Consider the following 56,875-nt stretch of genomic DNA (forward strand, 5'->3'; position numbering starts at 1 on the left):
CGGGTTCACCCGCAGCCTGGCCCTTGAGGTCGGCCGCCACGGTGTGCGGGTGAATGCCGTGAGCCCGGGATACATCCGCACCGCTCTGGTGGACGAGTACTTCGCACAGCATCCCGATCCCGGTGCGGAAGAGCAGGCGATCGGCGTGCAGCCGCTCGGCCGGCTGGGAACGCCGGCGGACGTCGCCGAGGTGGTGTGCTTCCTCGCGTCGTCCGCTGCCGCGTACGTCACCGGCGCGGACTGGGCCGTCGACGGCGGCCTCGGGGCGCGCTTCGCCTGACCGAACGGTGCATGATGGCTCGCCTCCCGATCGATGCCACATGATCGGCGCAGGAATGCGACTTCTTGGGTCTCTGGAACGTCCAGAGGCCCAACTGCGGCTCTGGACGTTCCTTAGACCCAAGAAGTCTTGATCAGTTCGAAGATCAGCCCGGGCGCCGCACGACGGCGACCCCGCGCGGCTCCAGCGCGAGCGCACCGCCGGCCGACATCGGCGGTCCGGCCAGGACGTCGCCGGACAGTCCCGGGACCTCCACGTGCCGCGCGGTGCGATTGACCAGGAACCAGAACTCGTCGGTGCCGTTCGTGCGGATGGCGAGCTCGACGTCTCCCCCGGTCCGGGGGCCGAGCTCGGCACTGATTCCGGCGGCCGTGAGCAGCTCGGCCAGTACTGGCGCGATCCCGCCGGCGCCCAGGCGGGTCGAGACGTAGGTGGCCGAGCCGTCGCGCACCGGTCTCCTGGTCACGGCCGCGCGCCCGGCGTGGTCCCCGGACGTGTACCAGGCCAGGACTTTCACCTCGGGGTCGACCAGGTCGATCCGATCCGTCCACAGGGAGCCGGTGGTGCCGTTGTCGAGTTCCACGACCTCGTCCGGCAGCAGTGGCGCGAACTCCTCGATCCGGATACCGAGAACGTCACGCAGCGCACCCGGATAGCCCCCGAGCCAGACGTGGTCGTTCTCGTCCACGATCCCGGAGAAGTAGGTCGTCACCAGGTGCCCGCCGCTGTCCACGTAGCTCGCCAGCTCCGCCGCGAGCGGCTGCGGCACGACATGCAGGATCGGCGCCACGACAAGTTCGTAGGTCGCCAGGTCGGTGCCCGTGGGTATCACGTCGGCACGCACGCCCAGGTCCTGCAACGCCGAGTACCAGTCGAGTGCCTCCTGGTGATACCGCAGGTACGAGGTGGGGTGCGAGTCCTGCTCGCTGACCCACCACGAGTCCCAGTCCACGAGGATCGCCACCCGGGCGGGTTTCCGATCCGAGCCGACGACGGGTGCCAGCGCGTCGAGCGTCTGCCCCAGCTCGACGACGGAGCGGAACACGGCTGTGTCCGCACCCGCATGCGGCACCATCGCCGAGTGGTACTTCTCGGCACCGGCCGCCGACTGGCGCCACTGGAAGAAGCAGACCGCGTCGGCGCCGTGCGCGACGTGGGTGAGCGAGTCCCGGATCATCTCCCCGGGCCGTTTGGCCAGGTTGACCGGCTGCCAGTTCACGGCGCTCGTCGAGTGCTCCATGAGAAACCACGGCCGGCCACCCGCGAGGTTGCCCGTGAAGTTCGCGCAGAATGCCAGCTCGTCCCGGCTCTGCTCGCCCGGGCGGACGTAGTGATCGTTCGAGACGAAATCGACCTCGCCTGCCCAGTCCGCGTAGTTCATCCCCTTCGTTCCTCCCATCACCATGAAGTTCGTGGTGACGGGGACATCCGGGGTGAAACGCCGCAGCACGTCCCGTTCGGCACACAGGTACTCCTTCAGCGCATCCGACGAGAACCGCTTGAAGTCCAGCTGCTGCGTGGGATTGGGATGCGATGCGGCCAGGCGCGGTGGCAGCACCTGATCCCAGCTGGAGTAGTGCTGGGACCAGAACGCCGTGCCCCACGCGTGGTTGAGCGCATCCAGGCTGGCGTAGCGCTGCCGCAGCCACGCGCGAAACGCGCGGGCCGCGTCGTCGGAATAGTCGTAGAGGTTGTGGCAGCCCAGCTCGTTCGAGACGTGCCAGGCGGCCAGCGCCGGATGCGTGGCGTAGCGTTCGGCCAGCGCCTCGACCAGCGCCAGGGCGTACTCGCGGAAGATCGCCGACGTCGGCCGCCAGTGCTGGCGGGCTCCCGGCCACACCGTCTCACCGGTCCGCGTGACGGGCAGGATCTCCGGGTGACGTGCCGTCAGCCACGGTGGCGGCGAGGCCGTCGCCGTGGCGAGATCCACCGCGATGCCGTTCGCGTGCAGCAGGTCCATCACCTCGTCGAGCCACGCGAAGTCCCAGCTGTCCTCATCGGGCTGGATCCGTGCCCAGGAGAAGATCGCCAGCGAGACGATGTTGACTCCCGCCTCCCGCATGAGGCGGACGTCCTCGTGCCACACGTCTCGGGTCCACTGCTCCGGGTTGTAGTCCGAGCCGTAGGCCATGCGAGAGCCCGGCATGCCCGTCGGCCAGCGCAGCCATCGGTGGTCGGTAGAAGGTGTCATACGTCGGTTCTCCTCCAGCGCCCTGCGGCGCGTGTGTGCGTTGTCGTTCGCTGGTGTCACCAGCTCGGCGCGGGCCCGTGACGCCACCGGCCGACGTCACATGGCCCACGGACGTCACGGGCCGGCCTCACTGGCTGACGTCGAACCCCTGGTCGGCAGCGAACGTTGTCAGTGCCTCCTGCCACTCGTGCAGCCCGTCGCTGATGGTGGTGTCGGAGACGTAGGCCTGGCCCACGGTGTCGTTGAAGATCGAGTGCGCGTAGACCTGGAACGGCAGGTAACTCCAGCCCTCGCGGACGTTCGCCGCCGACTCCGCGAAGATCTTGTTCGCCTGCTGGCCACCGAAGTACTCGAACTCGGTCTCCAGGAACTCGTCCGACTCCAGCTTCTCGACCACCGCCGGGAAGAGACCCTGGTCGATCTTCGTCTGCACGCCGTCGCCGGCATTCGCGTACTCGACGAACGCGTACGCCAGCTCCTCGTTCGCGTTCTCGCCGTCGCGCATCACGGCCAGCGCGCTGCCGCCGTTCTCCGCGCTGGCGGATTCGCCGTCCTCCCACTGCGGCAGGGGCGCCACCCGCCAGTCGCCGGAGGCGCCCGGGACGCCCGACTCGAAGTTCGCCGGCATCCACGCGCCGGCCGACAGCGTGGCGATCGTTCCGTCGGACAGTGCCTGGTACCACTCGTCGGTCCAGCCGTTGATCGGCGCCACGAGATCCTCATCGATCAGCTGTTGCCAGGTCTCGGCGTACGTGGTGGACCCCTCGTCGGTGAAATCGACGGTCACCTCGGTGCCGTCCACCTGGAACGGCTGGCCACCGGCCTGCCAGATAAGGCTGGTCGCCAGCCCGGCATCGCCGGTGTCGCTGGTGATGTACACGTCCGGGTCAGCCTCTTGCAGCTCCCGCGCCGCGTCGACGTACTCGTCCCAGGTGGTGGGCACGTCGACGTCGTGGGTGTCGAAGACCTCCTTGTTGTAGAAGAGCGCCATCGGCCCGGAGTCCATCGGCAGGCCGTAGACGCCCTCCCCCTGCGAGACCGAACTCCACGGACCCGGCGTGTACGTCCCCTCCAACTCCGCGGCGCCGAACTGGGCCAGATCGGTCAGCGCCTCCGCATGGACGAACTGGGCCAGGGCGAAGTACTCGATGTGCGCCACGTCCGGGATGCCGGAACCCGCGGAGATCGCGTTCTGCAGCGCCGTGTACTGGTCATCGCCGCTTCCCGCGTTCACCAGGTCGACGCTGACCTCGGGATACTCCTCTTCGAAGTCCTCCACCACCTGGTCGAGCGTGGGTTCCCATGCCCACACGGTGATCTCCCCACCTTCCTCGAGGGCGGATTCGAGGGACGCCTCGGCATCGTCGGCGGCTCCGCCCTCGCTGGTGCCCGAGTCGTCGGAGCCGCAGGCGGAAAGGGTCAACGCCAGGGCCAGGCCCACGGAGCATGTCAGGGCGAGCGGGTACCTCGCCGCGCGGTGTCGGTATTCGGTCATGTCGGTTCCTCTCATATCGGTGTCGGACATCATCTGCCGCTTCCCGCAGTCAGCCCGGATTGCCAGAAACGCTGGAGCAGCAGAAACGCCACGATCAGGGGGACGATCGTCAGCAGCGAGCCAGTGATCACCAGATTGAAGATCGCCTCGCCGCCGACCGTGGAGGCTTGCGAGTTCCACTCGTTCAGACCCAGCGTCAGCGGATACCAGCTGGAATCCCGGAGCATGATCAGCGGCAGGAAGTAGTTGTTCCAGGTCGCCACCATCGTGAACAGCAAGACGGTAACCATCCCCGGCGCCAGCAGCGGCAAGCTGACCTTGAAGAAGGTGCTGAACTCCCCCGATCCGTCCACCCGGGCAGCTTCCAGCAGCTCGGTGGGTATCGCCTCCAAGGCGTACACCCACATCAGGTACAGGCCGAACGGCGAGATCAGCGACGGGATGATGACCGACCACGGGGTGTTGGTGAGCCCGACTTCGCTGAACATCAGGAAGGTGGGCACCGCGAGCGCCGTCCCCGGCACGGCGACCGCCCCGATCACGATCGCGAAGACGGCACGCTTGCCGGGAAAGTCGAAGATGGCCAGGGCGTAGCCACCGAGAACCGCCAGGAAGGTGGCACCACCGGCACCGAGCACCACGTAGAGCACCGTATTCAGCAGCCAGCGCAGGAAGATCCCGTCGTCGTAGCTCAGCGTGTCGACGATGTTGTCCCAGAGCGCGAAGCCGTCGCCGAACCACAGGCCGAACGATCCGAACAGGCTCTCCTGGGTCTTGGTGGCGTTGATGAAGAGCCACACCAGCGGGACGAGGCTGTAGATCAGCACGATGCCGGTCAGGGCGGTGAGCAGCGGCCTGCGACGGGGACGCTCCACGGTGTAGTGGCGGCGCGCCCGCCGGCGCGTGGACGCGAGCGGGGTCATCGGCCGGCTGGAGGTCTTCCGCGCGCGATCCGGAAGGTGCGTGGTCACGCTTCAGCCCCCTTCCGCATGCCGCGCAGCTGCACGAGGTAGGCGATGACCATCGTGATGACCCCCATGATGATCGCCACCGTCGCGGCGTAGTTGTGTTGCTGGCCCGAGAAGGACAGCGAGAAGGCGTACATGTTCGGCGTGAAGCTGGAGGTGATCGCGTTCGGTGCGAGGCTTTGCAGGATGCTCGGCTCGTTGAAGAGCTGGAAGCTCCCGATGATCGAGAAGATCGTCGCGATCACGATGGCTCCCTTGATGGCCGGCAGCTTGATGGACGTGATGACACGCAGCTGGCTCGCGCCGTCGATCTCGGCCGCCTCGTACAGCGACGGCGGGATCACCCGCAGCGCCGCGTAGAAGATCAGCATGTTGTACCCGACGAACTCCCACGTCACGACGTTGCCGATGGAGATCAGGATGAGGTCCGGCGACAGCGGATCGGGGAACGAGATACCGAACGCGTCGTTGATGTTGGCCACCAGGCCGAACCGCGTCCCGTACATGAAGCCCCACATGAGCGTGGCGACGACGGCGGGCACGGCGTACGGCATGAAGATCGTGATCCGGAAGAAGCTCTTGCCGTACAGGCGGCCGCTGTCGATCGCGAGCGCGACCAGCAGGGCGAGGAACAGCATGATCGGAACCTGGACGGCCAGGAATATCGAGACCCGGCCCAGCGCCGCCCAGAATTGCGGATCGCTGAGCGCGCGTTGGTAGTTCTCCAACCCGATGAACGACGTGCCGCCGACCATCTGCTCGCGAAACAGGCTGAGATAGATCGAATATCCGATGGGGGCAAGGAACACGAGCGCGAAGACCGCCATGAACGGTCCCATGAAACCCCAGCCGATCCAGGAACGCCTTCGTCGCGGTCGACGCGATCGCGGCGTCGGTGACCCGGTCTCGGCCACGGGTTCGGCCAACGTTGTCATCCGGCTTCCTCGAAGTTGTCGTCCTGCGTCATCGATTCGTGTGCTTCGTCGATTCGGTGGTGCGGTGGTGCTGACCTGCGGCTACCCGTGGGCTGGCAGCCCCGGCCATCCGATGTTTACGTAAACATCAGGCGGGTCCGGATGCGATGTTTACGTAAACATGGATTAGCGTGATGTTGTCACCGTTCCCGGCAGGCGTCAAGACTCCATCACCGAGCTGTGACACTCGCCCACGGCGGCACCCGAATTACCGAGCAGGAGCACGGAGTGATGATGAGCCAACACCCCGCCGACGACGCGCCTGGCCAGCGGCGGCCGGAATCGGATGGCACGGCCACCCGTCCGGCGAACGGCGTGCACGCACCGCGTCAGCGGGTGTCGATGGCCGACGTCGCCCGGCACGCGGGCGTCTCGTCGCAGACCGTGTCGCGCGTCTCCAACGGTTACCCGGGGGTGGTGGATTCCACCCGCCAGCGCGTCCTCGCCGCGATGCGCGAGCTCGGCTACCGGCCCAACAGCGCGGCCCGCGCGCTCAAGAGCGGGGAATTCCGCACCATCGGGGTCATCCTGTTTACCCTGGCCACCACCGGCAACGTGCGGACCCTGGAAGCGATCACCACATCTGCTGCGCGCGAGGGTTACGCCATCACCATCATCCCCGTCGCGGTTCCCACCCAAGACGGCGTGCACGGCGCGTTCACCCGGCTCGGCGAGCTGGCCGTCGACGCCGTGATCGTTATCATGGAGGTCCACCTGCTCGACACCTCGACCGTCACCTTGCCCCCTGGGGTCCCGGTAGTGGTCGTCAGCGCCGACGCCGGAGACCGCTACAGCGTCGTCGACACCGACCAGGCCGACGGCACCCGGCAGGCCGTCCGCCACCTCCTCGACCTCGGCCACCGCACGGTGTGGCACGTCGCCGGCCCGGAAGAGTCATTCGCCGCCGGGCACCGCGCCGATACGTGGCGCGCGATCCTCGAAAGCGACGGACGCCCCGTCCCGCCGATGCTCCGTGGAGACTGGTCGACCGAATCCGGATACCAGGCAGGGTTGCAACTCCTCCGCGAATCCGGATGCACCGCCGTCTTCGTCGCCAACGACCAGATGGCGCTCGGCGTGCTCCGGGCGTTCCACGAAGGCGGACGGCGCGTCCCCCACGACGTCAGCGTGGTCGGATTCGACGACATCGCCGAAGCCAGCTCCTTCATCCCGCCGCTCACCACCGTCCACCAGGACTTCACCGAGACCGGACACCGCTGCGTCGAAGGCGTGCTGCGGCAGATGCGCACCGACGCGCCCGAGCGCGGCACCACCCTGGTACCGACCTGGCTCGTCCCCCGCGCGAGCACGGCGCCGCCGCCGGCATGAACCCACGCCGCTCCCCCGCGCTGACCGCGTACGCCGCCCGAGAGGTATCGCCGCGCGGCGATCGCGGCTACGATCGACGGCGCCACCGGAGGCGTGGACGAGGGAGGATCATGCGCTCGAGGGTTGCTTCTACGGCAGTCGTGGCCGCCGTGGCGGTGCTGGCCGCCGGTTGTGTCGAGGATGGCGCGGCCGACGACGAGGAGGCCACTGCCGTCGAGGGCCTGGCCGGCGAGGGTTCCGGGGAAGAGTGCACCATCGAGGAGCCGGTGCCGGTGGGGGTGGTGTTCAGCCTCACCGGAGGCGCCGCCTTCGCCGGTGAGTACCAGCGCGAGGGGCTGGAGCTGGCATTCGAGGAGATCAACGGCAAGGGCGGTGTCGAGTACGAGCTCGTCCTCGAAGACGACGCCACCGAGCTGGAAGACAGCATCGCGGCATTCGAGAAGCTCATCGAGCGCGACGAGGTCAGCATTATCGTCGGCCCGACGCTGTCGGACATGGCGTTCTCCACGTTCGAGGACGCGCAGCAGGCCGGCGTTCCCGTCCTGGGAATTTCCACCACCGCCAAGGGAATCCCGGATATCGGCGACTACGTGTTCCGCAACTCCATCCCCGAGGAGGTGGCCCTCGCGCAGAGCCTGCCCGCGGCCCGCGACGCGCTGGGTTTGGAGAACGTCGCGGTGATGCACGACAACGAGGACGAGTTCACCTCGTCGGCGTACACCACCATGACGGAGGTGCTCGACGAGGAGGGTATCGAGATCGTCGGGGACGAGACGTTCCAGACGGCTGACACCGAGTTCCGCTCCCAGCTGACCAAGATCCGCGAGGACGATCCGGACGCGCTGGTTCTCTCGGCCCTGCCGGCCGCCACCGTCCCACTGGTGCAGCAGGCTCGCGAGCTCGGCCTCGACGTGCCGATCGTCGGGGGCAACGCCTTCAACTCGCCGGTGATGATCGACAACCTGGAGGACGCGGCCGAAGGGCTCATCGTCGGCGGCGCCTGGAGTGACGCGCTGGACAGCCCGGGCAATGCCGAATTCATCGAGTCCTACACCGACACCTACGATCGCGCTCCGGATCAGTTCGCCGCCCAGGCATACACCGCGGCCCACATGATCGACGCGGCGGTGCGAGCCGGCTGCGACGGGAACCGCGAGGCGATCAAGACCAACCTGGGCCAGCTCTCGGAGCTGGATACCGTGCTGGGCACCCTCTCGCTCGACGAGAACGGGGAGGTTCACCACGAGCCCGTCGTCCAGATCGTCGAGGACGGTGAGTTCACCCTCCTCGACGGCTGACGATCCCGGGACGTTCGATGTTGCAGCAACTGGCCAACGGGCTGTTCGCCGGTTCGATCTATGCCCTGTTCGCGATCGGCTTCACCCTGGTGTTCGGCATCCTGCGCCACCTCAACCTCGCCCACGCGGCGATTTTCACGACCGGCGGGTTCCTCTCCGTCGATCTGATCTCGCGGCAGGGCCTGCCGATCTGGCTGGCCTTTCCCCTGGTGATGCTGGCCGGAGGGTTGATCGGGCTGCTGCTGGAGCGGATCGCCTTCCGCCCGCTGGCCGGGCGTCCCGACGAGCACTTCGCCGGCCTGATCTCGTCTGTCGCCTTCGGTGGAATGCTCATCGCCCTGGTGCAGGCACGTTACGGGACAGAGCAGCAGAGCATCTCCTCCGAGGCCTTCCCGAACGAGGTTTACACGGTCGCCGGCGTGTCGATCAGTCTCGCCCAGCTCACGACCCTGGGCCTCGCGCTGGTGCTCATGCTCGGTCTTGCCTGGGTGGTGGCGGCCACCCCGCTGGGGCGGGCCATGCGCGCGGTCGCGGAGAACGCGCGGGCCGCGCGGGTGCTGGGCATCAACGTGGAGCGGGTCACGGCCAGTACCTATGCCCTCTCCTCCGCCCTGGGCGCCATGGCGGGCATGCTGATGGTGCTCAACGTCGGCCAAGGCGACCTCGGAATGGGCCTGGCCATCGAGCTCACCGGCTTCGCGGTCATCATTCTCGGCGGCATGGGCTCGTTGTGGGGAGCCATGGCGGCGGGGCTGATCCTCGGGTTGGCCGAGGCGCTCACCATCCATCACATCGGGTCCTCCTGGAAGGACGTCGTCGCTTTCGGCCTCCTGTTCGCCATCTTGCTGGTGCGCCCCCAAGGTCTGTTCGGAACGATCAAGGCGCGGGAGGTCTGAATGTTCGCCGGCTACGAGTCCCTGATCACCACCATGGCGCTCACCGGCATCCTGGCGTTTTCCTTCCACGTCGTCCTCATGGCCGGGCAGCTCAGCCTCGGCCAGGCCGGTTTCGCATCGCTCGGGGCCTACATCTCCACGCTCGTCGTCCCGGAGACGCCACTGTTCGGAGGGCTGTCACCGGTACTCGTCGGCATTCCTGTCGGGATGGCGGTGGGCGCGACCGCCGCCTTCGTTCTCGGCCTGCCCGTCATGCGGCTGCGCGGCGTCTTCCTGGCGATCGCCACGATCGCCTTCGCCGAGGTCGTGCGCATCCTCATGCTCAATGCGGAGTGGACGAACGGCGCCCGCGGGCTCCGGCTCGAACGGTGGGTGACGCCCGAGCTGGCGTGGTTCGTCCTCGCCATCCTGGTGTACGCGTTCTGGCGGCTGGGACCATCCCGCATCGGGCGTGCCTTCGCGGCGGTGCGCGAGGACGAGGTAGCCGCCAGTTCCATGGGCGTCGACGTGGCACGCACCCGGATGACGTCGTTCGTCGCCTCGGGGGCCATCGCGGGACTGTACGGCGTGCTCTTCGCCTACTTCGTCCGCCGGATCGGACCCTCCGACTTCGGCTTCAGCATGATGCTCGACGGCCTGGTCGTCGCCGTCGTCGGCGGCTTCCTCGTCTTCTTTGGCCCGCTGCTGGGCAGCGCCTTCATCACCATGGTGCCCGAAGTGCAACGTGCCGCGGGCCTGGAAGCGGGCTGGATCCACCCATTCGTCACCGGCGCGCTGCTGCTGGTCGTGATCCTCCTGCTGCCCGGTGGCCTGTCCAGCATCGCCGGATACCTGCACGGTCGCCTGCGACGATCGCCGCCGCCCGCACCATCCACGGGCCCGCGCGCCGGCAACGAGCCGCCGGAGCTGCCCGAGCTTCCGGCGGCGGACACCCCGGTTCTCACCCTGAACGGCGTGGGCAAGGATTACGGGGGCGTGCACGCCGTGCACGACGTCGACCTGGAGCTGCGCGCGGGAGAGATCCTGGGGGTCATCGGTCCCAACGGCGCCGGCAAGACCACGCTGGTCAACATGATCAGCGGTCACGTCGCGCCGACCAGTGGCGACGGCCACGTCCTCGGGCGCAAGCTCGGCGCAGCCGGTGGGGCCCACCGCGTCGCCCGGGCGGGCGTGAGCCGCACGTTCCAGCACTCCAAGCTCTTCGACCGGCTGTCGGTCCTGGAGAACACCCTGGTGGGTACCCATCTGGTCAGCAAGCCCACCTTCGTGCGCCGCCTGTTGTGGCTGCCGTCGGCCCGCAGGGACGAGAACCGGGCGGTCTCCCAGGCCAGGCGCCAAGTGCAGCGGGTCGGACTCGCCGACCGCGAGCACGTACCAGCCGCACAGCTCTCGTATGGCGACCAGCGCCGCCTGGAGATCGCGCGTGCCCTGGCGTCGCATCCCTCCCTGCTCATCCTCGACGAGCCCGCCGCCGGAATGAACCGGGTCGAAGCCGCCGAGCTGTCCGAGCTCATCCGCTCACTGGCTGCCGACGGTGTGACCATCATGCTCATCGAGCACAACGTCCACATGGTGCTCGACACCTGCACGCGGGTGGTCGTCCTGAACTTCGGCGAGGTCATCGCCAGCGGACCACCCCAGGTCGTGGCATCCGACCCGCAGGTCATCGAGGCGTATCTGGGTTCGGACGAGACGGGACGCGAACATGTCTGACACGGCACCCGAATCTGACACCATCGTCTCGGTGCAGGGCCTGCACGTGTCCTACGGGAGGGTCCAGGCGGTACGCGACATCTCCTTCGATGTCCCCGCAGGCGCGGTGGTAACCCTAGTCGGCGCCAACGGCGCCGGTAAGACCACCGTGCTCAACGCCGTGGCCGGGCTCGTGAAACCGCGTGCGGGCACCGTGCTGTACCGGGGCCGGGACGTGACCCGCTGGCCGGCGCACAAGCTCGTCGCCGCCGGCATGGTTCTGGTCCCCGAAGGCCGCCAGATCCTCGGGACCCTCACGGTTGCCGAAAACCTGCAACTCGGTGGCTGGCGGCGAAGGAAGGCGTCTGCGGCCGCCATCGACGAGATGTACGAACGCTTCCCCGTGCTCGCCGAGCGCCGGAACCTGCGTGCGGGATCGCTCTCCGGCGGGGAGCAGCAGATGCTGGCCATCGCTCGCGCGATGGTGGCCCGGCCCCAGGTGATCCTCATGGACGAACCCTCGATGGGCCTGGCCCCCAAGATGGTGGACGAGATCTTCGGCGTGATCGAGACCGTCCGCTCCAGCGGCGTGACCGTCGTGCTCGTCGAGCAGAACGCCCGCCGCGCCCTGCGCGCCGCCGACACCGGCTACGTGCTGGAAACCGGCACCCTGGCCCATTCCGGGCCAGCCGCGCGCCTGCTGAAAGATCCCCGCGTCGTCCAGGCCTATCTCGGCGTCGAGTGAGGCCCGTCTGCGCGACCCCTATGCGAGCGGGTTGATCCACGTCAGCTCGGGGAACCGGCCGAAATCCGGATCGTTGGAGTACACCTCCCCCTGCTGCTCGATCGCGTATGCCGCCAGCTGGACACCCGTGGTCAGGTTGCCGGCCGTTCCCATGCTCTCCACCAGCCGCAACGCTATGTCCAGGTGCTTGACTCCAGGAACGAGGAATTCGACAGTTGGCTGCGCCAGCCAGTCCTGGACGTATCCGACCGCATGTCGAAAATGATCACGGCGACCACCCGGCTGGTCCATGATCGCCTCGTCTTCCAGCTCGTCGGCGAGCCTGTTGAAACCTGCCAGATCGAATCCTGGTCGCGCGGCGGACTCGTGAGGTGTCATCCGATACGGATCACCGGTTCAGATCTGCCCGAAAGCCGCGGCGCGGGCGTGGTGCTGGCAACGGTCCTCGTGCTCGGAGGTCCAGCCGAACTGCCCGGCAAGAACCTGGAATTCCCGTTCGAGCGTCGTCTGCGATGTCGTCCGCGCGTCCGTGGAGATGGTCACCGCGAAGCCATCGGCCAGCAGGCGGTCCGCCGGATGGTCAGCCAGGCTCGCGACCGCGCCCGTCTGGACATTGCTCACCGGGCACATCTCCAGCGACACCCCGTCGGAGCGCAACCGGTCCAGCAGCGCCCGCTCCTGCACCGCCCGCACGCCATGACCGATCCGGGCAGCGCCGAGCACATCCAGCGCTTCCCACACGCTCGCCGGTCCGGCCGCCTCGCCCGCATGGATGGTCACGCCCAGCCCACCCGCGTGCGCGGCGGCGAACGCCTCCCGGTGCGGCTGCCCGGAGTGGCTCTCGTCACCGGCAAGATCCACGCCGGACACGACATCTCGATGCCGCAACGCGGTGTCCACCACGCGCTCGCTGATGTCCGGCGATTGGTGGCGCAGGCAGCACAGCAGGAGTCCCGTCCGGACACCCGCACCCGCATCCGCACCAGCACCGGTCTCGGCGCGCCCGGCCGCCAGGCCCGCCACCACGGCGTCGACGGCCTCGTCCATGCTCATGCCGTGCCGCCCGTGTAGCTGGGGAGCGAACCGGACTTCCCCGTAGCCGACTCCGTCGGCGTGCCAGTCGTGCACCAGCTCGCGCGCCGCACGATGCAGGGCATCGGGCGTTTGCAGGACGTCCAGAACCGGCTCGATGTAGCCGAGATAGGTCGTCAGGGAACCGCATTCGGCTGGCGCCACCACGAGTTCGTCCACCGGGCGAGCAAGCGGCGTACCTTGCTGGGCGGCGAGCTCGGCCACGGTGCCCGGCCGAACCGAGCCGTCGAGATGGCAGTGCAGCTCCACACGGTCGTTCCGATCTTTCATGGTGCGTCCTCCACGCGCTTGGCCAGGGTGTCGAACAGGAGTTCCTTGAAACCCTTCCCGTCCACCCGGCGAATCAGGGTCACGTTCGCCGCCGGGGCGTCCAGGCGCCGGTCCGGCGCGGTCTGGCCACGGGCCTCGTCACCGAGGGCGACTCGCACGTGGGCCGGCTCGGTCTCGATGACCAGATCGGGCCGCAGCACCCCGGCCATCGCCACCGGGTCCGGCAGGTCGTAGCCGTCCAGCCCGGTCACCGTCGCCGCCCATTCCGCAACTTTGCGGTTGATGCGCTGGGTGAACTTGGCGAGCGGGGTGTCCAGCTCACGCAGCGCGTGCTGATCGTCGGGAGTCATCACGGCGTCTCGCCGCGACACGTCCCAGCCGATCCAGGTGACCAGCTCCGGAGCTGCCGCCTCCGCCACGACGTGCGCGGCTTCCGGATCGGCCCAGGCGTTGAACTCCGCTGTGGCGCTCATGTTCCCCACCGCATCCGGCGCTCCGATCATGCAATACACGTGCCGGAACCTGGTCAGCAACGCACGATCCCGGAGCACGGCGGCCGCCAAGTTGGTCAGCGGCCCCAGGGTCACCAGCGTCAGCTCGCCGGGCCGGGACCGCGCCCGGTCGAGCAGGACGTCGATCGCGTGCCCGGGGCGGGCAGACCCGGCCGGCTCGGGCAACCCCAGATCACCCATGCCGTCGTCACCGTGGACGGCGGTGGCCGTGTGCAAGGGCCGCACGATCGGACGCTCGCAGCCCTGATAGACGGGCACCTGTCCCCGACCTGCGAGCTCCAGCGTCAGCAGGGCGTTTCTGGTGGCCAGGGGCACGGGGACGTTTCCGGCGACGGTGGTCACCGCGGTCAGCTCGGTGTCCTCATTGAGGGCTGCGAGCAGGAGGGCGACCGCGTCGTCGGATCCGGTATCGGTGTCCACGAGGAGCTCAAGCATCCGCCATCCCTGAATTCGCCCGGCACGGTTGTCCGAACACGGCTTATCTAAACGATTAGACTCCACTCTCGAATGCGATGATCTGATCTGTCAAGCTGATGAAGAGGGAGGTGTCCATGGCGATCACGATGGTCGATGTCGCCCGGCGAGCGGGCACGTCCACGGCCGTGGTGAGCTACGTCTTCAACGACGGCCCGCGTCCGGTGGCAGCGCACACCCGCCAGCGGGTCCTGGCTGCCGCCGACGAACTCGGCTACCGGCCCAACCGCATGGCCGCCGCCTTGCGCTCGGGCTCCTCCGGACTTATCGGCCTCGTCTTGCCCGACACCGTGAACCCGTACTTCGCCACGCTCGGCCGGCACCTCGAAACGGCCCTCGACACCGCCGGCAAGCTGACCGTCCTCGCGAACGCCGGATACGACGCCCAGCGGCAGGCAGCCGTGCTCGATCGCCTTCTCGCGTCCCAGGTCGACGGCTTGATCATCGTCTCGGCAGACGGTGCGGCCGACCCCGCCATCGCCGCCGAGCAGGCCGGCACCCCGCTGGTCGCCGTCCACCACCGCCCGGAGGGCTCGACGGCGCCGCTCGTCGCGGCGGACAACGACACCGCGGTGACATCGGCTGTCGCACACTTGCACGATCAGCACGGTCACGAGCGCGTGGACTTCCTCGCCGGGCTCGCCGACGACGGCCCGGTGTCCGCACGGCTCGCGGCGTGGCGAAAATCCGCGACCGGTGAGGTGTTGCGCTGCGCCTACAGCCGCGAGGCCGCCGCCGAGCTGACCAGCCAGCTCGCCTCCGAGTCGCGGCTTCCCCGCGCCCTGCTAGCCGCGACCGATGTGCAGGCCTTCGGCGTGCTCGCCGCGGCAGGCGGCCTCGGCATCCACGTTCCCGACGACCTCGCGCTCATCAGCTGCGACGGAAGCGCCGAGGCAGCATTCACCGTTCCCTCCCTCGCCGCCGCGCAGCAGCCGTTCGACGAGATCGCCAGGCGCGCCGTGAACCAGCTACTCGGCCAGCCACTGCCCGACGCCCCCGCGCGGGCACGCCTCGTTCCCCGCCGCAGCTGCGGCTGCCCGCAGCCGCCGTTGATCACCGGCACCGGCTGAGTGATCCCCGCACCTCGCGTGCGCAGAACGGGCCGCTATGACGACCGTTTCTCCCCGCACCCTGGCTTCCGGCCGCCATCAGGCCACCGGGATGGCGCTGGTGGTCATCAGCTCGTACCCCTCCTGGGCATCGAGGCGGGAGTACTGCACGGTGACGGGGACCGAGCTGCGAATCCGGCACGCGTACGGAACGTCGGCCGGCAACGCCACACCGATCATTTCCGCCTGGTCGGAGCGCAGATGGATGTTGCGCCGGGCCGGCACCCGCACGTCGGTGGAGATCGGCTCCCGGTCGGCGAAATAGAACGTGAGGCCCACCTGCGCCTCCGTACCTGACACGTTCAGGACACAGAACGCCTCGTGACTCGGCGTATCCCCCACCGATGTCCCGGGAAGGAAACAGTCCGGTACGTGCCAGACACGGTGCCCTTCAGCCGCCAGCTCGGTGGTTTCGTCGTTCATCGCGCCTCCTCGCCGGGCATTGCCTTGCGGCCCATGTCGCAGCCCACGTCGCTCTCCCGCTGATCATGAACACTAGTAAACCTATGTAGTCGCTTAGTGTTCATGATCAGCGGGAGATGGAGATGGGGGTGGGCGTGGGCGGACCGAACGACGAGAGGAGCACGCGCAACGAATACGCCAGAGGCAGCCGCCAGCGCACCGCATCGCGTCGGGTTCATCGGCCTGGGCACGATGGGCCGTCCGATGGCCCGGAAGCTACTCGCCGGCGGGAACCACCTCACGGTCTGCGCGACGTCGACCCGTCGGCCGTCGACGGCTTGCGGGCCACAGGGGCTCACTCTGCCGATCCACGGGGCGCTGCCGAGGCCAGCGACGTGGTCGTCTGCATGCTCACCCATCCCGACGTGGTCCGCAAGGCCATCCTCGGTGCCGGGCGAACTGACGATTCTTGCGGGTGGAGACGCCGATGCCATCAGCCGAGCCGGTAATGCGCTGCCTCGGCAGCGAGCTGCATCGCTGCGGTCCGCTCGGCTCCGGTCAGGTGATCAAACTCGCCAACAACCTCGTGTCCTGTGCCAACATCGCCGTGCTCGCGGAAGCTTACGCGCTGACCCGCCGGGCCGGGGCGAACGCGGACGTCCTGGTCGACGTCATGCCGCACACCTCGGCCGACAGTTGGCAACTGCGCCACACCCTGATCGGCAAGGTGCTGCAGGGTGACCTCCCCCCATGTTCAAGCTGGGGCTCGCGGCCAAGGACATGCGCCTGCTCGACGAGCTGGCCGGAGAGCTGGCCGCACCGTTCGGCCGCGGACGTGAGGTCTTGAGCTGGTACGAGCAAGCCGAAGAGCGCGGCATGGCCGAGCAGGATTGGGGCGCCGTCGCCCTGGTCGACGAGCCCAACTGGTGATCCACCGCACGCAGGGCACACGGCCCGGACGTCGTGGCCGCTGACCCGTCGTCGACACAATGGCAGGATATTGACGACATAAGGCGTTACTGCCACTTTGGCAGTACGTTAATGGTAGAAGACTTTCTGCCATGTTCGTACTCATCGTCACGGCGGCCATTGCCGCCACCACGGCAGCTCTCGCCAGCGCCATCCTGCTGACAATCTCATCCATCCGTCATCACAGCAGGTCAGCAGCCACACGGCCCCCGGCAACACCCCGCCCACCAACATCCCACGAGACGGAGTTACCCCACGCGATAGCCCGGCACTCCGGCCGCCACGGCAGCCGCGGCGGAATCCACGCGAAGGCCCTGTTCACCTCTCCGTGGTGGCCAAACGACCCCTCCAGCTCTGGGCAGTCAGCTCCCACGAAGATCATCAGCTAGGACGCGACGTGGCCGCGTGGCGTGTTCCTCGACGTGGCGAACGCCGGGCACTTCGACACCCAGGCATGCGCTAACTCCCGATTTTCGCCGCTTTTTCGCACGTCTGGGGGTCGAAGTGCCGCCATACGCTGACGTTGGAGATCGAATGGGCCTACGGGCTCGACCTCATGACCCGCCACACGGCCCGTCGTGGTCGACCTCCACGGTCACGACGTGGCCGGTATCCGGCTCAGCCGCGGTGATCGCCACGGCGCTTGTTCAACTCCAGATCCGGCATCTCCATCATCGACACCTCCGGCACGTCAGGCGGCACAGCAGGACAGCGTGGCGACGTCGCGGCCGAAGGTCTGCGCGGCCAATTTCAGACCTTCGGCCATGGTCAGATACGGCGCCCACGTGTCCGCCAGATCGGACGTGGTCAGCCCGAACTTGATCGCATAGACCGCAGCCTGGATCACCTCTCCCGCGCCGTCGGCCAGGATGTGCACCCCGAGCGCCCGGTCGGTGGCCACGTCCGCGACGATCTTCACCAGACCCCTGGTGTCCCGGTTCACCGCGGCACGTGGCACCGCCGACAGCGGCAGCACCGATGTCGTCACCTCGTATCCGGCCGCGATCGCAGCCCGCTCGGTCAGCCCGGCCGCCGCGACCTGCGGTGACGTGAAGATGACCCGCGGCAGTGCGGCCCAGTCCACACTCCGGGTGGGTCCGTTCAGAGCGTTCTCCGCCGCCAGCGTGCCCTGCTGGGCAGCGACGTAGACGAGCTGCGGCGAGGAGGTGACGTCCCCGGCAGCGAATACGTCCGCGTTGCTCGTCTGCAGGTGCTCGTCCACGATGACCCCGCCGTCCTCGTCGAGCACCACCCCGGCGGCGTCGACGCCCAGGCCAGCCGTGTTGGCGCGACGTCCGGTACCGACCAGGATGTGGTCCACGGTGACACGCTGCTCGCGCCCATCAACCGTCGCGACGACGACACGCTTGTCACCGTCGACCTCCACCCGGCCGATCATTGCTGGCGCGTGTACCTCTGCGCCCTGGTCACGCAGCACAGCGGCCAGGGCGTCGGAGATGTCCGGCTCCTCACACGGCGCGATCCGATCCGCCGTGTCGAAGAACGTCACCCGGGAACCTACGTGGGCGAAGAACTGGCCCAGCTCGAGACCGATCGCGTTCGCGCCGATGACGGCCAGCGATCCCGGAACCATGTCCAGATCGAGCGCCGTGGTCGAGGTCAGATAGCCGGCCTCGTCGAGACCCGGAATCGGCGGCGCCACCGGTGTCGCGCCCGTGGCCACCAGATACTTGTCCGCCCGGATGACGCGTCCGTCGACGGCCAGCGCCTGCTGATCGATGAACGCGGCATCACCGCGCACTACGTCGAATCCATGCACGCCGATCAGATCTTCGTACTTCTCCGCCCGCAAGGCGGCGACCAGCTCGTCCTTCTGCGTGACCAGTTCCCGCAGTTCCACCGAGTCGACGCTGGTGCGCACTCCGGCGAATCCGTGCTGTGCGGCTTGGTGGTATATCTCGCCGGCCCGGATCAGCGCCTTCGACGGTACGCATCCCACGTTGACGCACGTGCCACCGATGGCCGATCGCTCCATCATGACCACCCGCGCACCCAGGTCACGGGCGCGGATCGCCGCGGCGAACGCGGCCGACCCGGACCCGATGATCGCCACATCGTAGCCGGTGACTCCACTCGCCCTGCTGGGCCTACTCGCCCCGGTGGCAGCGCCGGGCGTCCCCTGCCTACCGGTGAGATCGTTCACGTCGCTCATCACGCTGACGACGCTATGGTTTCCAGCACACTGGAACGTCAAGCACGAGCGTCGAGTCGCCTGTGAGGCGAGCTGTGTGGCGGAGGAGTTGACCTCGACACCCAAACGTGCGCGAATCCCGGATTTTCGCCGCTTTCTCGCACGTCTGGGCATCGAAGTCGATACCGGCCTAGCGGTTGACGGCCGTCTCGCGCGATGTCGGCCTAACGCCTGACGGCCGCTTCGCGCGGCGCCGTCTCCTCGCCGGAACCATCCCGCCTGCCCTCGCCCAGATCGACCCGGGGCAGGACGTGGCCCAACCAGTGCGGCAACCACCAGTTCACCCCGCCGAGCAGGCGCATGGTCGCGGGCACCAGCACGGTGCGAACCAGAGTGGCATCGATCAGGATGGCCACGGCCAGCACCAGGCCCAGCTGCTGCAACTCCGCGATGGGCACGGCCGCGAAGCTGGCGAACACCACCACCATGATGGCCGCCGCCGACGTGATGGGCCGGGCAGTGTGTGCAAGTCCGTCGGCCACGGCCCGGGCATTGTCACCGGTGCGTTGCCACTCCTCGCGCATCCGGCCCACCAACAACACTTCGTAATCCATGGACAGGCCGAACAGCAGCGCGAAGGCCATGAGCGGGAGGAAGAACTGCACGAATCCGATGTCGGCGAAGCCGATCACGTCGGCACCCACGCCGTGCTGCACCACGGCCACCAGCACGCCGAGCGACGCACCCACGCCGAGAATGTTCATCACGGCAGCTTTCAGGGGCAGCACGGCGCTGCGGAATGCCACCAGCAACAAGAGCAGCGAGAGGGCAACGATCAGCCCGATCGCCCACGGCTGTTTCGCTTCGACCTCGTCGGTGAGATCGGCGACCGTGGCACTCATTCCACCGACATGCACGTCGAGATCGGTGCCCGCGGTGGCGTCGGGACCGATGACAGAACGGATGTCATCGACCAGGCCGGCGGTTTCGGGCGCGTCTGCCGGCTGCTGCGTGATCACCGTGATCACCGTCGTGTCCATGCCGCCGTCGAGGTCCACCACCGGGCGCAACACCTCCCCGGCGACGGGATCGGCGGCGGCGCGCTCCAGTGCCTGTGACGTGGGTGTGCCGACGCTCTCGTTCAGGATGCCGGTCAACGACTCGGTACGCGCGACGTCGGGATGGTCGCCGATCTGCTCGGTGAGGGCCGCCACAGCACCCAGGTCCTGGTTATCGAACGCGCCATCCGGCGAGTGCACGACGACGGACATCGGCGCCATCGCACCGCTGGCGAACTCGTCGGTGAGAATCGCCAGTCCCTGACCGGACGGCCGATCTTCAAGGCCGGTGTTCGTGTCGAAACCGAGCTCGAGGTCGAACACGGGGATGGCCAGCGCGCCGAGAACGGCCACGCTCGCGACGAACGCGGACACCGGACGGCGCATCACGCCGTGTGCCCAGCGAACCCATCCGCTTCGCCCCGACCCCGAGCGTTGAGGGTCCCGTTCGCGGCGCCGGGGTAGCACACGCAGCCGGTCGACCCGTGCACCCACGAGGCCGAGCACGGCGGGAAGGAGCGACAGCGCGACGGCGACCATCACCGCCACGGTGGTCGACGCGGCGATGGCGAGATTGGTGAAGACGGCGTTGTCCACCAGATAGAGCCCCGACAGCGAGAGGGCCACGGTAATGCCCGAGAACAGCACCGCCTTACCGGTCGTGGACACGGCCATCCCGGCCGCCGCCACCCGGTCGTCACCCCGCGCCAGCTGCTCGCGAAACCTGGTCAGGACGAACAGGCTGTAGTCGATGCCGACACCGAGGCCGAGCAGGATGGCCAGACTTTCGACCATGATGTCGAACGTGTGGGCGTAGCTCGCCGCCCCGAGCAGCCCGAGAGTCACGGTCACACCGACCAGGGCCAACAGTATGGGCATGCCTGCCGCCACCAGCGTGCCGAAGGCGAGGACCAAGACGATCAGCGCAAGTGGCAACCCGATCATCTCAGCACGGTTCAGCCCTTCCTGCTCCGCGTCGAGCAGGTCCACGAACAGCGGCGACTCGCCCGTGAGGAAGATCTGCACATCGCTGGTCGCCAGCGGATCGGTGACGGCACGCAGGTCGTCCACGAGATCCTGGTGCTCTTCACTCTCGCCGGTCAGCCCGATCACCACGATCGCGGAATGGCCGTCGTCGGAGATCTGTCCGGTGGCGCCCTCCTGGTAGGGCCCGATGACGCTGACCACCCCGTCGACGTCGCGCACGGCCGCAACCGCCTCGTCGACGATTTCCCGGAAGGGCTCGTCGGTCGCGGTGTACTCGTCGGAGGAGAACACCAGCATGTCCTGTTCGGTGATTGGCTCCGCGAACTCCTCCTCCACGAGCTCGTCCGCCCGGTCCGCATCCGTGCCCGGTACTGTCAGCGACAGCCCGCCCAGCCGGTCGTGCAGTTGCATTGCGAACACCCCGCCAACGACGAGAAGGAGTGCCCACACCGCGACCACGCGCCACGGATGGCGGGCTTGCGCGATGCCGATCCGGTACAAGAGTGGGTTCGTCACAGTAGCCTCCCAAGCCTCCGATCACCGGGTGCCGCGCTGGTACACCAGAGCGTTCAGCGCGTCCGCCGCGCGGGCTCCGTCATATCCCGGCGCGGCGAGGGTGTGTAGCAACATGCCGTCGAGCGCGGCGATCAGCGCCGACGCGAGCGCCGTGGCATCGATGTCCGCTGCGATGCTCCCGCGCTCCTGCTCGGCGCGGATCACGTCGGCCAGCATCGTCCGGTACTGGTCGAGCAGCTCCGCGAACCGATCACGAAGTTTCTCGTCCCGGGTGCAGGCCATCATCACCTCGACGACCAGCGCCTGGCGGCGCTCGGTGAGACCCTGCACGTACCACTGCGCCGCAGCTGCGATGACGTCGTCCACCGTGGCGTTATCGAGCGCCGGCAGTGGCTCCGTGAACAGCGTGTCGATCGCGGCTAGCGCCGCCTCGCGCAGCAGCTCCCCCTTGCCGCGGAAGTGATAGCTGACGGCGCCGTGGGGCACACCCGCGCGTTCGGCGATCGCCCGGGTGCTCACGCCTCCCCAGCCCATCTCGGCGATCAGATCGGCTGCGGCCTCGAGGATCGCCGCACGGGTCGTCTCGCCTCGCTCCGCGCTCGTCTTTACCGTTGTCCGATCGGATTGTCCATTCGACTTGTCCACATGGACAACTTATGCGTTCGCGTCATCCAGATCAAGCCGTGGGAGATCCGCATTTTGATTCCTCCGGAAGACTCCGGGTATAAGGGCACGGGTTACACATACCGGTACACAGGCACCCGCACCTCGCCCCTAAACCCTGGGCGTGGCGCGGAAGTTCGCAGCACAGAAAGGTGGCACCGTGATGGCCGAGACCGGCGCACGCAGCACGCTTCGTGCCGTACTCGTCGGCGGCGCGGCAACCGCGCTCACATTGCCGCTGGCCGGAGCGGCCGGCGAACCCGGCGACGGCACACCCGCTGCCGCGCAGGTGGACCAGCAAGCGGGCTCGTCACGTGAGCCGACGAAGAGCATCGGCTTCTACGTGGGCAAGGACCTCACCGACGACGGCTCCGTGCTCCTGGGTGGTTTCGGACACGAGCCGTCGAGCCACTGGTTGGAGATCGTGCCACGACGCGAGTTTGCCGAAGGTGCGACCACCACGGTCGGCATCACCGACGAGGCGCGCATGCCGGGCGAGCTCATCGAGATTCCCCAGGCACGCGAGACCAACAAGTACATCACCTCGCACTATTCGGAGTTCGCCGGCTTTCCTGCCCCGCTGACCAACGGCGGGCTGAACGAGCACGGCGTCGCCGCTCGCGACATCTGGTCCCCCAGCAGCGAGCGGCTGCTGGAGTTCACCGACGACGTGCAGACCGGGCCGAACTACAGCGATCTGTCCCGCATCGCGATGGAACGTGCCAGCAGCGCGCGCGAGGCCGTGGAGATCGTCGGCTCGCTGATCGACGAGCACGGATATTCCAGCTACGGCGGCAACTCGCACCTGTTCGCCGACCAGGACGAGGGCTGGGTGCTGGTGAACTACGGCGGCAACCAGGGCTTGTGGGCGGCCGAACGGCTCGGCCCCGACGAAGCCCGGGTCTCGTTCCCCGGCTACCTCAACCCCTTCCCGGTGGACTTCCAGGACCACCCCGATGAGTACCTCGCGTCGGACAACTTCATCGACTTCGCGGTGGAACAGGGCTGGTTCGACCCCGACGAGAGCGACGAGTTCGACCCGCACGAGGTCTACGGCGGGCTCCTGCCACACGACCGGCAGGTCAGCGAGACCCATCCCGCCGGCTACAACATGCAAGGCGAGCTCGAAGAGGAACTGGCCGAGGAACTCGCGCCGGTGTCTCTGCAAGACATGATGGCCTACGTCCGTGACCCGCGCTGGTCGCATGATCGGTCCGGATACGGCCAGGTGGCGCAGCTTTCCGACGTGAAGCATCCAGAGCTAAACAAGCTGTGGACGGCCGTCACGGGAGCGGTGACGACACCATACGTCCCGATCTACATCGGGGCGGAGGACGTGCCACCGGAGTTCAAGCAGCACCGGTACATGACCAAGGGCGCGGCCGCGGAGTGGCTGGCCGCCGATTACGCCCCGTTGGAGGCGACCCGGTATGCCACGCGCACGTTCAAGCGGCTCATGTACCACACCTGCGAGGATCCAGAGACGTTCCTGCAGCCGGTGACCGCGGAGATCGAGGAATTCGAGCGTGACCTGCTGCGCGAGCAGGAGCGGATCGAGCGGCGGGCGCAGGCTCGGCTGCGCTCCGGCCGCGAGGAACTCGGCCGCGAGCTGCTCACCGACTACGTCGGCGAACGCCTGCTCGACGCCCTGGAACTGGGCGAGGAGGTCGTGAGCGCGGTCGAGGAGCGCACCCGCGAGGACTCGGGCATCCGGTTGCCGAGCGGGCGCGAGCTCCCCGGCGAGACCTTCCGGGCGGAAAGCCAGAGCATGAACCGCGGCGGGCTCGACGGTGCGGCCAACGACATCGTGCATTGCTACCGCGAGGCTCTCGACGACTACCCGCGCGAACACGGCGCCTACTCCGACCAGGCCGGTGACCTGCTCGGACGGGACAAGCCCGGGAAGCCTGGACGGCCCGGCGAGCTGAGCGAGCTGGGCGGCGTCGGCGCCGATGTCGATCCGGAGTCACTCCGTGACGCTCTGGACAGCGCCCGGCAGGAGCACGACCCTGACGCCGATTGGGATGCCTTCGCCGATGCCGTTCAGCGCGAGCTCGACGACTAGGTGCAGCACCCCGCCCACCTCCACCCCCGCTGATCATGAACACTTACCGACCACATAGGTCTATAAGTGTTCATGATCAGCGGAACGAGCCGGTGATCGAGGCTTCGGAATGGCGATCGGCGCGGTTGTTCAACCGTCTCACCGGCGGCATCGTGAACGCCGAGCGGTACAGGTGGACGCCCAGCGTGCTGACCCAGATACATGCCACGACGGCGATCGCTCGCTGAATCGCCCCCAGCCAGTGGGGCAGCACCTCGGTGCTCATCAGCGTGAAGAGTACGAGGGTGACGATGCCGCTGGAGACGGATGGCAGCTGCATGCGACGCCACGCGTCATAGCGCCCGACACTCCACGAGATCAACAATTGGGAGCCTCCGGCGATCAGGAACGTCGCCACGCTCGCCACGTCGTGCACCTCGTGGTACAGCGAGACGTCGCCCGTGCTGACCTTGGCGGAACAGACCGGGAATTGCAGGCCGCAATCGTGCCGGACCGAACCGATGACGATCACGCCGAGGCCGCTCAGCATGACGCCCAGGGACCCGGCCCTGCCCAGCGAGTCCGGCAGCACGTAAAGCAACCCGGCGCCCAGCGACAGCACGCCGATGCCGAACATCACCAGGGCCAGAATCACGATCCAGGGGTGAGCCGCGTCGACCGCGGCCAATGAGCTGATGTAGTCGCTGCGCGGATCGTAGCGTTCCTGTACCGCACCCGCGATCAGCCAGCCGAGGGTGAAGACCAACGCCCCGCCGACCGACGACACCACCAGCCAGGTGGACAACACCCGCCGTCGCGATGGGTCGGCCAGCAACATAGCCATGGATTCGCGCTCACTCCGCTCGCCGGCATCCCCCGTCTGCGGCATCTGGACGTTCCCCAGGCCACGACGGCTCGGCCACGCTGCCGACCGCACGAGCTATGCCCGAAGACCGCAGATTACGGAATCATAACATGCGAATCACTTTTCATGACATATCGCCTGGAGTGGCGGATTCCACGTCGCGCACCGCTCCCCTGTCGGCCGAGGTCACCCACGTGGCGTAGGCCCGCAAAGCCGGCGACACGGGACGCTTGCGATCTTCGGGTCGGTACCCACCCGTGGCCTCCACATGCGCGCGCCGAGCGCGCAGCGTCTCCTCGGAGACGTGCAGTGTGATCGCGCGCCGCGGTATGTCGATGGTGATCTCGTCGCCGTCCTCGACGAGAGCGATGGCCCCGCCCGCTGCCGCCTCCGGCGAGACGTGCCCCACGGACAGGCCCGAGGTCCCGCCGGAGAAGCGGCCGTCGGTGACCAGCGCGCAGGCCGCGCCGAGACCGCGGCCCTTCAGATACGCCGTGGGATAGAGCATCTCCTGCATCCCCGGCCCGCCCCGCGGTCCCTCGTAGCGAATCACGACGACGTCACCGGCGGCGACCCGCTTGCCCAGAATCGCGTCGACGGCTTCCTCCTGCGACTCCACCACCACGGCGGGTCCGGTGAAGGTGAGGATGGACTCGTCGACTCCCGCCGTCTTCACGACGCAGCCGTCGTCGGCGAGATTCCCGCGCAGCACCGCCAAGCCGCCGTCCGGCGTGTACGCGTGCGCGATGTCACGAATGCAGCCCTGGTGGGAATCGAGATCGAGGTCCTGCCAGCGGCGCGACTGGGAGAAGGCCCGGGCCGACGGCTCGCACCCGGGTGCGGCGTGGAACAGCTCGACGGCGGCGGCCGACGGTGCGGCACCCCGGATGTCCCACTCGGCCAGCCAGGACTCCAGGGTGTCGGCATGAACGCTGCCCACGTCCGTGTTGAGCAGCTGGGCTCGATGGAGCTCTCCAAGCAGTGCCGGGATGCCGCCGGCGCGGTGGACGTCTTCGATGAGATAGCTGCCGTTCGGGGCAACCTTGCACAGGCACGGCACGCGCCGCGAGAGGGCGTCGATGTCGTCGAGCGTGAAACCCAGACCGGCCTCGTGAGCGGCGGCGAGCAAATGCAGGACGGTGTTGGTGGAGCCGCCCATGGCGATGTCCAGGCACATGGCGTTCTCGAACGCCTCCCGCGAGGCGATGTTGCGTGGCAGCGCCCGCCCGTCGTCCCCGTCGTAGTACCGGCGTGCAAGCTCGACGACGCTGTGTCCGGCCTTCTCGTACAGGTCCCGGCGTGCGGTGTGCGTGGCCAGTGTCGTGCCGTTGCCCGGCAGCGCCAGCCCGAGCGCTTCCGTGAGGCAGTTCATCGAATTCGCCGTGAACATGCCGGCACACGAACCGCACGTCGGGCAGGCGTTCTGTTCCATGCGCGTGAGGTTCTCGTCCGAGACCGTATCGGCGACGGCGCCGGAGACCACGCTGATGAGGTTGAGCCCCTTCTGCACGGTCCCGTCGACGAGCGTCGCCGTACCACCCTCCATGGGCCCGCCGGAGACGAACACCGTGGGAACGTTCAGCCGCAACGCCGCCATGAGCATCCCGGGGGTGATCTTGTCGCAATTGGACAGGCACACGAGAGCGTCCGCGCAGTGCGCCTCGACCATGTACTCGATCGAGTCCGCGATCAGGTCCCGCGACGGCAGCGAGTAGAGCATGCCGCCGTGACCCATGGCGATACCGTCGTCAACCGCGATCGTGTTGAACTCGCGCGGGATGCCCCCTGCGGCCGAGATCGCGTCGGCGACGATGCGGCCCACCGGCTGCAGGTGTGTATGTCCGGGCACGAACTCGGCGAAGCTGTTCGCCACCGCGACGATCGGCTTGCCGAAGTCGTCGCCGTCGACGCCAGCCGCGCGCAACAGGGCGCGCGCGCCGGCCATGTTGCGGCCATGAGTGACAGTCTGGGAACGAAGTGCAGGCATGCCTCCATTGCCGCACCGGCCCCGCGTCATCGGAAGATGGCGGCACTACTAGTAGTGGCGGTAATAGGATTCCGGCGTGGGACAGGACACCGAACGACGCCGCGAACTCGGCGACTTCTTGCGCAAACGTCGCGCGGAACTGGTGCGTGCCGACTTCCAGCTGCCACCCGTGGGGCGCACCCGCGTCACCGGGCTACGCCGCGAAGAGATCGCCTATCGCGCCGGTGTGAGCGTCACCTGGTACACCTGGCTCGAACAGGGGCGCGAGATCAACCCCTCACGCCAGGTGCTGGACTCGATCGCACGCAACATGCGGCTCTCGGTAGCAGAGCACGAGTACGTGCTCTCGCTCGCCGGCTACGCTCCGAACCATTCCACCGAGCTCGCTCCGGTGGCGGCCCCCGCACACCTGCAGCGCCTCCTCGACGCGCAGGGCGACGCACCCGCATTCGCGGTGTCCCCCGACTGGACCATTGCCGCCTGGAATGCCGCCTACGAGGCCCTCTACCCCAACGTTGCCACGGTGGCGCCGGAGCAGCGGAACCTGCTCTGGCTGATCTTCACCGACCCCTACGTCCGGCAGATGCTGCCCGACTGGGAAGTCACCAGCCGCCACTTCGTCGCCGAGTATCGCGCCGAAGCCGGCCCGTCACTCGGCCACCCCGCACACGTCACGCTCGTCGGCCGATTGCTCGACGAAAGTCCCGAGTTCGCCCGCGCCTGGGAAGAACACCGGATCGAGCGATTCGCCTCCCGCGAGCGGCGCTTTCACCATCCCGACGTCGGGGACCTCCTGTTCGAACACCACCGGCTGATTCCCTCCGACGTTCCCGACGTCCACGTCGTCGTCTACGTTCCACAACCAGACTCCGCGACGCGCACGAGGATGCGAACGCTCACCCGTCCATGACGCTCGCCGAACCAGCGGATATCGCACAGCTTTCTGGCCGGGCATCGCCCGTTCCGGCCGGGCATCGCCGCTCTCACAGGGACACCCGCCGCGAGAGCCCGGTCACGTGCGTCAGCGACGTGTCGTTGCCGGTCGTTACGGAATTCCACGCCAGTCGCGGTGCATGGGCCGGGTACGGACCGAGGTGGACCTCTCGGCCGCCGCACTACTGCCCGTCAGCGTGGCCTACCAGCGGGCCACCCGGCGACACGTCGGTTCGGCCGACAGTTTGCCCGACATCCCGAGTGTCGTACGGACCGTACTCCCGACGCTCACCTGAGCCAATGCAGGACGGGGGCTCCTGCGGTATCACGTCTCCCGCGAGGCACTGCCACAACGTGAGAGATGAGAACCGACATTATCGAGGTGATGGTCACGACAATGTCGGTTCTTTACAGCTCGTGTTATCTCGACTCGGGATGCCCCTCGTCCACGTCGCTTTCGAGAATCTCGGCCGCCCGCCGGAGAATGACCTCCTTCTCCTCAGCGATCCGGGCGAACGTCTCGGCATCCGCCTCGATCATTTCCGCCTGGATCTCGGACTCCACCTCGAACCACACGTGGACGAGACCGGTGCGTTCCTGGCACCGCACATCCGCGAGGGCGATCTCGATCTCCTCCGGCGTCACTTCCGTCCTATTGATGTCAAGCTCGGTCGGAAACTCGCCAGGTCTCTCCCTGCCATGTCCTTCCTCGGCCATACAGGCCGACCACTCTGCGATGACCTCCTGCACACGTTCATCCTCACGGGAGCGGACATAGCTCTCGCCCAAGCCGTCGACGGCTTCCGGTGGCCGGAAACCCCCCACCCGATAGAACGTGGCATCGCCGGCGAGCTCGGTATCCGCGTCGCCGAGGCATCCTTCCCGCTCCTCACCGAGCGGTCCGCTTCCCCCGAGAGCGTGTCGTTCCTCCTCGCTCGCGTCGGGTTCCGGGGGGTCGGACATCAGCTCACCGTCCGGGGTGACACTTTGATATCCGTGCTCGCGCGCGACATCTCGCTCATACACGAAGGCGTAGCGGCGGTGCAGCTCGCTGGCGAACGACAGGCCGGAACGACGCGGCGGTTCCCAGGCAAAGCCTTGCTCTTGCATGCACTCCTGAACCAACTGATCATGTGCACGCCGAAGCAGCAGACCTTCGTCCACCGACATCATGTACTCCTCGACCGGCAAGCTCAGCGAATCGGTGATCGACTCCTCCCCCGTCGACTCGTCCTCGAGCGATCGGCCGTCATCTCCGTCATCGGCGGCGACGCCGCCATCGCCATCGTGCGCGGTGGCGACATCGCCACCATCATCGCCACGATCCATCAGCTGCGGAACGGCCAACGCCGCGCTGGCAGCCCCGACGACGATCGCCACGCTGCCGCTGGCGACTTTCGCCACATATCGCCGGCGCATCCGCCGGCCACGAGCCATACCGCCAGCCACCAGATCATCGATCGGTGGATCCACGGTGCTCGCCGCCGCGCGCATGGCCTGTTTGAGCTCTTCCTCCATACTCACCGTGATCACCTCTGTCTGGTCAGGCCGACCGATGAAGCGCGGACATGTCCCCAACACCGCTGTCTCCCAGTGCGGCACGCAATCGTTGCAGCGCACGGAAGCTGCGCGACTTCACGGCACCTGGCGAGAGATCGAGCTCCGCGGCCGTCTCCTCGACGCTGCGGTCTTCCCAGTAGCGCGACACCAACACGGCCCGATCCTTCGCATCGAGCTCGGCCAGGCCATCCAGCAGCGTGAGCCGCAACGCGACATCGCCGTCGTATGTCGCGCTCTCCGGCACCGTCTCCGCTGGCTGCTCACCCGAACTCCGTCGCCGTCGATGCGACAGATACGTCCGCATCAACACGGTTCGGGCATACGCGATGGGCTCCTCGATCTGATCCAGCCGCCCCCATCGGCGAAAGACTTTGCCCAGCGTCTCCTGCACCAGGTCCTCCGCAAGGTGCCAATCACCGGTCAGCAGCCAAGCCGTACGGAACAGCGGGCCGCTGCACGCTGCCGCGAAGTCCCCGAAGCCTTCCGTACCGCTACTCACCCGGCCACTCCCTCCGTCGTTCTCTCCCCTGTTGACGCGATGGGCACGCCATCACGTTTCACCCGGACGAGAACCGCATATGAGTGTCGCACGGGAGCACACTGACACGATCTGACCCGCGACATTGTCGGGCGAGATGGGTAATGTCCGGAACATGAGCGAGTTGTTACAGCACGTCGACGTCCAAGCAGAACTCCCCGGCTGGCGCGTGCTCCTGGACAGGGTCCACGCCACCTTCCGCACCGGATCGTTCGCCAAGGGCGCGGAATTCATCGCCAGGATCACCGAGCTGGCCGAGGACGCCAACCACCATCCCGATGTCGATCTCCGATATCCCGCCGTTCACATCAGCCTGATCAGTCATGACGTCGGTGGCTTGACCATGCGTGACATCAATCTGGCACGACAGATCTCCCAGCTTGCCGAAGAGCTCGGCATCCAACCCGATCTGCACCGGCCACAGGCAACCGAAATCGCGATCGACGCCCTTGACATCTCGAGTGTCAAGCCGTTCTGGCAGGCGGTCTTCGGGTACCAGGACAAGGGAGAGGGCGACCTCGTCGATCCGCTCGGCATCGGCCCTGCCATCTGGTTCCAGCAGATGGACGAGCCCCGGCCGCAGCGCAACCGCATCCACATCGACGTCACCGTCCCTCACGACGTCGCCGAGGAGCGCATGGCGGCGGCCATCGACGCGGGCGGGCACCTCGTGTCCGACGACGCGGCACCGGCCTTCTGGGTGCTCGCCGACGCCGAAGGCAACGAGGCATGCATCTGCACCTGGCAGGGCCGCGCCTAGGGAGCGACGAAGCACAGGAGCCGCGCCGCGCTACGGCCGGGGATGTGTCCTACGGGACGATCTCGTAGATGTCGATGCCCTTGCTGATCGTCAACGATCGCCGACATGGACGTGTACACGGCCGTCGACGATCACACGGGCGTCGACGGCACAATTGGCATGGCCGGCCGGGCGCCGTCGCGCGATGCTGTGCCGCATGATCGCACCGGAACCGAAGGCGGATCTGCACCGCTACCTGCAGGTCGCTCGTGACGTCATGCTGTGGAAGCTGGACGGGCTCTCGGAGTACGACGCCCGTCGCCCCCTGACCCCGACGGGGACCAACCTGCTGGATATGGTCAAGCACCTGGCCACCGTCGAGGCGGGCTACTTCGGCATCACCTTCGGCAGACCGTTCGACGAGCCGCTGCCCTGGATCGAGGACGACGCCGAGGACAACGCGGACATGTGGGCCACCGCCGACGAGTCACGCGACGACATCGTGGGGCTGTATCGCCGGGTGTGGGCGCACGCCGACACGACCATCACCATGCTGGACCTGGATTCGTCCGGCCGCGTGCCGCACTGGCCGGACGAGCGCAGCGACGTGACCCTGCACCGGATTCTCGTTCACATGATCGCTGAGACGCACCGGCACGCCGGCCATGCCGACATCCTCCGAGAACTCATCGACGGTGCCGTCGGGATGCGCATCGACAACGACAACATTCCCCCGGCCGAGCAGCAATGGTGGGACGGCTACCGCAACCGGCTGGAGCGGGCGGCACGTGACGCCGAGGATGCATGACAGCCGGCGTCAGGACACCCAGGGCATGACCCCGGGTGTCCTGACGCCGGTGGCCATGGTCGTCATTCGATGGAGAACGTGGACAGCCGCACGTCGGAGTCGAACACGAGGTAGACGTCGCGCGTGCCGCTGGCATCCGATAGCGACGCGTTCACCGTCACGTACTCGTACACGTCACCGGTACTCTCGACGCTGGCCGTGCCCGCCAGGGGTCCGGTCGGCGAGTCCAGCCGGATCTCGATCGATCCCGTCCCCTCGCTCCCCTTGGCCACCCGCGCCCGGAACTCCGAAGCGTGCCGGCCGAGCTTGGCGTCGGCGAACTCGACCCAGGCGCCGTCGCTGCCCTCGACGGCTGTCCCGCGTTCCTTGCTCTCGTCCACCAGCTCGATACCCGAGTAACCGTCGAAATTCTTCGCCCTGGTCAGCTTCGTGAGGTTGCGCGGCGGGATGGTCTCCCCGTGCACCCGCACCGTCGCCTCCTGCCGGATGTCCGCCGACGACGCGCCGACCAGCAGGTCGTAGTCCGAGCGCTCCACGACCCACGTCTCGCGGGTCACGTCCCAGTGGGCCAGCTCGGGCACGCGCAGCTCGAACTGGACGGTCGTGGTCTCGCCGGGTTCGAGCGAGACCCGCTCGAAATCGCGCAGCTTCTTGTCCGCCACCTCGTCACGTGAGGTCTGCTGCGAGGTGTAGAACTGGACGACTTCATCGCCCGCGTAGTCGCCCGTGTTGGTCACGTCGACGCTGACCCGTATCCGCCCGTTGCCGCCGGCGGCCTTCCCGTTCGTCGTCAGGTCGGAGTATTCGAACGTGGTGTAGGACAGCCCGTGGCCGAACGGGTAGAGCGGCGTGCCGTCGTAGTACATGTATGTCATGTCGCTGTTGATGATGTCGTAGTCGAGGATGCTCGGCAGATCCTCGGTGCCGGAGTACCAGGTTTGTGTCAGCCGCCCTGCCGGGTTGGTGTCCCCGAAGAGCGCCCCGGCGATGGCGTTCCCGGTTTCCGAGCCCGCGTGAGTGGTCCACAGCAGCGTCTCCGCGTCCACCTCCGTCGTTGGATAGCTCGTCTCCAGCACGACAACGGTGTTCGGGTTGGCCCGGGTGACCGCTTCGACGAGTTCCTGCTGGCTGCGGCCCAGCGCCAGGGTCTCGCGGTCGTGAATCTCGCGGCCGTACACGAACGGCTGGCTGCCCACGACGACCACCGCGGCGTCGGCGTCGGCGGACGCGGCCACGGCCTCGTCGACGCCGCTGCTCACGACCTCACGCTCGAACCGCGCCGCGTCGGCCTTCGAACCCGTGCCGACGGTGCCGTCCGCGCTCACCGTCAGGTAGTGCTCGGGAATCCACCACCAGTCCTCGTTCGTGTCGTAACCCACGTACTGGATCAGATAGGTACCGTCGTCCTGCTCCTCCATCCGGAACTGCTGCTGGACATACCAGCCGCCCGGCTCGTCAGACGCGGTGTGGTACACGCCCCCGTCGCCCGTGAGGTACGTGCCGGTGTCCGCGTTGCGCAGCGTCGCATAATCGGCCATCCACTCGTTGACGTCCCACTGCGACGCCGCCGCGCGCTCGTCCTCGGACGCGACGACGTTGTCGTCCGCGCCGGTGCCGGTGGCGGTGAGGTACCGGCCCGTCTCCGTGTCCTGCAACCGCACCCGGTCCAGCGCCTCGACACCGGTGACCTCGGCATCGTCGCCGAGCCGCTCGGTGATGCCGTCGAGCGCGGTCACCTCGTATGGCATCTCGCCGCCGTACCAGTCGCTGAACAGCGTGTCGTGCAGCGGCCCGACCACCGCCACGTCGTTCGTCGTGCCGGGATCGAGCGGAAGGGTGCCGTTCGCGTTGTCGAGCAGTACCAGCGCCTCGTCCGCGGCCTTCCGGTTCAGCTCGCGGTGCTCCGGCCGGTCCAGCGCCTCTGCGCCGATGTCCCCGTACGGACCGCCGTCCGGGTCGAACTCGCCCAGGCGGAACCGGATCGACAGCACGTTGCGCACGGACTCGTCCACGTCGGCGACCGTCAGGTAGCCCTTGTCGAGAGCGGACTTCAGGAACTCGATCGTCGGGCCGGCGTCGCTGCCGTCCACGGTGAACCCGTCCAGCCCCGCCTTGAGCAGCGCCGCATACGCCTCGTCGTGCTCGTCGAAGTAGCCCTGCGCTTCGACCAGCGCGCGCGGGCCCCACGCATCGCTCACGTTGTACAGATCCCTGTCGGTCCACGACCGGACCACCTCGTCGATGCTGGGGTCGACGTGCGTCGGGCGGCCGTTGACCAGGTTGTACGACGCCATCACCCCGGTCACGGCGTCGGCCGAGATCGCCGGCTCGAAGGCGGCCTGGGCATACTCGCGCTTCACCCGCGGCGGCAAGTTCGACGAGTTCAGGCTGCGGTCCACCTCGTTGTTGTAGCCGTAGTAGTGCTTCAGGACCGGTGCGACCTTCAAATATTCGGGATGGTCACCGGACAGACCCTGGCCGTACGCGGTGGAGATCGCGCCGGTCAGCAGCGGATCCTCCGAGTACCCCTCCTCGTTGCGGCCCCAGCGCGGATCCCGCAGCAGGTCCACAACCGGCGCCCACGTCTGCAGGCCCCACAGCTCGGGATCGATCGAGTTGTAGGCGCGCAGCTCGTCACCGACGGCGGAACCGACATTCTCGATCAGATCCGGGTCCCACGTGCTGGCCAGGCCGACGGCCTGCGGGAACACGGTGGCCTCCGTGGCGAGCACCTGCTCCCAGTCCCCGTTCACGTCGTTCGACCAGGCGACGCCGTGCAGCGCTTCGGTTCCGGCCTTGAAGTACGGGATGTCCAGGCGCGGTATGGCCGCCTGCGATTGATGCAGCAACGACAGCTTCTCGTCCAGCGTCAGCCGGTCGAGCAGGTCGTCGATCCGCTCGTCGAGGGCCAGCTCGGGATCCCGGAACGGGTAGTTCTCATCCGGGGGACTGTCCTGGGAGCCGGCCGGCGGACCGTCCTGCGCACTCGCACCGGGAGCTTGCAACAGGCCCACGGCGAGGAAGGGCACGGCCAGCAATCCGAGCAGTCTGGCCGGTCCCCGTCGGCGACCTGCCGGCGACGATCCAGTGCGATGTGGCTGTCGAGGCGAGATGGGTCCCATCGGCTTCACGTTCCTCTCGATCGAGGCCGGAGCCGGCCGAGGCCGGCAGCGACAGGCGAGCACGGAGCCGAGGCCCGCACTCGCGCAGCGGCTGAGCCGCGTTACGAGCACGGAACGACGCCCGCGCTCACGCAGCGGCTGAGCCGCGGTATCGAAGCGCTTCGAATCTCACACAGGATGTCGATCAGGTCAAGACCGCGTTCCGCGCCCCGGGCGCACCAGCACGACGCCGCACGCGCCACCGCTACCCCGTAACCGCAGGTCAGCACCTGTGGCGAGGCACGCTACGGGGAGGCACCTCGACGTCGTGCAGGAGGTAGTATGGGCAGTGATCGTTGACGTTCAGACACCGGGAAGCGCCCCGTGGATCGAGGTCCTTCGACCCACCGCGCCGGACAACCCGTCGGGATGGTCGCCGTGCCGCCTAGGATGATCGACGTCGCCCAGCGCGCCGACGTCGCACTGAGCACGGTCTCGTACGCGCTCAACGGGACCCGGGCGATATCGGACGGCACCCGGCGCCGCATTCTCCAGGCGATGGAAGAGCTCGGCTACCGCCCGAACGCCCTCGCTCGCGGCCTGGCCAGCAAGCGCACCAACATCCTGGCGTTGCTCTTCCCTACGCCGGAACGGGGCTTGGGCGTCACCGAGATGGAGTTCGCCACCGGTGCGGCCGACGCGGCACGTGAACGCGGGTACCACTTGATCCTCTCCCCCAGCGAGCTGCGAAACGTCCACGACCTTGAACAGCTCACCGGCCAGGGCCTGATCGACGGCGCTATCGTCATGGAGGTGCGGCTCGACGACGAGCGGGTCGAGCTGCTCGCCCAGGCGGGCATCCCGTTCAGCATGATCGGCCGGCCACGCGAGCCCGGCTCGATCAGCTACGCGGATATCGACTTCGAGCAGACGACACGCGACGCGATCGCCCACCTGGCCGGCCTGGGGCACCGTTGTGTCGGCTTCCTCAACCACTCGCCGTCGGCGTTCTCCGTCGGCTACGGGCCGACCGTGCGCGCCGCCGACGGTTTCCGGCACGCGGCCTCCGGGGCAGGTCTCGTGCATGTCGAACGGCTGTGTGACGATAACGCTCCCGCCGGCCGGGCCGCCTTTCACGAGCTGCGGGCGGGCAGCCCCGAGCTCACCGGGCTCGTCGTCATGAACGAGCGCGCCGTCGTCGGCGTCATCGACGCGCTCGACGAGATCGGATGGACGGTGCCCGACGACTTCTCGCTCGTGTCGATCGTCTCGTCGACGCAGGTGACCGAAATGATGCGGCCCAAGCTGACGACATTCGAACCGCCGAGCGCCGAGCTCGGCCGGCTGGGTGTGCAGATGCTCTTCGACCAGCTCGACGCCGAGGGCGACGATCCGCCGCCTCCCACCCAGGAACTCTTGCCGTGCCGGCTGGTCGTCGGCGGCAGCTCCGGCCCTCCCCCGCGTCGTTCCTGATCTTGGTCAGCGTGACCTCTTGGGTCTGCGGAACGTCCAGAGGCCCAGATCGGGGTCTGGACGTTCCGCAGACCCAAGAGGTTGCCTTTACTCGTCGTCTACCGCGGTGCCCGCGCCTCGTGCGAGCCGACCAGCTCGTAGTGCTGGGAATCCGCGTCAAAGCTGCTCAGTAATGCCCGGGCAGCCTCGGGAACGAAGGAGGTGGTGCCACCCGGCCCGGCGAAGGCTTCGACGGCCGCCCAATCGTCGAACGTCATGACGGTGACGAACTCGACCTCGTCTCCATGTTCCTGGCTCCTCCGGCGCAGGATGTCGACGTGCCGCAGACCGGGAATGCCGCGTTCGATGATGCTGGGCACCACTTTCTGGTCCACCAGCTGCTCGTAGGCGTCAGCGTTGTCGGGAGATGTCCAGCCGTGCCAGAAGCGGAAGATCATGATGCTCCTCGAATCATTCAGCATTTTGGTAGTATACTGTCATTATGACAATGTACTGTCAAGTTAGGGGTCGTCATGAACGAACGGTTGGAGGCGTACCGGCTACTCATCGCCGACGTCTTCGAACTCGCCGGCCGCTCGCGCGAGACCAGCGAGCAGATTGCTCGATCCCTTGGTCAGACGGCGGCCCGCTGGCACGTGATGAGCGTCGTGTCGGAGGACGCGCTCAACGTCCCCACGATCGCCCGGCGGCTCGGGCTGACACGGCAGAGCGTGCAGCGAATCGTCAACGATCTCACCGACGCCGGGCTCGTCTCGTTGCAGCCCAACCCGGATCACGAGCGCTCATCGCTCGTCGCCCTCACCGAGCAGGGCAAACACGTCATGGAAGAGCTGTTCCGGCAGTCGGAGGCGTCGCGCACGGCATTACTCGACCGCACCGGGCTGAGCCCGGACGACCTCCACGATGCCCGCCGCGTCGTGCGGCAGCTACTCGCCGCGTTCGACGAGGAAGGCGGCGACGATCCTGCACGCTGATCCGGCCCACGTCGCCACTTCGATGTTGAGACAAGCGCGTATTCGCCGATTCGACGGATTTCCCGCACGTCTGGACATCGAAGTGGGCTCAGTTTTACGACGCCAACACGCCAACGGAACTCTCGATAACCCGTCGAGCCGAACTGGCCCTCGCCGACCTGGATGCCCTGCCTATCAGCCGCGCATCGCATCGCTCCTTGCCGCCACGATGCTGGGAACTACGCGACACGCTCACCGTGTACGACGCCGCCTACGTAGCCCTGGCAGAACTGCTCCAGGCCACGGTGCTTACCGCAGACCAGCGCATGGCCGAGGCGCCCGGACCGCGATGCGGGATCGAAGTGTTCCGAGCCGGGCACTGATCGACGGCGACGGCGCCCCGGCGCGGCACGGCAGCCGGATCTGTCGACGTGGACGCGTTCTCGTCCTCGCGCTCCGGGACCCGGAGCATCAGACGAGTTCGAACCCGGCCGTGCACACGACCTGGCCGAGCTGCTCGGCGTTGACGCGATTCTCGTCGTAGCGGACCTTCGCCGTGCCCGCCACATCCACGTCTGCCTTGATCACACCGTCGCGGCGCTCCAACCTCTGGCTCAGACGCTGAGCGCAGCTCTGGCAATGCATCCCGGTGATCTTCAACGTCGTCTCGAGTGTCATTTCCATCGTCCTTCCTGCGCTGGTGCCGGCCGTCGACAGCCGGCCCTATAACCACGATTCGGCTTCCAGCCGCTGGAAGGTCAAGTCCTTGCTCCGGCTCGCGGGCAGGCATCGCGTATGTGCCGCGGGCCGTGCGCGAGGCCCCGGATTCAATCCCGCCGGGAGGGTGCCATCGCGCGGACGGTCAGCACCGCCTGCATCGCCGCCGCAGGCCTCGTCAGCACTGGACGTGGTGTATCTATTATACGCCCGCGAACGATACTGGTGGCCGTTACGACGACAACCGGGACAGCCCACGCGCCGAGCGCGAGCACGCGCACGTGCCGATTCGGCTCATGACGCAGCACGAACCAGATCCAGAACGCGGCATCCGCGAGGGAGTCGGCATCCCGGCCGAAGGGCGTTACCGTCCCGAGCCGACGCGCGAGGCGATCGTCCACCACGTCACTGACCAGTGCCGCCGCTGCTACGGCAGCGTGCATCTCCCCCGGCGATGACGGGCAGATTCGCCCGCAGCAGCGTCACGAGATCGGCCACGCCCAACGATCGTTTCGACTCAAGCATGCCGAGATGCGTCATCGACAGAACCCAGCTCACCGTGATCCAACGAGCGCCCGGACCCTGACCTCGTCGATCGCGCAGCGCCGCCAGCGCGGCATGTACTGCCGTGACCTGGGCGGCGGCACGGGGACGTGCTTGTGCTGCTTCCCACGACCTCAGGAGCGAGGCCGGCTCGTTTCGGCGCCGTAGCGCAATCCATCGACGATGAGCCCGATCATGCGCTGGCTGTATGCGACTCCGTCGTCCGCGACGGGACGGCACAGGCTGGCGACGGCGTGCAGGAGATCGTTCGGGCTGATGTCAGCGCGAATTTCTCCGCTCGTTGTGGCGGCTTCGAGCAGTGACCGCACGGCGGGTTCAAGTCGTTGCTTGAAGTATCCGGGCAAGGCATCGAACGCCGGATCACCCGAGTGAAGTGCTGATGCGAGCCCTCGTTTGGCCGCGAGAAACTCGGCGTACCGGTAGAGCCACTTCTCGAGCGCCACTCCCGGCACGTGTGCCGCGGCGAGCGCCGGGGCCGCGTCGGCGCAGGCATCCACCTCACGCTGGAAGACGGCCTTGACCAGGTCCGAGCGCTTCGGGAAGTGCCGGTACAGCGTTCCGACTCCGACGCCGGCCTGATCGGCGATCTCCCTCGCGGGCGCGTCCACGCCTGACGTGCCGAAGATGGCCTTCGCTGCTTCAAGCAAGGAGTCAATGTTGCGTTGCGCGTCAGCGCGCAACCGGCGCCGTGCGCGTTCGGGTTCACGCGGACCCGCCGAGCCGGACGATTCGACCTCGGTCGACGCTGTGTTCTCTTCCACGCCTCTCCTTCGCTTGCTTTCCGGAACGTCGTTCCGTATATTTCTGGAAGAGCGTTCCGTTTAATCCACGATACGGCATCGACAGTGCGTTCACACGCCTCCACCACTACCTCAGGAGAAACCGCATGCAGTACCGCGCCCTCGGCCGCACCGGCATCAAGGTCAGGCCCTACGCTCTTGGCGCCGAGGTGCTGCCCGTCGCCCAGCGCTACGGCATGGGTGCGATGGTGTCGAGCCCCGCACGGTTCCGACCTCGGCCCGCGCGACGGGGCTGCCTACGTTTCCCCGGCCCTCAACCGCTCGGGACCTCCGCCGCCTGAGCTCCCCTGGACCTCGGGTCTCCCGGGCACACTGCCGCCCCGGCCGCATTCCAGCCAGAACAGCACCACCACTAGGGACTAATCGCATGGCACACAAGCAACATCCCATCGGAACCGGATTCACCGCCGCGTCGACGGCCGACGAGGTCCTCGAGGGCATCGACCTGACCGGCAAAAATGTCATCGTCACCGGCGGTAGCTCCGGTCTCGGCCTGGAGGCCACCCGAGCGCTCAGCAAGGCCGGCGCGTCCATTACCGTAGGCGCCCGCAACCCGGACCGGGCAGCAGGCGCACTGACCGGGATCGAGCGCGTCGACATCGACCAGCTGGACCTCCTTGACCCGGCGTCCATCGACACCTTCGTTGCCAGCTACCTCGACTCCGGTCGGCCGCTCCACATCCTGGTCAACAACGCCGGCATCGGGGGCGGCGAGCTCGTTCGAGATGCGCGCAGCTACGAATCACAATTCGCGACCAACCATCTCGGCCATTTCCAGCTGACCCTGGGCCTGGCGCCCGCACTGCATGCCGCGCACGGCGCCCGAGTCGTCAACGTGTCATCCGGTGGCCACCAGCTCTCCGACATCCGCTGGGACGACCCGCATTTCACGACCGGCTATGACGGCATGCTCGCCTACGGCCAGTCCAAGACCGCCAATGTCCTGTTTGCCGTCGAGTTGGATCGGCGATGGGCCGAGAAAGGAATCCGCGGCTACGCCGTCCACCCAGGCGTAGTCATCAGCACCAGTTTGGGGCGCTCGCTGCCCGAGGATCAAAAGCGGGCCATGGAAGCGGCCATGGGACTGATCGACGAGTCTGGTCAACCGGTCATCGACCCCGACCGCGAGAAGAAGACACCGCAACAGGGCGCAAGCACCACCGTGTTCGCGGCGACCAGCCCGCTGCTAGCCGAAATCGGTGGCGTCTACCTGAAGGACAACGACATCTCACCGCTGGCGGACGGCCCGGCGGCCATCAACTTCGGTACCGAAGAGATCATCACGTCCGACGTCATGCCGCATGCCATCGACCCGCTATCCGCCCAACGACTCTGGGAACTGAGCGAACAGCTGCTCAAGGCATAACGCCCACAAACACTGCCGCCGGCTAGCCGACAGCCTACCACTGGCAGCACAACATCGGCGGTTCTGCCAGCATTTCGATAATCCTTCGGCCCCTTACGCTCGCTTCGTTCCACGGCTACGGTAAGTCCGTTCTGTCCTCGTTCCGTGACGTCGGTCACGGCCGAACGATGCGACAAGGAGGTCGCCATGACTGTTTGTGCGACTCGACGGTCCCGGCATCCGGCCGCGGCACTTGCTGCCGCGGCCGGATTGGGGCTCGTCGGGACGATGCTGGCGTCAGCGCCCGCGTCCACCACGCCCGCGTCGGCGGAGCCATCCGACACCAGGTGCGCCGATCGCACCAACAACACGTACCGCAAGCTGCTCCAATGCGTGACGCTCGATGACGTCCGCGAGCATCAGGAGCAGTTCCAGAAGATCGCCGACAACAACGACGACCCGCACTACCCGGGCACTCGGGCAGCCGGCACCCAGGGATACGCCGACAGCGTCACGTACGTGGCGGAGCTCCTCGAAGACGCCGGCTACGAGGTGACACTGGACGAGTTCGAGTTCGACTTCATCTTCCCAGCGGTGCTCGAACAGCTGGCTCCCGTGGAGGGCGACTACGAGACCGGCGCGTTCACCGGCAGCGGCGCCGGCGATGTCACCGGAGACGTCATCCCCGTCGACCTGGCCCTCGAACCGCCGCGCGATTCGACCAGCGGCTGCGAAGCATCGGACTTCGACGGGCTCGACTTCAGCGGCCCCTCCGACATCGCATTGATCCAGCGAGGAGCGTGCACGTTCGCCACCAAGGCGCTGCACGCCGAGGCGGCCGGCGCCGAGGCCGTCGTCATCTTCAACCAGGGTAACGACCCGACCCGCGAGGGCTTGATCGTCGGGACGCTCGGGGACGCCGATGTCGGTATCCCGGTCGTCGGGGCCAGCTTCGGCAACGGCGTGGAGCTCGCCCAGCCCGGCTCGACCGCTCGCGTGCACGTCGTCGAGCCCGAAACCCGCACCGACGTCAACGTCATCGCCGAACTGCCCGGGAGGAATCCCGACAACGTCGTCATGGCCGGAGCTCATCTCGACAGCGTGACCGACGGGCCGGGCATCAACGACAACACCTCCGGGTCGGCGGCGATCCTGGAAACGGCGCTGGAGATGGCCAAGATCCGGCCGCACAACACGCTGCGCTTTGCCTGGTGGGGCGCCGAGGAGCGGGGCCTCATCGGCTCGACCGCCTACATCGACGAGCTGCCTCAAGAGGAGCTCGACCGGATCGCGATGTATCTGAACTACGACATGGTGGGCTCGCCCAACCACGTGCAGATGACCTACGACGCCGACCAGTCCACCTTCGAGGCCCCAGTCCCGGTGCCGGAAGGATCGGAAGCGATCGAGGATCTGTACGAGTCGTACTACACCTGGATCGACGAGCCGTACGACGATGCCGAGTTCTCCGGGCGCAGCGACTACCAGGCGTTCATCGAGAACGGCATCCCGTCCGGCGGCCTGTTCACCGGAGCGGAGGTCGTCAAGACGCCCGAGCAGGAGGCGATCTGGGGCGGCACGGCCGGCGAGCAGTTCGACCAGTGCTACCACGAGGCCTGCGACACGTTCGGCAACGTGCACCCGCACGCGCTGGAGGTCAACAGCGACCTGATCGCGTTCGCGCAGCTGACGTTCGCCTACTCGACAGAGTCGGTCAACGGCGTCCCCGGTAGGCAGGTGCCCGGGCTACCCAGAGAGCTGCCCGATCCGGCCGGGCCGGAGGGCACGTTCGGCTCCACCGATGGTGGCGCCGAACTCGATCGGGGTGGTGCCGACATGTAGCACGCCGGCAGTGGATGCCCGCCACTCGTGCGACGGTGGGCCGGTCCCCGAGGGGCCGGCCCACCCCCATCCTCGCGCCTGCCCGCGCCTGTTCATCCCCGCACCGTGCCGACTTCGATACCCAGACGTGCGAAAACACCGCCCGATCCGCGAATAAATGCACGTTTCGGCATCAAAGTCACTCACCGGAAGCCCGGAAGGCCGAGCGAGAGGAGCCGCATCGGTGTCAGCCGGTGCGATCGTGATCCGCGAGGATCTCGTCGATGACGCGATGGTTGCGGCTTGCCAGCTCGTTGTCCGTACTCACGTTCTCGGCCAGCGTGAGCAGAGCCTTCCACAGAGCCCAGCCCCGTGCGCGCGCCCACGTCGCCTCGTCCTGGTCGACGGCGTAGCGGAAGGCCTGCCGACTCGCACCGTAGAACAGGGTCCAGGCGATCACCAGATCGCACGCGGGATCGCCGACGCCAGCCGTGCCGAAATCGATGACTGCGGCCAAGGCGCCGTCCTTGACCAGCAAATTTCCGTGAGCTATGTCGCCGTGGAACCATACCGGGTCGCCGTGCCACGTGGCGTCGAGCGCAGTCTCCCAGACTGCCGAAGCTCGGTCGGTGTCGACCATGCCGTCCAACACGTCGAGCGATCGACGAGTCTCGTCGTCGTAGTGCACGAGCGACGCACCACGGTAGAAGCTGTGCGCACCCGCCTGCGGGCCGCTGCTGGCGTCGATCCGCTGCAGTGCTCGGATGAACTCCGCGACCGACACGGCAAAGGCGGACAGGTCATCGATGCGCTCGTAACTCGCGGTCTCACCGTCCAGCCACGGCCGGATCGACCACTCGAAGGGATAGCCCTCATCGGGCACTCCCTTGGCCAGCGGAACGGGAATGGGTACGGGCAACTCCGGCGCCAGGACCGACAGCCAGCGGTGTTCCTTGTCGACGGCCGGCTCGTAGGACTCGTGCGTGGGCAGGCGCACACTCATATCGTCACCGAGGTGGTAGGTCCGGTTGTCCCATCCGTCCACCTCGACCGGTGTCACCGGAAGGTGACGCCACTGCGGAAACTGCGCGCCGACCAACCGCTTCACAAGAGAAGCGTCGATCCCGGCGCGTCCATCCCTGCGCACACCGTCGAGCATCCGAACATCATGGTTGCTGCGAACGAGGCCGCTCAAGCCAATTTCGGCTAGGTCAACGGGCCTAGCGGCGGATGGCGCGCAGATCTGAGCACACCCCGAACGGCGTCCCGGAACTGCCTCACAGCGGCTCGCCAGTAGGTGATCGGGCTCAGCCCGCACGATCGAAGCGCCGCGCCGTGGTCCACCAGGATCACCGCGGCCGCGCCCACAGCGATCGGCCACCATGCGACGACGATCATCGTTCGCAGGAGTCTAGGTGTGCGACGCAAACTCTCCCGGAGGCCGTCGATCTGGAACCGGATGTGATTGCGCTCGTCCGTGGCAATGCGCAGTCCGATCAAGCGCAGTACGGGATCGGGAGCGGAATCTGCCAGCGCCGCGAAGTACGGCATGGCAACCGACTCGGCTATCAGGAACAGCGCGAGCTCCGTGCGCAGGCCCAGCGCGCGGCGCAGCCTCGTGAACGCCTCGTCTGACCAATGTGAGTCGAGCGGCGACGCTCCGAGATGCTCGAGGCCGCGCCGAAACAGCGCGGAGTGTTTTTGCTCCTCGTCGACGAGCAGGTGCAAGGCGGCCAGGTAAACCGGGTCGCCCGCCTGCTCGGCCTTGGCCAGCAGACGTTCGCCGTCCCCGCTCTCTCCGAGCTCGAAACGCTAGAACGAACGGATGAACGCCCGTCTGGAGCGCTGGCTCACCGTGGCGGCGGAGTCCCAGTCGATTCGTGCCTCGATCGCTTCGTGCCTGGCGGGGTTGTCGCGGAAGTAGGTGAGCCACCTGTCGAACGTCACGCCGTCAGCCTAGCCTCGCTTGATCGGGGAGTCGCCGCCTTACGAGGAGAGATCACGAGAACAGACATGGCCTCTACCTGCGATTTTGCCCACACAGCGATCCTCATGAGGCCCTGAAATCACTATATGATCATGAATTCGTGCCACACCCCGTGCCACAGATTCGGACGTTAGGCGTTAGGCGATGAGTTCCGGCGGGTCCCTCGTCTCGTCGGCGAGGTGCAAAATCAGCCGGCCACCGGTAAGTCGCCAGCAGCGTGCCGCGCAATCCGGGTAAACGCCCCCGCGCGAGGTCGCTCGCCTCGAAGAGGAGTTCGCAGCCACGAACACCCCACGGTCGGCACGGCCTTGCCGGCGTCGCTGCTGACAAGAGCGTCTGCGATGGGGTTGTTGCGCCCGCCCAGCCTGTGCGGATCTTCCATCACCGCCGAGGTGTGAGCGTAGTAACACCTCGGTCGGTAGTCCTCGAAGTGCAGATCGCAGATGACCCGGACGCTGCTACTTATCCCCCAGCGCTTCTTCTTTGATTCTTCAAATCTGACGCCTCGGCAATGTCAACTTGCCAACGGTTACCTCACCGCCAAACTGTGGGCAGCCGTGCCTACCAATAGATAGCGATGATCTCGGTGTCGAGCAGGTAGCCCTTGTCCTTGGTCTCCGTCGACATGGAGGACAGATCTGTTCCCGGGCGGGTGTCGATGGCGCTGAGACCGTGCTTCATCTGCGCTAGCACCCGGAGCCTGGCAGCGACTTGCGCGTCTACGGTCTTGCCGGCAACGGTCGCAACGTGGTTAGCGACTGGTTCCATCGCCAGTCGCCACTGCTTCACCGTTGATCCTTGCTGCAGCCCGTCCGGCGGTTCTAGCAGCGGCATGAGGCCGGGGTCAGCGGGATCGAGGTAGACGTTCAACTCCTCGGCGATCAGTTCCGCGTACTCGCGAAGCACGAGCCGGACCTTGTCCGAGCTGTCAGTCGACGCTGCCCTCTGCGCCATCGTGTCCAGCACCATGTTATTCATCATCTCCAGCACATCGTGGAACTGGGGTGCAACACGTGCGAGGACGTCGACGAGCTTGAGCGGAGTCCACTTGGTCTGAAGATCGGGTCGGAGGACACGGGCGAGGACCTGGAATTCGGAGCGCGCAAACACGACGCTGCGGATGTCTTTCCAGAACAGCGTCTCCTCGGCGACACCCACCAGGTACAGCGGCGTAGCCTTGACTGTCGGCCCGAGGTTCGCGACGACATCTCGATGCACGATCAGCTCGGTTCCGTCGTCCTTCGTGACGACGACGTAGTCCCGGGCCTTCGCCCGCAAGGGCACGAGCCCGGCTCCAAGCTTCTCGATCATCCGACTGAGCACGGCGGCGTCCTTGAGCCCGGCCATGTCCGGGATACCGAAGGTCGCCTGGTCCTGCTCGAAGAGGTCGAAGAACGTCCTCACGACCGTGCGGGCCTGGAACAGCGGCTCAGCTTCGAGCTCAACCGTGAGCTCGATCAGATGGCCGCGCCGCAGGGTCGACGGATCCAGGATCCACCCGCGGGCCCATCGGGTTTGAATTCCTCGACCGCACTGCACGCCGGGGCTGGATCTCCGGCCAGTGTGGGCGCGATCACGAGCGTGTCGCGGACCCTTCGGTACAGATCCCTGAATGTCGACTGGATGATGGCCTTGCGCAGCACCTGCGTCGTGCGGGTGTCCGACGCATGCGATTTGGCGGTACCACCCGCCTTGGCGACCCCAGCCGACGCGCTGTACGAGCCCGATGTCTCGGCCATGAGCGTGGACGCGTGGGTATCGGTGACCTCGGTGGCTATCATCCCGTCCTTGGATGCGAGCAGGCTGAACACGCTCACCTCGTCGAGGTACACGAACTCTCGGATTACATCCGCGGATTCCCTCGCATCCTTCCGCCACCGCCAGCGCCGCACCTGACGGCGGAACCAGTTCCCCAACCTTGTCACTGTCCACCCCGTCGCGTCGTCTGGGCGCGCACGGCCCGCTGTGCAACGGCGCGCTCCCAACCGCCGAAGAAGTCCTCGATCTCGATCTGCTCGCGCCCGTCCTGCACCGCCAACAGCGCAGCTTCGGTCCAGATGCTGTTGAGCTCCGCGCCGCTCCACCCTTCCGATTGGGTCGCAATCGCCTCCAGCGGCAGATCATCCGCTGCCCGCTTGCCTTTCATCGTTTTGCGGAGGATGTCGGTGCGGCCCGCCAAATCCGGCAGCGAGAAGTGGATCTGCCAATCAAACCGTCCCGGTCGTCGGATGGCCTCGTCGACGTCCTCGGGTCTATTCGTGGTCGCGAGCACCATCAGCTCGTGCTCCCCGGCGCTGAACCCGTCGAGTTCCGTGAGCAACGTGGCAACGATCCGGTTCGATGCCTCGTTTGCCGTATCCGTCCGCTGTCCCGCGACGCTGTCGATCTCGTCAAAAAACACGATGGATCGCTGCTTGCGGGCGTCGGCGAAGATCATGCGGAGCAGCTCTTCGCTCTGCCCGTACCACTTGCTCATGATCTCGGGCCCATTGATCAAGTAGAAGGTAGCACCGCTCTGTGCCGCCATGATGCGGGCGAACAGAGTCTTGCCGGTTCCCGACGGGCCCGTTAACAGGACGCCACGGATCGGCCGAGCTCCGATCTTCTCTAGGACATTGCCGTACTCCAACGGAACCTCGATCAGCTCCTTCGCCCGTTCAATGACGTCGTCGAGACCGCCGAGGTTGTCGAATGATTCCTTGGGCGCGGGGATCTTGAACTTCGTGACGACCTCGTCGGTGAGGTCCGGAAACTCGATGAAGCGCAGAGGCTCGTCGTCGAGTTTCCGCAGAACTCCGTCCTCCTTGGTGACGTGCACCGTGTTGCCGCGCCCGTACTCGACGGTGTCGACGGTGGGAACTTCGATCCATCGGCCGCCAGTGTCCACGATCGTGATGTCGTCAAGCTTGAGGCGGACGACCGCGATCTGGGGCTCGGGGTTCCATAGATCGTCCGGAGCTGACCGCATCGACGAGTCGGAGACGAACACGACGGAACCGGTCTCGAACGCGATCGGCTGGTTGCTGGTGGCGTGGCCGACGGTTCCGTCGCCCAGCTTGAAGTACACGGTCGGCGGCGAGTCCGAGGTATGGAGGACGCGTGCGAACCGGCCTTCGACGACCTCGACCTCGACCTCATCCTCGTTGTCGTAGTCGTTCATCCATACCTCGTCTCGGCGTCTCGGGTCCTCGCTGGTCACGGACCATTGTGCAGGAATCGCGCGACGAACCCGTCTGCACGCGTCGTGAATCTACCGCCGTTGTACGAGTAAGACCGAGTGACCGCCGGTCACGAGGCTGTGGTCGTGTCGCAGTTCACCACGTGGTGATTCCAAAGCCCAGCTCATCCCAGGTTCGGCCGCGCTCGTTGTCGCGCTGACCAGGGTTAGGCGCTAGCGACACGATGAGCCTCGAGGCCGCCCAACGAACCTCATCGACGAACGACCGGACGAGGCTGGAGTCGTGAGCTCCACCAGTGATCCGACACGGGCATCATCAGATGAGTCAACGCGGGAGGTTGTCGTAGTGACACGCGACGGGCTAAACTATCTAATAGCAAAGACTTGGACTTCTTACCTACGGGTTCGTAAGTCAGGTTGGCCCCCGGTGTAGCTACGGCAGCCGGGGGTTTGCTCTCTTCTACTGGAGTTGAACGACGTGGGTCAGCTCCTCGATCTCCTTGAAAAGGTCCGTGTGTTGTAACAGCATCTTCTGCCGGTAGGCGCTGCACACCAGATCGGGCAGCCACAGCAGATGCTCGGAGCCCGGTGACACGGCCACTAGCGCCATCGACTCGCTGATCGTCTTCTCGGTGATGAGGCGCTTCCTGACAGATCGGTCGAAGTTGTTCTTACGGGCCTCTCGCTGCTCTTCGATCACAGCCAAGTTCACCCGCGGGTGCAATCCGGATTCGGCGGAATGCACTGCGTCTAGAAGTTTGCCGAGGACGGCTCCCCGAGCCTGCATACCGTCCTTGTCGTCTTCGGCCACTGAGATCTTGTCGACGACCACACACGCCTCGTCAGGGATGCGGAACGTCTGGAGAAGGGAACGGGCATGCTCGCGTCCCTCATTCGTCCGTAGTTCGTCGGTGGTGTGCCACCACCCGTCAGGGACCAGATTGTCGAGTTCATTGCGGAGAGGGTCTCGATCGTCGTGCAGGACGACCACGGCGGCCATTACGTAGAAACGGCGCCGACCGTCCCGTTCGACGTGGTACGTCTCGTCGAGGAACGCAACCGGGCCTGTACCGACGCGCGCATAGTGGCTCTTGAGCACGGTGGCCTGGCCAGGCCCGGCCGGCGGCGTCATATGGCCCCTCTTGCGTGCGGCATTTACGTTCCTGATGATCAGTACCGGGAAGATTACATCGCGCGGGACGTTGTAACGCAATCAAGAAGCATCCCCCGCGTGTCAGGTAATTCGCCCCCTCGGTCGGGGCAACGATCTATGTTGTCCAGTGTCGTCATTCGAGCGCGCACGGGTGTGTGGAAAGGCTCGGCTACTCCGTCAGGCAAACCCAACTCCTCGCTTGACGGGCCGAACGCGTTTCGCACCGCAAGGCGCAACTGCTCACCCGATGGCGAGGAGTCGTGCACGGGTGCTTGGTGGCGGCTCGCTCGGTCGCATCTGATGCGATCACGTTACGGTTCGGACTGAGAAGCCAGAGGTGTCTTCGTAAGTCACCGCGGATCAGAGCGATCTTGGTAAGCGGCTCGCGCTGCGGCTGGCTAGCCGCGCTGTACGACCACGCCCTGGAGCTGCAGATGTCGTTGGCAACACGGCGAGTCTTTCGGAATGTTCACTCCTCAGCCGATTCATCATGATCGGTAAGGCAGGTGGAGACGGCATCAGTAAGCCGGCCGAGATACGTGTGAGTCTCCATCAACAATATGGCCGCGCCCGAATCGGTGAAGTAGCGCTCGAGATGGTCGGACCGAGGATGGACACCGTAGTTGCGGAGCTGGCGGAGCAGGGCTGCTTGCGCACGGAGTTCGTCGACTGTGATCCTGAGAGTACGTGTTTGCCGAAGCACTTCCGAGATTCGGTTCATTACCGTCACAATGTTGTCACCGTCGAGCGCCCTTGCGAGCCGAGCGTCGAGGTGGCGCAGTTGCTCACCGGCGACGTACCAGGCGCCCTCGGAGGCAGCACCGAGCATGCTGGCACATCCAAGAAACAGGCCCTGACAGTAGGCCGCCAACGCCTCGACGACGCACCTGCGGGCTCGCGGGTCCAGCTGCAACTCGTCTAGTTCGCCAGCAATCGTTCAGCCAGGGCTTGGGTCCACGGCTGCACGAGCTCGGTCACACCGGGCAGCAAGAGCACCCCGCCCAACGTGCACGCTGGAGCCACTAGATAGGTCTCGACGGTCGATCCGGTACGAAAACGCAGCCAGGACGGCGGGCCGATCTCGTACCAGCACTCTCCGGCGATCGGTATCGGCCACAGGAACGGACATCCGGACACCGTGATGGCGTCACCGAGGCAGTGCACCACGCACCCCAGTGCCACCGCGATCCCGAGCCATCCCGACACTGATGCCAAAGCCGTGGCGGGATCGGTGTTGACCACCCACATCACCACCGACGCCGCTGTGATCGGCAAGAGCCAGTCTCCCAGTGCGTTCTCGGCCAGCAGCAGGCCCAGCAGCACCACCCCGGCGGCGACCCATGGCCCGCCGGCCGCTGTGGCCACCGCCGTGGCCACGCCGATGGCCACGGCGAATACGGCCGTGTGCGTCAGATGCCGATGGGTTCCGGTGCGGGACGGGTCGTCACCAGGACCCTGGGCGAGGCGGTACGCGCCCGCCGACAGGGCACGCAACAGCCGGGACAACGCCCGGGTGACGATGCCCAACAGCCGGGAAGCGCGAGCATTCGGATGGTCCAGGTCGGGCAACAACGCGAACCCGGCCGTGGTGGCACCGAACAGCACCACCTCCCCCACGTCGTCGTGGCCCAGAATGACGGACGCCGCCACACCAGCACACCATCCCGTGAGGGCGTGCGTGCGCCCCATCATGCCGGCATCACCCTCGCCTGCCGGCGCGCAGGCCCATACCGGAAGAGCAGTGAGCGCGGAGGAGACGCGATGACGAGCATGACGGGTTCGTTGTGGATCAGCACGATTCAAGATCATCATGTGGTGGCCGAGACCGGAAACTCGGGTGGCGACGACGTGCCGACAGCTTGTGGCCGGGTGTGCCCGACCAGTCCGATATCACCGGCTGACGGCCACCCGGGACAACACGTCCCTCAGTTCCAGCCCCAGTGCCGCCGCTGCGCGTCGACGGCCCACGCCGTGATCTTGCCGCCGCCGGCACGCTCGGGCAGCGGCGTCTGACCGAGGTCGAGCAACCGCCGCACATCGTGTTCGATGTCCGCGATCTGACTCGAAACCTCCTCGCGGGGCACCTCTCCCCGTTTCACGGCGAGCACCCGTGCACGCTGCTCGTCCACCAGCGGAAGGGTCAGGTGGCCGTCTCGGGCGATCTCCTGGCCTTGGAACGCGAGCCGCAGGGCGTGACTGCCGTATTTGACGTCCCAGCCGAACCGTTCGACGAGTTCGGGCCGATTGGGCACCCGGTTTTGCTTGCCCCGACCCAGCATCCGTTCGTGCTGCGATCGCATGTATCCCAGGAAACGCTCGACGGCGTGCTGGGACAGGAACGACGTACGGATGCTCCGCAGCTCGCTGCCGAGCGGGGTGCATGTGATCAGATCGCTCTCGGGCGCGTACAACGGAAGCAGCGCTGTGGGGTTGCCCTTCACGGCCAGGCGAAGGTACTTGCGCAGGGAGTACAACACCAGATCGACGTCGCCGTGACCAGATCGCACACCCTCGGGCTGGGTACGCCAGATATAGTCCTGCCGAGCGGATGTGACTCCCAATACCAACTCCGGAGGCTCCACGTACAAGCCCATCTCGTCGTGGTCATCCGTTCCCTCGACGGCGATGCCGTGAACGCCGGAGCCGACGACCGACCGGAGAATCTCGTTGGGGAAGGCGACAGAGGCGTCACCATACTCGACATTCGGCGCCGTCATCTGATTCCTTTGAACTCGACCAGATCTGGACAGAGCTCACCATACGGATACCCGCCTCGTGCTGCGATTCGATTTTTCACGATCATCGATACGCGGCAGATGGCAACGGCCACGGCCATGCCTCGCTGACGCCGGCGTGCGTGGAACGCCGGCGTCAGCGAGGTCGGCAGACCGCGAGCGCCAGGAAGAGCGCCCACGCCACCTCAGGCCCGGACTTCCTGGCGCAGGAATGCCACGTAGCCCAGAGTGAACATCACCACGCTGGCGGCTACCAAGGCCGTCACCTGGGGCCAGACCACCAGGAGGCTCTGATCCAGGGAAAGCGGTCCCGGCACGGCCCGTTCCAGATCCTGGGGAAGGAGCAGCCCGACGGAGCGGACCTCCGGGTTGAGCAGCGCCGCGCTGCTGTTCTCGTACAGCGTCGACGGCGACACCAGCGACAGGCTGTATTCCGTGCGTGCCTGCGCGATCTGGCCCTCCCCGGAGAACGCATCGGCGGCCAGACTCGCCAGGAACGTACCGAACAGGGTGAAGACCAGCCACGCGGCGATGGCCACGAGCGCTGCCGTCGCCGGGCGGCGCAAGAGCACCGAGCACAAGAGCGCGAACGCCAGCCACAATCCCATGTAGACCAGCGCCACCACCAGGTACAGCAACAGCCGCGCGACGTCACCGGCCGAGGGCGTGATGCCCATGCGCACGATGCCGACGCCGGCGGTGAGCGCCACCAGAGCCACCAGCGTCAACCCGATCACGGCCAGCCCCGCCACGAACTTGCCGTTGACGATGTCATCACGGTGGATGGGCTGCGACACCAGCCGTGGCAGGGTCCGATCGGATCGTTCCTGATTGACGGCGTCGAACCCGAACGCGATCCCCAGCAACGGGCCGAGAAACCCGATCAGGGCGACGAAGGACGGGATCTGTTCCGGCGACTGGGTGAACAGCAGCAGGAAAACGCTGGTCGCATCGCTCGCCTCGGTTGCCGACTCGCGCAGGAAGCTGGCCGCGGAGACGACCGCGGCCAGGCACGCGAGCCCGATCACGACGAGCAGGACAAGGAAACGTATCGACGTGATGTGATCGGCGAACTCCTTCTCGGCGACGACGCGCCAACCGGATCTGCGGGTTGCCCGCCTGCTCAGCATCCGTTCCCGTATCCGGGCCGCGGGGCCGCGAAGCGGACGAGCCAGGCGCCGCCCGAGCTCGTTCGCCGTCCGCAGCCACGTCACCACGCGCCCGCCGACTGCCGATGTCCACGTGCTATCCGACGGTGTCACCGCTGCCCTCCTCGGCGAAGTAGCGCCGGTAGATCGCCCCGAGCTCTTCAGAGCGCTGCCGCAGGTGAACGACGGTGAGCCCGGCCTCCTGCAGCCGTGTGGCGATGTCTTGCCGAGCGTCGTGCTGGGCGCCTACCAGCCACAGCTCTCCTTCTCGGTGCACACTCACGATTCCCGGAAGATCACGAAGTCGCTCTTCCAGGTCTTGGTCTTCCAGCTCGTCGTCCTGCGCGGTTTGAACCTCGACGACGAGCCGGCCACCGTGCTGCGCCGCGAGCTCGTCTACGGTTCCGGATGCCACCATGCGCCCGTCGACGAAGATCCCGACCCGGCTGCACACGACCTGCACTTGCCCGAGCAGGTGTGACGCGAGCAGCACCGCGACGGATCGCTGCGACGCGAGGTCATTGACGAGATCCAATACCTGATCGGCACCTCTGGGGTCCAGGCCGAGCGTTGGTTCGTCGAGGATGAGCACCTCGGGATCCTTGAGCAGCGCGTCAGCGATGCCGAGGCGCTGGCGCATCCCGTGGGAATAGGTCCGCACCGGTTCGTCGGCGCGTTCGGCGAGTCCCACCTCGTCGAGCAGGCTCGCGATGCGGTCCCGGCGCGTAGCCGGATCCAGACCGTTGAGCTGGGCCGTGTATTCCAGGTTCTGCTGCCCGGTCAACCCGCCGTAGAACCCGGCATTGTCCGGGACGTATCCCACACGCCGTTTGACCTCCAGCGCCTGGCGCGTCGGGTCGAGGCCGACGACGCGTGCCTGCCCTGCGCTCGGCTCGCTGAGGCCCAGGAGCATCAGGATGGTGGTGGTCTTGCCCGCCCCGTTCGGGCCCAGGAGCCCGAACACTTCACCCGGGGCGATCTCCAGATGCAGATCGTCCACCGCCACCGTGTTCCCGTAGTTCTTCGCGAGCCCGTCCGTCCAGATGGCCGGCTCGCGATCATCTGTGGACGTCAGGACGGTCATCGGCGACCATACCTCCGATACACCCAGAACAGTCCGCCCACGGCGGCCACGATCACCAGGATGCCGATCAGGCCCCACCAGCCGGATGTCTCCACCGTGTAGCGGATCTCCATGCTGTCATTGCCACCTTCCGTCGACGCATCGACGGTGACCACGTAATCCCCGGATATCGCGTCCCCGCTCGGCGTGATCCGGGCGATCGCCTGGGCGCTCTCACCTGCCGGGATGTTCTGCATCGTGGACGGCTCGAACGTGACGTCCCAGTTGGACGGCGGCGAGGCGGAGAGGTCGACTCCCTGGAGCGGAGCGTTCCCGTCGTTCTGCACGGTCACCGTGACCGTGCCGGTTTCGCCGGCGTTTCCGGAGGCGTTGAGCCGCTCGGACGCTGTCGACAGCGTCATCGACGGCGAACCGGTGATCTCAGCCGTCAGGGTCGACTGGAGCGTCGTGCCTTCGCCGGATGCCTCGACGCCGATCTCGTAACTTCCGGCGCTCACGTTCTCGGGAGGCTCGGCCTCGACGTTGACGGTGCTCTGGCTGCCCCCGTCGACGGTCACGGTCGCGGCCTGTTGCTCGCTCGATGGACTGGCTGTCACGTTCCACCCCTGCGGGCCGGCGGCCGACAGCGAGAACGTGGCCTCCTGGGCTGTCCGGTTCACGAGCGTCAAGTCGAACCGGTAGCTGTCGCTGCCGCCGCCGCGGAGGGTGTCGAAATCCGTGGTGAGCTCGAACGCGTCCGCGGCCTGTTCCACGACACGTAGGCCAAGATCCAGCGAGTCGTCCCCGCTGCCCGCATCCCCGGACACGGTGATTTCGTACCTGCCAGGTTCGACGTCTTCTGGAACATCGACGTCGAGCTGGGCCTCGGCGGTGCCGCCCGGGTCGGTGTAGATCCCTTCGATCTCACGGCCGTCACCGCGGAACGTCGTGTCCCACCCGTCCGGCGCGTCCGTGATGTCGAGCTGGACGGGTTCTCGCTCGTCGGAGTGGATCTGTAGATCGAATGTGCTGGTCTGGCCCGCCTCCGCGCGGACCGTCGGGTATGGAGTCACGATCTCTGCTGCGGTGGCTGGCGACGCTACGCCGCCAGCGAGTAGGAGGGAAACGATCAGCGTTCCCGAGAGTCGAGCCGAACTGAATCTCGTCATCGATACCCCCTCGATCCTCGTACCGGCAGCACGTTAAAGAGGAGGTCATGGGCTCACAAAGACCCTGAGGCATTTTCTTAGGGTTTGTTCAGGATCTCGTAGCTATATCGTGATTCGTGCCCGGCGACGAGCACCGTGTTCCGGGCACACGACCATCTTCACGAGCCTGGCATTCCAGGCTGGCAAGCTACCTTGACCACAACATGTGAACAAGGTACCTTGTTCAGTGTGGCGGGTGACGAACCGATCATTCTCGACAGCGCCCGCAAGCACGGCGTCGAGGACGACGACACGCTCCACGCCTTGCGCCACCACGTTCGGGCGCTGGCCATGGACGAAAACATGACCATGGTCATCGGCCCCGCACGCGACGCGCAGCTTCTGGAGGTCGGCTTCGTCGAGTCCGCACAGGGCGACATGCTCGTGATACACATGCCCGCCCGCGACAAGTTCCTGAAGGGGTGACGCGCATGCCACGGACCACAGCAGAGATCATCGCACAGGCCGACGAGCTGGCCCGCCAGTTCGAAGACTACGAACCGCAGCCCGGCGACGAGGAGAACGTGTCGCCGTTGACGCGGCTGCGGCTGGCCGCGCTGAAACGGGCCGAAGCGGAACGGGAAATGGTGAATCGTGTGCGGGCCGCGCGGGCCGATGGTGCGCAGTGGCGCGACATCGGCGAAGCGGTCGGCACGTCGGGTGAGGCGGCGCGGCAACGGTACGGCAAGCTCGTCGACGCGTGACCAGCTGGCACGACTGGTCCGTTGGTGACACTTCTGGTACACCCACTCGGCGATCAGGCCACCTATATGTGGTGTGACCTGCGGTCATGTGAGCCGCGGTGACAGGACAGGAGCCAGCCAACCAGTAGACAGACGGAACTCGGCAGCGATCCCCGATCGAGACCCAGCAACCACCCGTCCGTCGAGCCGAAAGGCTCCAGCCCGGAGGTGGCGTAACCGGCCAGACCTGCCGTGGCCAGAACGAGACCCGATAGCACGGCCACGGCGGCCGGCGCGGGCCCATCCCCGCCGCGCCCTCGCTCCCGTCGCGACGTGTGCAGCCGTTCCAGGCGGGACACCGGTACCGCGAGCAGCACGAGCACGACGAGCAGGATCGCCAGCCAGAGCGGGCGGGTCATCCACCACCCCATCGTGCCGCCCTCGGGCAGCCCCACCTCCAGCACATACGCCGCGCCCAGGACAGCGACTAGCGCCACGAGGTGCCAGAGATAGACCGTCATCGCCATGGCACCGGCCGATACCACTCCGCCCCATACTCGCGGCCGTTGCAGCCACCTCTCCAGGCGGGGCCGGATGAGCATGACCAGGGCCGTCTGGCCGGCTGCCAGCAACGCCAGGCAGAACGATGGCGGATTCATGTTCGACATCTCTCCCGCCACCCCCACCATGCTCACCGGGTACGGACCCAGTGACGTCAGGGCGGCCAGGCATGCCGCGACAGCAACCACGATCGCCCACGATGTTCGGCGCGGCACGCGCGCCAGCCGGCCGTCGGCGTACCAGAACCCCAGCTGCTGGGCGAACAGCCAAACCAGCAGGAAGTTCGTGTATGCGATGCCGCCGGCGTCCGTGGTCATCCGGGTCAGATCCGCCGTCGCGACCGCCCCGGCCAGCCCGGCCAGTACCCCCGCCGGAGCACGCGCATGCAACTGGACCATCACCGGCGCGAGCGCCGTCACCACGATGTAGATCGCCAGGAACCACAGCGGTTGCCCCCATGCCTGCGCGATCTCGCCCACCATCGTCTCCGGCAGCCCGGCGAGCCGTGCTATCCCCAGTGTTCCCTGTGCCAGCAGCGCGAACACCAGAACGGGAGTCAGCAGCCTGCTCATCCGGGCCCGCACGTACGCGACGTAACAGCCGCGAACCTCGCGACGGTGATCGTGGCGCTCGCCCGCCGTCTCGTTCCCTGTCCACCGGCTCGCCCCGCAGATCCGGCGCCACACCGTCGCGTTGGCGAAGCCGCCGGCCACGAAGAACAGCGGCATCACCTGGAACAGCCACGTCACGATGTGCAGCGCGGGAAATTGGTCCAGCACGTTCGACGCCCGCACTCCGCCGTCGACGACGCTGACATCCGCCATCAGCCAGTGCCCCAG

At 66.9% G+C, this 56,875-nt stretch carries 54 protein-coding genes and 2 pseudogenes (2 of these 56 running past the window's edge); 21 read left to right on the plus strand and 35 right to left on the minus strand.

Annotated features, from left to right (window positions below; translation table 11 throughout):
* Positions 1-280 carry the end of an SDR family NAD(P)-dependent oxidoreductase gene (locus DPM12_RS06345; RefSeq protein WP_112257420.1) on the plus strand. 524 nt of this gene lie to the left of the window's left edge, so only the last 280 of its 804 coding nucleotides appear in the window; its start codon lies beyond the left edge, outside the window; the stop codon is at positions 278-280.
* Positions 281-425: 145 nt separating this feature from the next.
* On the opposite strand, the gene DPM12_RS06350 is transcribed toward DPM12_RS06345, so the two are convergent.
* From DPM12_RS06350 to DPM12_RS06365, 4 genes are all read right to left on the minus strand, one after another.
* Entirely contained in the window at positions 426-2,471 is a 2,046-nt protein-coding gene (locus DPM12_RS06350; protein WP_112257521.1) for a beta-galactosidase, read from the minus strand.
* 127 nt (positions 2,472-2,598) lie between these two features.
* Positions 2,599-3,966 carry an ABC transporter substrate-binding protein gene (locus DPM12_RS06355; RefSeq protein ID WP_112257522.1) on the minus strand — a complete coding sequence of 456 codons (1,368 nt, stop codon included), beginning with the start codon at positions 3,964-3,966 and terminating at the stop codon, positions 2,599-2,601.
* A gap of 29 nt (positions 3,967-3,995) precedes the next feature.
* Positions 3,996-4,889, minus strand: coding sequence for a carbohydrate ABC transporter permease (locus tag DPM12_RS06360; protein ID WP_112257523.1), 894 nt, complete (start codon positions 4,887-4,889; stop codon positions 3,996-3,998).
* Positions 4,890-4,933: 44 nt separating this feature from the next.
* Entirely contained in the window at positions 4,934-5,869 is a 936-nt protein-coding gene (locus DPM12_RS06365; protein ID WP_112257421.1) for a carbohydrate ABC transporter permease, read from the minus strand.
* A gap of 381 nt (positions 5,870-6,250) precedes the next feature.
* On the opposite strand from DPM12_RS06365, the gene DPM12_RS06370 reads away from it, so the two are divergent.
* From DPM12_RS06370 to DPM12_RS06390, 5 genes are all read left to right on the plus strand, one after another.
* Positions 6,251-7,237 (plus strand): LacI family DNA-binding transcriptional regulator, encoded by a 987-nt coding sequence (locus DPM12_RS06370; protein WP_112257524.1) that lies wholly within the window; start codon positions 6,251-6,253, stop codon positions 7,235-7,237.
* Positions 7,238-7,347: 110 nt separating this feature from the next.
* The gene (locus DPM12_RS06375) at positions 7,348-8,535 is read left to right on the plus strand and encodes an ABC transporter substrate-binding protein (RefSeq protein ID WP_123788466.1); all 1,188 of its coding nucleotides are present in this window, start codon (positions 7,348-7,350) and stop codon (positions 8,533-8,535) included.
* A 17-nt stretch (positions 8,536-8,552) separates the two neighbouring features.
* The gene (locus DPM12_RS06380; protein ID WP_211658537.1) at positions 8,553-9,431 is read left to right on the plus strand and encodes a branched-chain amino acid ABC transporter permease; all 879 of its coding nucleotides are present in this window, start codon (positions 8,553-8,555) and stop codon (positions 9,429-9,431) included.
* Positions 9,432-11,144, plus strand: coding sequence for a branched-chain amino acid ABC transporter ATP-binding protein/permease (locus DPM12_RS06385; protein ID WP_112257423.1), 1,713 nt, complete (start codon positions 9,432-9,434; stop codon positions 11,142-11,144).
* On the plus strand, positions 11,137-11,868 hold the full coding sequence (locus DPM12_RS06390; RefSeq protein WP_112257424.1) for an ABC transporter ATP-binding protein: 732 nt from the start codon (positions 11,137-11,139) through the stop codon (positions 11,866-11,868). The genes DPM12_RS06385 and DPM12_RS06390 overlap by 8 nt, the downstream gene beginning before the upstream one ends.
* A 285-nt stretch (positions 11,869-12,153) precedes the next feature.
* Here the strand turns inward: DPM12_RS06390 and DPM12_RS24255 are convergent.
* From DPM12_RS24255 to DPM12_RS06405, 3 genes and pseudogenes are all read right to left on the minus strand, one after another.
* A pseudogene (locus tag DPM12_RS24255) lies at positions 12,154-12,249 on the minus strand (type II toxin-antitoxin system antitoxin VapB33); the annotation flags it as partial.
* Between the two features lie 15 nt (positions 12,250-12,264).
* Positions 12,265-13,230 (minus strand): adenosine deaminase, encoded by a 966-nt coding sequence (add, locus tag DPM12_RS06400; RefSeq protein WP_112257425.1) that lies wholly within the window; start codon positions 13,228-13,230, stop codon positions 12,265-12,267.
* Positions 13,227-14,177, minus strand: coding sequence for a nucleoside hydrolase (locus DPM12_RS06405; RefSeq protein WP_112257426.1), 951 nt, complete (start codon positions 14,175-14,177; stop codon positions 13,227-13,229). The genes add and DPM12_RS06405 overlap by 4 nt, the downstream gene beginning before the upstream one ends.
* Before the next feature lie 116 nt (positions 14,178-14,293).
* Between DPM12_RS06405 and DPM12_RS06410 the strand changes: the two genes are divergently transcribed.
* A complete protein-coding gene (locus tag DPM12_RS06410; RefSeq protein ID WP_112257526.1) occupies positions 14,294-15,286 on the plus strand; it encodes a LacI family DNA-binding transcriptional regulator in 993 nt (330 codons plus the stop codon).
* A 78-nt stretch (positions 15,287-15,364) separates the two neighbouring features.
* On the opposite strand, the gene DPM12_RS06415 is transcribed toward DPM12_RS06410, so the two are convergent.
* Entirely contained in the window at positions 15,365-15,748 is a 384-nt protein-coding gene (locus tag DPM12_RS06415) for a sensory rhodopsin transducer (protein ID WP_112257427.1), read from the minus strand.
* 102 nt (positions 15,749-15,850) lie between these two features.
* Between DPM12_RS06415 and DPM12_RS24260 the strand changes: the two are divergent.
* Positions 15,851-16,042: pseudogene (locus DPM12_RS24260) on the plus strand (NAD(P)-binding domain-containing protein); the annotation flags it as partial.
* 178 nt (positions 16,043-16,220) lie between these two features.
* Here the strand turns inward: DPM12_RS24260 and DPM12_RS23795 are convergent.
* Complete coding sequence (locus DPM12_RS23795; RefSeq protein ID WP_245951209.1) at positions 16,221-16,430, minus strand: hypothetical protein; 210 nt, start codon at positions 16,428-16,430, stop codon at positions 16,221-16,223.
* On the opposite strand from DPM12_RS23795, the gene DPM12_RS24455 reads away from it, so the two are divergent.
* Entirely contained in the window at positions 16,335-16,574 is a 240-nt protein-coding gene (locus DPM12_RS24455) for a hypothetical protein (protein WP_425467568.1), read from the plus strand. The two genes, DPM12_RS23795 and DPM12_RS24455, sit on opposite strands and share 96 nt — an antisense overlap.
* Before the next feature lie 813 nt (positions 16,575-17,387).
* On the opposite strand, the gene merA is transcribed toward DPM12_RS24455, so the two are convergent.
* The 3 genes from merA to DPM12_RS06440 all read right to left on the minus strand — a co-directional run bounded on the left by merA (position 17,388) and on the right by DPM12_RS06440 (position 22,054).
* Positions 17,388-18,869 (minus strand): mercury(II) reductase, encoded by a 1,482-nt coding sequence (merA, locus tag DPM12_RS06430; protein ID WP_112257429.1) that lies wholly within the window; start codon positions 18,867-18,869, stop codon positions 17,388-17,390.
* A 203-nt stretch (positions 18,870-19,072) separates the two neighbouring features.
* On the minus strand, positions 19,073-21,409 hold the full coding sequence (locus DPM12_RS06435; protein WP_123788464.1) for an MMPL family transporter: 2,337 nt from the start codon (positions 21,407-21,409) through the stop codon (positions 19,073-19,075).
* Positions 21,410-21,430: 21 nt separating this feature from the next.
* Positions 21,431-22,054, minus strand: coding sequence for a TetR/AcrR family transcriptional regulator (locus tag DPM12_RS06440; protein WP_112257431.1), 624 nt, complete (start codon positions 22,052-22,054; stop codon positions 21,431-21,433).
* Between the two features lie 181 nt (positions 22,055-22,235).
* On the opposite strand from DPM12_RS06440, the gene DPM12_RS06445 reads away from it, so the two are divergent.
* Entirely contained in the window at positions 22,236-24,137 is a 1,902-nt protein-coding gene (locus DPM12_RS06445; RefSeq protein WP_112257432.1) for a C69 family dipeptidase, read from the plus strand.
* A gap of 76 nt (positions 24,138-24,213) precedes the next feature.
* Here DPM12_RS06445 and DPM12_RS06450 read toward each other — a convergent pair whose 3' ends face one another.
* Positions 24,214-25,005 (minus strand): DUF998 domain-containing protein, encoded by a 792-nt coding sequence (locus DPM12_RS06450; RefSeq protein WP_112257433.1) that lies wholly within the window; start codon positions 25,003-25,005, stop codon positions 24,214-24,216.
* Between the two features lie 100 nt (positions 25,006-25,105).
* Positions 25,106-26,968, minus strand: coding sequence for a dihydroxy-acid dehydratase (ilvD, locus tag DPM12_RS06455; protein WP_112257434.1), 1,863 nt, complete (start codon positions 26,966-26,968; stop codon positions 25,106-25,108).
* A 76-nt stretch (positions 26,969-27,044) separates the two neighbouring features.
* On the opposite strand from ilvD, the gene DPM12_RS06460 reads away from it, so the two are divergent.
* A complete protein-coding gene (locus tag DPM12_RS06460; protein ID WP_112257435.1) occupies positions 27,045-27,878 on the plus strand; it encodes a helix-turn-helix transcriptional regulator in 834 nt (277 codons plus the stop codon).
* Positions 27,879-27,984: 106 nt separating this feature from the next.
* Positions 27,985-28,197, plus strand: coding sequence for a hypothetical protein (locus DPM12_RS22770; protein ID WP_123788463.1), 213 nt, complete (start codon positions 27,985-27,987; stop codon positions 28,195-28,197).
* Between the two features lie 124 nt (positions 28,198-28,321).
* Here the strand turns inward: DPM12_RS22770 and DPM12_RS06465 are convergent, their stop codons facing one another.
* Positions 28,322-29,425, minus strand: coding sequence for a hypothetical protein (locus DPM12_RS06465; protein WP_123788462.1), 1,104 nt, complete (start codon positions 29,423-29,425; stop codon positions 28,322-28,324).
* 19 nt (positions 29,426-29,444) lie between these two features.
* Positions 29,445-29,960 (minus strand): SigE family RNA polymerase sigma factor, encoded by a 516-nt coding sequence (locus tag DPM12_RS06470; RefSeq protein WP_112257437.1) that lies wholly within the window; start codon positions 29,958-29,960, stop codon positions 29,445-29,447.
* A gap of 154 nt (positions 29,961-30,114) precedes the next feature.
* On the opposite strand from DPM12_RS06470, the gene DPM12_RS06475 reads away from it, so the two are divergent.
* Positions 30,115-30,759 carry a 4a-hydroxytetrahydrobiopterin dehydratase gene (locus DPM12_RS06475; RefSeq protein ID WP_112257527.1) on the plus strand — a complete coding sequence of 215 codons (645 nt, stop codon included), beginning with the start codon at positions 30,115-30,117 and terminating at the stop codon, positions 30,757-30,759.
* A 196-nt stretch (positions 30,760-30,955) separates the two neighbouring features.
* Positions 30,956-31,546 (plus strand): DinB family protein, encoded by a 591-nt coding sequence (locus DPM12_RS06480; protein ID WP_112257438.1) that lies wholly within the window; start codon positions 30,956-30,958, stop codon positions 31,544-31,546.
* A 62-nt stretch (positions 31,547-31,608) separates the two neighbouring features.
* On the opposite strand, the gene DPM12_RS06485 is transcribed toward DPM12_RS06480, so the two are convergent.
* Complete coding sequence (locus DPM12_RS06485; protein WP_112257439.1) at positions 31,609-34,668, minus strand: glycoside hydrolase family 3 protein; 3,060 nt, start codon at positions 34,666-34,668, stop codon at positions 31,609-31,611.
* 417 nt (positions 34,669-35,085) lie between these two features.
* On the opposite strand from DPM12_RS06485, the gene DPM12_RS06490 reads away from it, so the two are divergent.
* Positions 35,086-36,120 carry a LacI family DNA-binding transcriptional regulator gene (locus tag DPM12_RS06490; protein WP_211658540.1) on the plus strand — a complete coding sequence of 345 codons (1,035 nt, stop codon included), beginning with the start codon at positions 35,086-35,088 and terminating at the stop codon, positions 36,118-36,120.
* A gap of 98 nt (positions 36,121-36,218) precedes the next feature.
* On the opposite strand, the gene DPM12_RS06495 is transcribed toward DPM12_RS06490, so the two are convergent.
* Entirely contained in the window at positions 36,219-36,557 is a 339-nt protein-coding gene (locus DPM12_RS06495) for a Dabb family protein (RefSeq protein ID WP_112257528.1), read from the minus strand.
* 75 nt (positions 36,558-36,632) lie between these two features.
* Here DPM12_RS06495 and DPM12_RS06500 point away from each other — a divergent pair, with 75 nt between their 5' ends.
* Both DPM12_RS06500 and DPM12_RS22775 read left to right on the plus strand, forming a co-directional pair.
* Positions 36,633-37,094: a MarR family winged helix-turn-helix transcriptional regulator gene (locus DPM12_RS06500; RefSeq protein ID WP_112257441.1), complete on the plus strand. Its 462-nt coding sequence runs from the start codon at positions 36,633-36,635 to the stop codon at positions 37,092-37,094.
* Between the two features lie 197 nt (positions 37,095-37,291).
* Positions 37,292-37,456, plus strand: a complete 165-nt coding sequence (locus DPM12_RS22775; RefSeq protein WP_123788461.1) for a type II toxin-antitoxin system VapC family toxin — start codon at positions 37,292-37,294, stop codon at positions 37,454-37,456.
* 88 nt (positions 37,457-37,544) lie between these two features.
* On the opposite strand, the gene DPM12_RS06505 is transcribed toward DPM12_RS22775, so the two are convergent.
* From DPM12_RS06505 to DPM12_RS06515, 3 genes are all read right to left on the minus strand, one after another.
* Positions 37,545-37,757: a heavy-metal-associated domain-containing protein gene (locus DPM12_RS06505; RefSeq protein WP_112257442.1), complete on the minus strand. Its 213-nt coding sequence runs from the start codon at positions 37,755-37,757 to the stop codon at positions 37,545-37,547.
* Between the two features lie 143 nt (positions 37,758-37,900).
* Complete coding sequence (locus DPM12_RS06510) at positions 37,901-38,233, minus strand: CDP-alcohol phosphatidyltransferase family protein (RefSeq protein WP_123788460.1); 333 nt, start codon at positions 38,231-38,233, stop codon at positions 37,901-37,903.
* 234 nt (positions 38,234-38,467) lie between these two features.
* The gene (locus DPM12_RS06515) at positions 38,468-39,115 is read right to left on the minus strand and encodes a TetR/AcrR family transcriptional regulator (RefSeq protein ID WP_112257444.1); all 648 of its coding nucleotides are present in this window, start codon (positions 39,113-39,115) and stop codon (positions 38,468-38,470) included.
* 406 nt (positions 39,116-39,521) lie between these two features.
* Between DPM12_RS06515 and DPM12_RS06525 the strand changes: the two genes are divergently transcribed.
* Together DPM12_RS06525 and DPM12_RS06530 are read left to right on the plus strand one after the other, a co-directional pair.
* On the plus strand, positions 39,522-40,520 hold the full coding sequence (locus tag DPM12_RS06525) for an SDR family NAD(P)-dependent oxidoreductase (RefSeq protein WP_112257446.1): 999 nt from the start codon (positions 39,522-39,524) through the stop codon (positions 40,518-40,520).
* Positions 40,521-40,706: 186 nt separating this feature from the next.
* On the plus strand, positions 40,707-42,341 hold the full coding sequence (locus DPM12_RS06530; protein ID WP_112257529.1) for a M20/M25/M40 family metallo-hydrolase: 1,635 nt from the start codon (positions 40,707-40,709) through the stop codon (positions 42,339-42,341).
* 226 nt (positions 42,342-42,567) lie between these two features.
* Here the strand turns inward: DPM12_RS06530 and DPM12_RS06535 are convergent, their stop codons facing one another.
* The 13 genes from DPM12_RS06535 to DPM12_RS06590 all read right to left on the minus strand — a co-directional run bounded on the left by DPM12_RS06535 (position 42,568) and on the right by DPM12_RS06590 (position 54,753).
* Complete coding sequence (locus DPM12_RS06535) at positions 42,568-43,479, minus strand: aminoglycoside phosphotransferase family protein (protein WP_112257447.1); 912 nt, start codon at positions 43,477-43,479, stop codon at positions 42,568-42,570.
* A gap of 47 nt (positions 43,480-43,526) precedes the next feature.
* A complete protein-coding gene (locus DPM12_RS06540) occupies positions 43,527-44,048 on the minus strand; it encodes a ferritin family protein (protein WP_112257448.1) in 522 nt (173 codons plus the stop codon).
* A gap of 84 nt (positions 44,049-44,132) precedes the next feature.
* Positions 44,133-44,267, minus strand: coding sequence for a hypothetical protein (locus tag DPM12_RS24075; protein ID WP_281269631.1), 135 nt, complete (start codon positions 44,265-44,267; stop codon positions 44,133-44,135).
* Positions 44,268-44,868: 601 nt separating this feature from the next.
* Positions 44,869-45,846: a DUF6414 family protein gene (locus DPM12_RS06545; protein ID WP_425467566.1), complete on the minus strand. Its 978-nt coding sequence runs from the start codon at positions 45,844-45,846 to the stop codon at positions 44,869-44,871.
* Complete coding sequence (locus DPM12_RS06550; protein ID WP_112257450.1) at positions 45,765-46,139, minus strand: DUF6414 family protein; 375 nt, start codon at positions 46,137-46,139, stop codon at positions 45,765-45,767. The genes DPM12_RS06545 and DPM12_RS06550 overlap by 82 nt, the downstream gene beginning before the upstream one ends.
* An 89-nt stretch (positions 46,140-46,228) precedes the next feature.
* Positions 46,229-47,467, minus strand: a complete 1,239-nt coding sequence (locus tag DPM12_RS06555; protein WP_112257451.1) for an ATP-binding protein — start codon at positions 47,465-47,467, stop codon at positions 46,229-46,231.
* A 478-nt stretch (positions 47,468-47,945) separates the two neighbouring features.
* On the minus strand, positions 47,946-48,617 hold the full coding sequence (locus tag DPM12_RS06560) for a hypothetical protein (protein ID WP_112257452.1): 672 nt from the start codon (positions 48,615-48,617) through the stop codon (positions 47,946-47,948).
* Between the two features lie 490 nt (positions 48,618-49,107).
* Complete coding sequence (locus tag DPM12_RS06565; RefSeq protein ID WP_123788459.1) at positions 49,108-49,467, minus strand: hypothetical protein; 360 nt, start codon at positions 49,465-49,467, stop codon at positions 49,108-49,110.
* An 89-nt stretch (positions 49,468-49,556) separates the two neighbouring features.
* Positions 49,557-50,330: a metal-dependent hydrolase gene (locus DPM12_RS06570; protein WP_112257454.1), complete on the minus strand. Its 774-nt coding sequence runs from the start codon at positions 50,328-50,330 to the stop codon at positions 49,557-49,559.
* A 233-nt stretch (positions 50,331-50,563) separates the two neighbouring features.
* Positions 50,564-51,355 carry a nucleotidyltransferase domain-containing protein gene (locus tag DPM12_RS06575; RefSeq protein ID WP_112257455.1) on the minus strand — a complete coding sequence of 264 codons (792 nt, stop codon included), beginning with the start codon at positions 51,353-51,355 and terminating at the stop codon, positions 50,564-50,566.
* Positions 51,356-51,558: 203 nt separating this feature from the next.
* Entirely contained in the window at positions 51,559-52,635 is a 1,077-nt protein-coding gene (locus DPM12_RS06580) for an ABC transporter permease (RefSeq protein ID WP_112257456.1), read from the minus strand.
* Entirely contained in the window at positions 52,619-53,605 is a 987-nt protein-coding gene (locus DPM12_RS06585; RefSeq protein WP_112257457.1) for an ABC transporter ATP-binding protein, read from the minus strand. The genes DPM12_RS06580 and DPM12_RS06585 overlap by 17 nt, the downstream gene beginning before the upstream one ends.
* Positions 53,602-54,753 (minus strand): NEW3 domain-containing protein, encoded by a 1,152-nt coding sequence (locus DPM12_RS06590; RefSeq protein ID WP_112257458.1) that lies wholly within the window; start codon positions 54,751-54,753, stop codon positions 53,602-53,604. The genes DPM12_RS06585 and DPM12_RS06590 overlap by 4 nt, the downstream gene beginning before the upstream one ends.
* 228 nt (positions 54,754-54,981) lie before the next feature.
* Here DPM12_RS06590 and DPM12_RS06595 point away from each other — a divergent pair, with 228 nt between their 5' ends.
* Together DPM12_RS06595 and DPM12_RS06600 are read left to right on the plus strand one after the other, a co-directional pair.
* Entirely contained in the window at positions 54,982-55,218 is a 237-nt protein-coding gene (locus DPM12_RS06595) for a hypothetical protein (RefSeq protein WP_112257459.1), read from the plus strand.
* Positions 55,219-55,223: 5 nt separating this feature from the next.
* Positions 55,224-55,496, plus strand: coding sequence for a hypothetical protein (locus DPM12_RS06600; RefSeq protein WP_112257530.1), 273 nt, complete (start codon positions 55,224-55,226; stop codon positions 55,494-55,496).
* A 62-nt stretch (positions 55,497-55,558) separates the two neighbouring features.
* Here DPM12_RS06600 and DPM12_RS06605 read toward each other — a convergent pair whose 3' ends face one another.
* Positions 55,559-56,875: the 3' portion of an acyltransferase family protein gene (locus tag DPM12_RS06605; RefSeq protein ID WP_112257460.1), read on the minus strand. The gene runs 129 nt beyond the window's last position; the window shows 1,317 of its 1,446 coding nt (coding positions 130-1,446); the start codon falls outside the window, past its right edge — the gene reads right to left on this strand; its stop codon occupies positions 55,559-55,561.

It is taken from the genome of Phytoactinopolyspora halophila (assembly GCF_003287285.1).
Taxonomy (GTDB): Bacteria; Actinomycetota; Actinomycetes; order Jiangellales; family Jiangellaceae; genus Phytoactinopolyspora_A; species Phytoactinopolyspora_A halophila.

What these genes read in the sequence shown, in the direction of transcription:
- DPM12_RS06350 (WP_112257521.1), bottom strand. Translation starts at nt 2,471, where the DNA reads ATGACACCTTCTACCGACCACCGATGGCTGCGCTGGCCGACGGGCATG.
- DPM12_RS06355 (WP_112257522.1), bottom strand. Translation starts at nt 3,966, where the DNA reads ATGACCGAATACCGACACCGCGCGGCGAGGTACCCGCTCGCCCTGACA.
- DPM12_RS06360 (WP_112257523.1), bottom strand. Translation starts at nt 4,889, where the DNA reads ATGACCCCGCTCGCGTCCACGCGCCGGCGGGCGCGCCGCCACTACACC.
- DPM12_RS06365 (WP_112257421.1), bottom strand. Translation starts at nt 5,869, where the DNA reads ATGACAACGTTGGCCGAACCCGTGGCCGAGACCGGGTCACCGACGCCG.
- DPM12_RS06370 (WP_112257524.1), top strand. Translation starts at nt 6,251, where the DNA reads ATGGCCGACGTCGCCCGGCACGCGGGCGTCTCGTCGCAGACCGTGTCG.
- DPM12_RS06375 (WP_123788466.1), top strand. Translation starts at nt 7,348, where the DNA reads ATGCGCTCGAGGGTTGCTTCTACGGCAGTCGTGGCCGCCGTGGCGGTG.
- DPM12_RS06380 (WP_211658537.1), top strand. Translation starts at nt 8,553, where the DNA reads ATGTTGCAGCAACTGGCCAACGGGCTGTTCGCCGGTTCGATCTATGCC.
- DPM12_RS06385 (WP_112257423.1), top strand. Translation starts at nt 9,432, where the DNA reads ATGTTCGCCGGCTACGAGTCCCTGATCACCACCATGGCGCTCACCGGC.
- DPM12_RS06390 (WP_112257424.1), top strand. Translation starts at nt 11,137, where the DNA reads ATGTCTGACACGGCACCCGAATCTGACACCATCGTCTCGGTGCAGGGC.
- add (WP_112257425.1), bottom strand. Translation starts at nt 13,230, where the DNA reads ATGAAAGATCGGAACGACCGTGTGGAGCTGCACTGCCATCTCGACGGC.
- DPM12_RS06405 (WP_112257426.1), bottom strand. Translation starts at nt 14,177, where the DNA reads ATGCTTGAGCTCCTCGTGGACACCGATACCGGATCCGACGACGCGGTC.
- DPM12_RS06410 (WP_112257526.1), top strand. Translation starts at nt 14,294, where the DNA reads ATGGCGATCACGATGGTCGATGTCGCCCGGCGAGCGGGCACGTCCACG.
- DPM12_RS06415 (WP_112257427.1), bottom strand. Translation starts at nt 15,748, where the DNA reads ATGAACGACGAAACCACCGAGCTGGCGGCTGAAGGGCACCGTGTCTGG.
- merA (WP_112257429.1), bottom strand. Translation starts at nt 18,869, where the DNA reads ATGAGCGACGTGAACGATCTCACCGGTAGGCAGGGGACGCCCGGCGCT.
- DPM12_RS06445 (WP_112257432.1), top strand. Translation starts at nt 22,236, where the DNA reads ATGGCCGAGACCGGCGCACGCAGCACGCTTCGTGCCGTACTCGTCGGC.
- DPM12_RS06450 (WP_112257433.1), bottom strand. Translation starts at nt 25,005, where the DNA reads ATGCCGCAGACGGGGGATGCCGGCGAGCGGAGTGAGCGCGAATCCATG.
- ilvD (WP_112257434.1), bottom strand. Translation starts at nt 26,968, where the DNA reads ATGCCTGCACTTCGTTCCCAGACTGTCACTCATGGCCGCAACATGGCC.
- DPM12_RS06475 (WP_112257527.1), top strand. Translation starts at nt 30,115, where the DNA reads ATGAGCGAGTTGTTACAGCACGTCGACGTCCAAGCAGAACTCCCCGGC.
- DPM12_RS06480 (WP_112257438.1), top strand. Translation starts at nt 30,956, where the DNA reads ATGATCGCACCGGAACCGAAGGCGGATCTGCACCGCTACCTGCAGGTC.
- DPM12_RS06485 (WP_112257439.1), bottom strand. Translation starts at nt 34,668, where the DNA reads ATGGGACCCATCTCGCCTCGACAGCCACATCGCACTGGATCGTCGCCG.
- DPM12_RS06495 (WP_112257528.1), bottom strand. Translation starts at nt 36,557, where the DNA reads ATGATCTTCCGCTTCTGGCACGGCTGGACATCTCCCGACAACGCTGAC.
- DPM12_RS06500 (WP_112257441.1), top strand. Translation starts at nt 36,633, where the DNA reads ATGAACGAACGGTTGGAGGCGTACCGGCTACTCATCGCCGACGTCTTC.
- DPM12_RS06505 (WP_112257442.1), bottom strand. Translation starts at nt 37,757, where the DNA reads ATGGAAATGACACTCGAGACGACGTTGAAGATCACCGGGATGCATTGC.
- DPM12_RS06510 (WP_123788460.1), bottom strand. Translation starts at nt 38,233, where the DNA reads ATGCACGCTGCCGTAGCAGCGGCGGCACTGGTCAGTGACGTGGTGGAC.
- DPM12_RS06525 (WP_112257446.1), top strand. Translation starts at nt 39,522, where the DNA reads ATGGCACACAAGCAACATCCCATCGGAACCGGATTCACCGCCGCGTCG.
- DPM12_RS06530 (WP_112257529.1), top strand. Translation starts at nt 40,707, where the DNA reads ATGACTGTTTGTGCGACTCGACGGTCCCGGCATCCGGCCGCGGCACTT.
- DPM12_RS06535 (WP_112257447.1), bottom strand. Translation starts at nt 43,479, where the DNA reads ATGCTCGACGGTGTGCGCAGGGATGGACGCGCCGGGATCGACGCTTCT.
- DPM12_RS06555 (WP_112257451.1), bottom strand. Translation starts at nt 47,467, where the DNA reads ATGAACGACTACGACAACGAGGATGAGGTCGAGGTCGAGGTCGTCGAA.
- DPM12_RS06560 (WP_112257452.1), bottom strand. Translation starts at nt 48,617, where the DNA reads ATGACGCCGCCGGCCGGGCCTGGCCAGGCCACCGTGCTCAAGAGCCAC.
- DPM12_RS06565 (WP_123788459.1), bottom strand. Translation starts at nt 49,467, where the DNA reads ATGCTCGGTGCTGCCTCCGAGGGCGCCTGGTACGTCGCCGGTGAGCAA.
- DPM12_RS06570 (WP_112257454.1), bottom strand. Translation starts at nt 50,330, where the DNA reads ATGATGGGGCGCACGCACGCCCTCACGGGATGGTGTGCTGGTGTGGCG.
- DPM12_RS06575 (WP_112257455.1), bottom strand. Translation starts at nt 51,355, where the DNA reads ATGACGGCGCCGAATGTCGAGTATGGTGACGCCTCTGTCGCCTTCCCC.
- DPM12_RS06585 (WP_112257457.1), bottom strand. Translation starts at nt 53,605, where the DNA reads ATGACCGTCCTGACGTCCACAGATGATCGCGAGCCGGCCATCTGGACG.
- DPM12_RS06590 (WP_112257458.1), bottom strand. Translation starts at nt 54,753, where the DNA reads ATGACGAGATTCAGTTCGGCTCGACTCTCGGGAACGCTGATCGTTTCC.
- DPM12_RS06600 (WP_112257530.1), top strand. Translation starts at nt 55,224, where the DNA reads ATGCCACGGACCACAGCAGAGATCATCGCACAGGCCGACGAGCTGGCC.